Origin of the sequence: Vibrio sp. CJQ_6 (assembly GCF_043106745.1) — a bacterium.
GTDB classification, from domain to species: Bacteria; Pseudomonadota; Gammaproteobacteria; order Enterobacterales; family Vibrionaceae; genus Vibrio; species Vibrio furnissii.
Map to the genome: position 1 here is coordinate 57,672 of NZ_JBICMV010000019.1, position 57,671 is coordinate 115,342.

53 protein-coding genes and 9 tRNA genes (2 of these 62 cut by a window edge) are annotated in these 57,671 nt (G+C 51.1%); 25 read left to right on the forward strand and 37 right to left on the reverse strand.

Annotated elements, in window-relative coordinates; translation table 11 throughout:
• The 10 genes from mltC to ACF8PK_RS10550 form a co-directional block, all read left to right on the forward strand.
• Positions 1-103: the 3' end of a membrane-bound lytic murein transglycosylase MltC gene (gene mltC / locus ACF8PK_RS10505; protein WP_014205837.1), read on the forward strand. It extends 1,025 nt beyond the left edge of the window; the window shows 103 of its 1,128 coding nt (coding positions 1,026-1,128); the start codon falls outside the window, past its left edge; its stop codon occupies positions 101-103.
• A gap of 109 nt (positions 104-212) precedes the next feature.
• Positions 213-288 (forward strand) — tRNA-Phe (locus ACF8PK_RS10510).
• A 56-nt stretch (positions 289-344) separates the two neighbouring features.
• Positions 345-420: transfer RNA gene (locus ACF8PK_RS10515), tRNA-Thr, on the forward strand.
• 7 nt (positions 421-427) lie between these two features.
• A tRNA-Phe gene (locus ACF8PK_RS10520) sits at positions 428-503 on the forward strand.
• Positions 504-542: 39 nt separating this feature from the next.
• A tRNA-Asn gene (locus tag ACF8PK_RS10525) sits at positions 543-618 on the forward strand.
• 603 nt (positions 619-1,221) lie between these two features.
• Positions 1,222-1,297, forward strand: a tRNA-Phe gene (locus ACF8PK_RS10530).
• 48 nt (positions 1,298-1,345) lie between these two features.
• A tRNA-Thr gene (locus ACF8PK_RS10535) sits at positions 1,346-1,421 on the forward strand.
• A gap of 17 nt (positions 1,422-1,438) precedes the next feature.
• Positions 1,439-1,514 (forward strand) — tRNA-Asn (locus ACF8PK_RS10540).
• Between the two features lie 36 nt (positions 1,515-1,550).
• A tRNA-Thr gene (locus ACF8PK_RS10545) sits at positions 1,551-1,626 on the forward strand.
• Positions 1,627-1,639: 13 nt separating this feature from the next.
• Positions 1,640-1,715, forward strand: a tRNA-Asn gene (locus ACF8PK_RS10550).
• A gap of 261 nt (positions 1,716-1,976) precedes the next feature.
• On the opposite strand, the gene djlA is transcribed toward ACF8PK_RS10550, so the two are convergent.
• Positions 1,977-2,837 (reverse strand): co-chaperone DjlA, encoded by an 861-nt coding sequence (gene djlA, locus ACF8PK_RS10555; RefSeq protein WP_014205839.1) that lies wholly within the window; start codon positions 2,835-2,837, stop codon positions 1,977-1,979.
• Between the two features lie 147 nt (positions 2,838-2,984).
• On the opposite strand from djlA, the gene lptD reads away from it, so the two are divergent.
• The 6 genes from lptD to apaH all read left to right on the forward strand — a co-directional run bounded on the left by lptD (position 2,985) and on the right by apaH (position 9,806).
• A complete protein-coding gene (gene lptD, locus ACF8PK_RS10560) occupies positions 2,985-5,345 on the forward strand; it encodes an LPS assembly protein LptD (RefSeq protein WP_154180689.1) in 2,361 nt (786 codons plus the stop codon).
• Between the two features lie 62 nt (positions 5,346-5,407).
• Positions 5,408-6,703, forward strand: a complete 1,296-nt coding sequence (surA, locus tag ACF8PK_RS10565; RefSeq protein WP_004723680.1) for a peptidylprolyl isomerase SurA — start codon at positions 5,408-5,410, stop codon at positions 6,701-6,703.
• Positions 6,693-7,694 (forward strand): 4-hydroxythreonine-4-phosphate dehydrogenase PdxA, encoded by a 1,002-nt coding sequence (gene pdxA / locus ACF8PK_RS10570; RefSeq protein WP_004723683.1) that lies wholly within the window; start codon positions 6,693-6,695, stop codon positions 7,692-7,694. The genes surA and pdxA overlap by 11 nt, the downstream gene beginning before the upstream one ends.
• A gap of 20 nt (positions 7,695-7,714) precedes the next feature.
• Entirely contained in the window at positions 7,715-8,530 is an 816-nt protein-coding gene (rsmA, locus tag ACF8PK_RS10575; RefSeq protein WP_392441183.1) for a 16S rRNA (adenine(1518)-N(6)/adenine(1519)-N(6))-dimethyltransferase RsmA, read from the forward strand.
• 69 nt (positions 8,531-8,599) lie between these two features.
• Positions 8,600-8,980 carry a Co2+/Mg2+ efflux protein ApaG gene (gene apaG / locus ACF8PK_RS10580; protein ID WP_004723687.1) on the forward strand — a complete coding sequence of 127 codons (381 nt, stop codon included), beginning with the start codon at positions 8,600-8,602 and terminating at the stop codon, positions 8,978-8,980.
• A 10-nt stretch (positions 8,981-8,990) separates the two neighbouring features.
• The gene (gene apaH / locus ACF8PK_RS10585; protein WP_158108019.1) at positions 8,991-9,806 is read left to right on the forward strand and encodes a bis(5'-nucleosyl)-tetraphosphatase (symmetrical) ApaH; all 816 of its coding nucleotides are present in this window, start codon (positions 8,991-8,993) and stop codon (positions 9,804-9,806) included.
• A gap of 74 nt (positions 9,807-9,880) precedes the next feature.
• Here apaH and folA read toward each other — a convergent pair whose 3' ends face one another.
• The 6 genes from folA to rplU all read right to left on the reverse strand — a co-directional run bounded on the left by folA (position 9,881) and on the right by rplU (position 13,790).
• Complete coding sequence (gene folA / locus ACF8PK_RS10590; RefSeq protein WP_392441186.1) at positions 9,881-10,360, reverse strand: type 3 dihydrofolate reductase; 480 nt, start codon at positions 10,358-10,360, stop codon at positions 9,881-9,883.
• A gap of 41 nt (positions 10,361-10,401) precedes the next feature.
• Positions 10,402-10,875 carry a threonine/serine exporter family protein gene (locus ACF8PK_RS10595; protein WP_004723694.1) on the reverse strand — a complete coding sequence of 158 codons (474 nt, stop codon included), beginning with the start codon at positions 10,873-10,875 and terminating at the stop codon, positions 10,402-10,404.
• A 1-nt stretch (position 10,876) separates the two neighbouring features.
• Positions 10,877-11,638 carry a threonine/serine exporter ThrE family protein gene (locus ACF8PK_RS10600; RefSeq protein WP_038150551.1) on the reverse strand — a complete coding sequence of 254 codons (762 nt, stop codon included), beginning with the start codon at positions 11,636-11,638 and terminating at the stop codon, positions 10,877-10,879.
• A gap of 166 nt (positions 11,639-11,804) precedes the next feature.
• On the reverse strand, positions 11,805-12,983 hold the full coding sequence (gene cgtA, locus ACF8PK_RS10605) for an Obg family GTPase CgtA (protein WP_004723698.1): 1,179 nt from the start codon (positions 12,981-12,983) through the stop codon (positions 11,805-11,807).
• Between the two features lie 217 nt (positions 12,984-13,200).
• Positions 13,201-13,458, reverse strand: coding sequence for a 50S ribosomal protein L27 (gene rpmA, locus ACF8PK_RS10610; protein WP_014205843.1), 258 nt, complete (start codon positions 13,456-13,458; stop codon positions 13,201-13,203).
• Between the two features lie 20 nt (positions 13,459-13,478).
• Positions 13,479-13,790: a 50S ribosomal protein L21 gene (gene rplU / locus ACF8PK_RS10615; protein WP_014205844.1), complete on the reverse strand. Its 312-nt coding sequence runs from the start codon at positions 13,788-13,790 to the stop codon at positions 13,479-13,481.
• A 270-nt stretch (positions 13,791-14,060) separates the two neighbouring features.
• Between rplU and ispB the strand changes: the two genes are divergently transcribed.
• On the forward strand, positions 14,061-15,032 hold the full coding sequence (gene ispB, locus ACF8PK_RS10620) for an octaprenyl diphosphate synthase (protein ID WP_232658414.1): 972 nt from the start codon (positions 14,061-14,063) through the stop codon (positions 15,030-15,032).
• A gap of 110 nt (positions 15,033-15,142) precedes the next feature.
• On the opposite strand, the gene ACF8PK_RS10625 is transcribed toward ispB, so the two are convergent.
• Together ACF8PK_RS10625 and mdh are read right to left on the reverse strand one after the other, a co-directional pair.
• Positions 15,143-16,549 (reverse strand): basic amino acid/polyamine antiporter, encoded by a 1,407-nt coding sequence (locus ACF8PK_RS10625; protein WP_154180685.1) that lies wholly within the window; start codon positions 16,547-16,549, stop codon positions 15,143-15,145.
• A 359-nt stretch (positions 16,550-16,908) separates the two neighbouring features.
• Entirely contained in the window at positions 16,909-17,841 is a 933-nt protein-coding gene (gene mdh, locus ACF8PK_RS10630; protein WP_004724018.1) for a malate dehydrogenase, read from the reverse strand.
• A 327-nt stretch (positions 17,842-18,168) separates the two neighbouring features.
• Here mdh and argR point away from each other — a divergent pair, with 327 nt between their 5' ends.
• From argR to ACF8PK_RS10655, 5 genes are all read left to right on the forward strand, one after another.
• A complete protein-coding gene (gene argR, locus ACF8PK_RS10635) occupies positions 18,169-18,639 on the forward strand; it encodes a transcriptional regulator ArgR (protein ID WP_004724020.1) in 471 nt (156 codons plus the stop codon).
• Between the two features lie 349 nt (positions 18,640-18,988).
• Positions 18,989-19,957, forward strand: a complete 969-nt coding sequence (locus ACF8PK_RS10640) for a TAXI family TRAP transporter solute-binding subunit (protein WP_004724023.1) — start codon at positions 18,989-18,991, stop codon at positions 19,955-19,957.
• A gap of 166 nt (positions 19,958-20,123) precedes the next feature.
• Entirely contained in the window at positions 20,124-22,703 is a 2,580-nt protein-coding gene (locus ACF8PK_RS10645; RefSeq protein ID WP_158141174.1) for a TRAP transporter permease, read from the forward strand.
• Positions 22,704-22,810: 107 nt separating this feature from the next.
• Complete coding sequence (locus ACF8PK_RS10650) at positions 22,811-23,248, forward strand: universal stress protein (RefSeq protein WP_143680531.1); 438 nt, start codon at positions 22,811-22,813, stop codon at positions 23,246-23,248.
• A gap of 145 nt (positions 23,249-23,393) precedes the next feature.
• On the forward strand, positions 23,394-23,783 hold the full coding sequence (locus tag ACF8PK_RS10655; protein WP_041942638.1) for a DUF2061 domain-containing protein: 390 nt from the start codon (positions 23,394-23,396) through the stop codon (positions 23,781-23,783).
• Positions 23,784-23,883: 100 nt separating this feature from the next.
• Here the strand turns inward: ACF8PK_RS10655 and ACF8PK_RS10660 are convergent, their stop codons facing one another.
• From ACF8PK_RS10660 to ACF8PK_RS10795, 28 genes are all read right to left on the reverse strand, one after another.
• Positions 23,884-24,690, reverse strand: a complete 807-nt coding sequence (locus tag ACF8PK_RS10660) for a hypothetical protein (RefSeq protein WP_392441194.1) — start codon at positions 24,688-24,690, stop codon at positions 23,884-23,886.
• A gap of 119 nt (positions 24,691-24,809) precedes the next feature.
• Entirely contained in the window at positions 24,810-25,229 is a 420-nt protein-coding gene (gene rraB, locus ACF8PK_RS10665) for a ribonuclease E inhibitor RraB (protein ID WP_004724031.1), read from the reverse strand.
• A 224-nt stretch (positions 25,230-25,453) separates the two neighbouring features.
• Positions 25,454-26,899, reverse strand: coding sequence for a metalloprotease TldD (gene tldD, locus ACF8PK_RS10670; RefSeq protein WP_004724033.1), 1,446 nt, complete (start codon positions 26,897-26,899; stop codon positions 25,454-25,456).
• Positions 26,900-26,901: 2 nt separating this feature from the next.
• Entirely contained in the window at positions 26,902-27,729 is an 828-nt protein-coding gene (locus tag ACF8PK_RS10675; RefSeq protein ID WP_238819715.1) for a carbon-nitrogen hydrolase family protein, read from the reverse strand.
• A 10-nt stretch (positions 27,730-27,739) separates the two neighbouring features.
• Complete coding sequence (locus ACF8PK_RS10680) at positions 27,740-31,621, reverse strand: YhdP family protein (protein WP_392441198.1); 3,882 nt, start codon at positions 31,619-31,621, stop codon at positions 27,740-27,742.
• Positions 31,622-31,632: 11 nt separating this feature from the next.
• Positions 31,633-33,102 carry a ribonuclease G gene (gene rng / locus ACF8PK_RS10685; protein ID WP_004724039.1) on the reverse strand — a complete coding sequence of 490 codons (1,470 nt, stop codon included), beginning with the start codon at positions 33,100-33,102 and terminating at the stop codon, positions 31,633-31,635.
• 23 nt (positions 33,103-33,125) lie between these two features.
• The gene (locus ACF8PK_RS10690) at positions 33,126-33,692 is read right to left on the reverse strand and encodes a nucleoside triphosphate pyrophosphatase (RefSeq protein ID WP_004724041.1); all 567 of its coding nucleotides are present in this window, start codon (positions 33,690-33,692) and stop codon (positions 33,126-33,128) included.
• A gap of 9 nt (positions 33,693-33,701) precedes the next feature.
• Positions 33,702-34,190 (reverse strand): rod shape-determining protein MreD, encoded by a 489-nt coding sequence (gene mreD, locus ACF8PK_RS10695; protein ID WP_004724042.1) that lies wholly within the window; start codon positions 34,188-34,190, stop codon positions 33,702-33,704.
• Positions 34,180-35,067 (reverse strand): rod shape-determining protein MreC, encoded by an 888-nt coding sequence (mreC, locus tag ACF8PK_RS10700; RefSeq protein WP_004724045.1) that lies wholly within the window; start codon positions 35,065-35,067, stop codon positions 34,180-34,182. The genes mreD and mreC overlap by 11 nt, the downstream gene beginning before the upstream one ends.
• 55 nt (positions 35,068-35,122) lie before the next feature.
• Positions 35,123-36,166 carry a rod shape-determining protein gene (locus ACF8PK_RS10705; RefSeq protein ID WP_004724046.1) on the reverse strand — a complete coding sequence of 348 codons (1,044 nt, stop codon included), beginning with the start codon at positions 36,164-36,166 and terminating at the stop codon, positions 35,123-35,125.
• 149 nt (positions 36,167-36,315) lie between these two features.
• A complete protein-coding gene (locus ACF8PK_RS10710; protein WP_392441203.1) occupies positions 36,316-39,735 on the reverse strand; it encodes a DUF6701 domain-containing protein in 3,420 nt (1,139 codons plus the stop codon).
• Between the two features lie 61 nt (positions 39,736-39,796).
• Entirely contained in the window at positions 39,797-40,225 is a 429-nt protein-coding gene (locus ACF8PK_RS10715; protein WP_392441205.1) for an MSHA biogenesis protein MshP, read from the reverse strand.
• Complete coding sequence (locus ACF8PK_RS10720) at positions 40,215-40,919, reverse strand: PilW family protein (RefSeq protein ID WP_014205855.1); 705 nt, start codon at positions 40,917-40,919, stop codon at positions 40,215-40,217. The genes ACF8PK_RS10715 and ACF8PK_RS10720 overlap by 11 nt, the downstream gene beginning before the upstream one ends.
• The gene (locus ACF8PK_RS10725) at positions 40,919-41,476 is read right to left on the reverse strand and encodes a prepilin-type N-terminal cleavage/methylation domain-containing protein (RefSeq protein WP_004724056.1); all 558 of its coding nucleotides are present in this window, start codon (positions 41,474-41,476) and stop codon (positions 40,919-40,921) included. The genes ACF8PK_RS10720 and ACF8PK_RS10725 overlap by 1 nt, the downstream gene beginning before the upstream one ends.
• On the reverse strand, positions 41,473-41,979 hold the full coding sequence (locus ACF8PK_RS10730; RefSeq protein WP_392441207.1) for a prepilin-type N-terminal cleavage/methylation domain-containing protein: 507 nt from the start codon (positions 41,977-41,979) through the stop codon (positions 41,473-41,475). The genes ACF8PK_RS10725 and ACF8PK_RS10730 overlap by 4 nt, the downstream gene beginning before the upstream one ends.
• A 126-nt stretch (positions 41,980-42,105) precedes the next feature.
• Entirely contained in the window at positions 42,106-42,585 is a 480-nt protein-coding gene (locus ACF8PK_RS10735) for a type II secretion system protein (protein WP_392441209.1), read from the reverse strand.
• A 34-nt stretch (positions 42,586-42,619) separates the two neighbouring features.
• Positions 42,620-43,195 (reverse strand): prepilin-type N-terminal cleavage/methylation domain-containing protein, encoded by a 576-nt coding sequence (locus ACF8PK_RS10740; protein WP_004724061.1) that lies wholly within the window; start codon positions 43,193-43,195, stop codon positions 42,620-42,622.
• Positions 43,196-43,279: 84 nt separating this feature from the next.
• Entirely contained in the window at positions 43,280-43,729 is a 450-nt protein-coding gene (locus ACF8PK_RS10745; protein ID WP_392441211.1) for an MSHA biogenesis protein MshF, read from the reverse strand.
• A complete protein-coding gene (locus ACF8PK_RS10750) occupies positions 43,729-44,952 on the reverse strand; it encodes a type II secretion system F family protein (protein WP_004724065.1) in 1,224 nt (407 codons plus the stop codon). The genes ACF8PK_RS10745 and ACF8PK_RS10750 overlap by 1 nt, the downstream gene beginning before the upstream one ends.
• Positions 44,953-44,960: 8 nt before the next feature.
• Positions 44,961-46,685: a GspE/PulE family protein gene (locus ACF8PK_RS10755; protein ID WP_014205860.1), complete on the reverse strand. Its 1,725-nt coding sequence runs from the start codon at positions 46,683-46,685 to the stop codon at positions 44,961-44,963.
• Positions 46,675-47,766 (reverse strand): tetratricopeptide repeat protein, encoded by a 1,092-nt coding sequence (locus ACF8PK_RS10760; protein ID WP_392441215.1) that lies wholly within the window; start codon positions 47,764-47,766, stop codon positions 46,675-46,677. The genes ACF8PK_RS10755 and ACF8PK_RS10760 overlap by 11 nt, the downstream gene beginning before the upstream one ends.
• Positions 47,766-48,608: an ExeA family protein gene (locus ACF8PK_RS10765; RefSeq protein WP_238825532.1), complete on the reverse strand. Its 843-nt coding sequence runs from the start codon at positions 48,606-48,608 to the stop codon at positions 47,766-47,768. Before ACF8PK_RS10765 ends, ACF8PK_RS10760 begins: the two co-directional genes overlap by 1 nt.
• Before the next feature lie 5 nt (positions 48,609-48,613).
• Positions 48,614-50,257 (reverse strand): pilus (MSHA type) biogenesis protein MshL, encoded by a 1,644-nt coding sequence (gene mshL / locus ACF8PK_RS10770; protein ID WP_004724073.1) that lies wholly within the window; start codon positions 50,255-50,257, stop codon positions 48,614-48,616.
• 15 nt (positions 50,258-50,272) lie between these two features.
• Positions 50,273-50,584 carry a hypothetical protein gene (locus tag ACF8PK_RS10775; RefSeq protein WP_004724074.1) on the reverse strand — a complete coding sequence of 104 codons (312 nt, stop codon included), beginning with the start codon at positions 50,582-50,584 and terminating at the stop codon, positions 50,273-50,275.
• The gene (gene gspM / locus ACF8PK_RS10780; protein WP_004724077.1) at positions 50,577-51,227 is read right to left on the reverse strand and encodes a type II secretion system protein GspM; all 651 of its coding nucleotides are present in this window, start codon (positions 51,225-51,227) and stop codon (positions 50,577-50,579) included. The genes ACF8PK_RS10775 and gspM overlap by 8 nt, the downstream gene beginning before the upstream one ends.
• Entirely contained in the window at positions 51,227-52,672 is a 1,446-nt protein-coding gene (locus ACF8PK_RS10785; RefSeq protein ID WP_392441219.1) for an MSHA biogenesis protein MshI, read from the reverse strand. The genes gspM and ACF8PK_RS10785 overlap by 1 nt, the downstream gene beginning before the upstream one ends.
• A gap of 7 nt (positions 52,673-52,679) precedes the next feature.
• The gene (gene csrD, locus ACF8PK_RS10790) at positions 52,680-54,674 is read right to left on the reverse strand and encodes an RNase E specificity factor CsrD (protein WP_392441221.1); all 1,995 of its coding nucleotides are present in this window, start codon (positions 54,672-54,674) and stop codon (positions 52,680-52,682) included.
• Between the two features lie 135 nt (positions 54,675-54,809).
• A complete protein-coding gene (locus tag ACF8PK_RS10795; RefSeq protein WP_014205867.1) occupies positions 54,810-55,343 on the reverse strand; it encodes a single-stranded DNA-binding protein in 534 nt (177 codons plus the stop codon).
• 282 nt (positions 55,344-55,625) lie between these two features.
• Here ACF8PK_RS10795 and ACF8PK_RS10800 point away from each other — a divergent pair, with 282 nt between their 5' ends.
• From ACF8PK_RS10800 to uvrA, 3 genes are all read left to right on the forward strand, one after another.
• Positions 55,626-56,276, forward strand: a complete 651-nt coding sequence (locus tag ACF8PK_RS10800; protein ID WP_014205868.1) for a LuxR C-terminal-related transcriptional regulator — start codon at positions 55,626-55,628, stop codon at positions 56,274-56,276.
• A 129-nt stretch (positions 56,277-56,405) separates the two neighbouring features.
• On the forward strand, positions 56,406-57,275 hold the full coding sequence (galU, locus tag ACF8PK_RS10805; RefSeq protein ID WP_172561867.1) for a UTP--glucose-1-phosphate uridylyltransferase GalU: 870 nt from the start codon (positions 56,406-56,408) through the stop codon (positions 57,273-57,275).
• A gap of 137 nt (positions 57,276-57,412) precedes the next feature.
• Positions 57,413-57,671 carry the start of an excinuclease ABC subunit UvrA gene (gene uvrA, locus ACF8PK_RS10810; RefSeq protein WP_004724090.1) on the forward strand. The gene runs 2,564 nt beyond the window's last position, so the window shows 259 of its 2,823 coding nt (coding positions 1-259); it begins with the start codon at positions 57,413-57,415; its stop codon lies off the right edge, out of view.

The window sequence follows — 57,671 nt, forward strand, 5'->3', positions numbered from 1 at the left end:
GAACCAAGTGTATTGGGCGCTCACCAAAAAACATCCCAATGCGGAATCACGCCGTTATTTGGAAAAAGTGACTCAATTTAAGAAAGAATTTAACGCAGGTTGAGAAAAAACCATCAACTTGCTTAAAATAGCGGCAAACAAACCAGTTTTTTAATTTTTTTAGAAAAACTGGTTGACGGCAGAAGGGAAAATCCGTTTAATAGCGCTCCGTTGCCCGGATAGCTCAGTCGGTAGAGCAGAGGATTGAAAATCCTCGTGTCGGTGGTTCGATTCCGCCTCCGGGCACCACAATTTGATGATTGTTGGTGCATAGCACGAACAGTTTTTAGCAAAGAATACAGTGTGCCGACTTAGCTCAGTAGGTAGAGCAACTGACTTGTAATCAGTAGGTCACCAGTTCGATTCCGGTAGTCGGCACCATTCTTTTGCCTCGATAGCTCAGTCGGTAGAGCAGAGGATTGAAAATCCTCGTGTCGGTGGTTCGATTCCGCCTCGAGGCACCATTATTTGGTGCATCACTTCACGCAAGTGACACAAATAATTCCCCCTTAGTTCAGTCGGTAGAACGGCGGACTGTTAATCCGTATGTCGCAAGTTCAAGTCTTGCAGGGGGAGCCACTTTCAGAAAGCTCAGTCGAAAGACTGGGCTTTTCTTTTATCTGCCCCAAGCCATTCCCCTCACCTTCCCACGCTAGCCCAGAGCATCAACACCCACATTTTATTTCAACTCACATCACTGAAAACCGTGCCATAAAAAAACCGAGTCATTCACATCCGTATCGCTCACCACAGCCATCCAGTCATCACTCGATCGCGATTCACACCTTCACGCCTTCAAACCAACGAGTGACACACAACAAGATGCGTACATGCCTCTCCAACCAGCATCAAATGTATGGATTGCGACTCAACACCCACCACGAGAAAGCAGCATCATATTCACCCGCGACCACACCACGATGTGCACGCTACACTCATCTTCACATTTGCCCGTCATTTTCCTTGGCATCAAGCACGCTTTTTTACCTGCTTTCAGCCACGGAATCCCGCTTCATCATCCGGTCAAACCTACTGCGCTGCGTTTTTGAGGCCTGTTTACACGATATTTTCTAACAAAAATGGATAAAAACAGGCCACTAAGTATAGAAAAGCAACAAACGATCTTTTTTTTGCATTTTGCTGTTGACGACCAAAGCGAAAACTCGTTTAATACACCCCGTTGCCTCGATAGCTCAGTCGGTAGAGCAGAGGATTGAAAATCCTCGTGTCGGTGGTTCGATTCCGCCTCGAGGCACCATATTTTAGATGTTGGTGTAACGCACGAGCATGCAACAAGATTAAGTGTGCCGACTTAGCTCAGTAGGTAGAGCAACTGACTTGTAATCAGTAGGTCACCAGTTCGATTCCGGTAGTCGGCACCATTTATCTAACAATTTATTCCCCCTTAGTTCAGTCGGTAGAACGGCGGACTGTTAATCCGTATGTCGCAAGTTCAAGTCTTGCAGGGGGAGCCACTTTATCAGTAAGCTGACACATCAGCTTGTTGAAAGGCCGACTTAGCTCAGTAGGTAGAGCAACTGACTTGTAATCAGTAGGTCACCAGTTCGATTCCGGTAGTCGGCACCATTACAAAATCTATTCCCCCTTAGTTCAGTCGGTAGAACGGCGGACTGTTAATCCGTATGTCGCAAGTTCAAGTCTTGCAGGGGGAGCCACTTTGAGAAAGCCCAGTCTAACGACTGGGCTTTTCTTTTATCTGCCCTTCCCGACCGGTTCGATGTTCATCCCTTCATTTCAGTTCAGCTCAGAGATACACGACACCGCAGGGCCATCGCATGCATGCGCTCATCCGCCTCATCACATCAAGTGCTGAAATAGATGATTGGGTGATTGGGTGAGAATCGCGAAACAACCGCTCGTGGATTCAACGCCATAAAAAAGGCGAGCCTCAGCTCGCCTTCTCACCGTATCGTGCCTTACTTGATGCCCTTTTCCTTTTTGATCAAGTCGTAAGCATGTTGAATCTCTTGTGACTTCTCTTTGGCAACGTTCATCATTTCTGGCGGCAGACCTTTGGCCATCAATTTATCGGGATGGTGTTCATTCATCAGTTTACGATAAGCACGTTTAATCTCTTTGGCATCGGCACTGTCACTTACGCCCAGCACAGAATACGCATCCGCCAAGCGATCTTTGCTAGCCGCTTGTTGCCACTGGCCGCCGCCCGAATACTGCTGCTGCCCCTGCGAACCGCCAAAGCCGCCACCTTGTTGAAAGCGAAACGCTGCTTCGTGCATGCGCAAACGGCGTTCTAATTGGTCGGCTGAAAAACCTAAACCGCTCGCAACCTTATGCAGGACATTGCGCTCGGCTGGGTGAATGTCGCCGTCAGCCAATGCGGCGGAAATTTGCAGCTCCAAAAAGAACTGCAACAAATCAAAACGACCACCACTCGAAATTCGCACTTTATTGAGCACTTGTTCAAGGGGGAAATCTGCATCTTTACCCTCACGAAACGCATCTTGCGCCGCGCGGCGTTGTTCGCCATGCAGGTTCATGCGGTCCATCATGATGCTGGCGAGACGAATCTCTTCTTGCGTTACCTGCCCTTTTGCCTTCGCCACATGGCCCATGACCGCAAAGGCTGATTTAAAGAACTCTTCTTGGCGTTCAGCCTGACTGGGGCCATTGCCAAATCCACTGGTGCTGAACCCAGCTTGATTAAAACGACGGGCTTTATCAAATTGATGCCCGAGAAATAGGCCAAAGATTGCGCCAAGCGGGCCACCAAATAGGAAGCCAAAGAAAGCGCCGAGAATTTTGCCAAAAATATGCATTATGTGCTCTCAATCTATGAATTTTTTAGGTGTGTCGTGGTCTGATAGTGCCGGGAGCGTGAAATTCCTTTATGATAGGAAGCGTTTTTTATGAATCAATTCTCCCAATATCGGACTCAAACAATTTCAACAGGATAGTACAATTCGATGTCACGTTTTTCCCGCACGTTTTTAGCCGCTTCGATTAGCGCCGCGCTCTTTGCGCCTCAGACTCAAGCAGACGCTACGGTGGATGACAGTGTGCAGGAACTGCCCACTATCGATCAATGTTTAGTTGACCAGCCCGAGGCTGACAATCCGAATGAACAGCCTATCAATGTCGAAGCGGATAAGCTAGAAGCAATTAATGGCGAACGCGCGACCTATTCCGGCAATGTGGTGGTGATTCAGGGTAAAAAACAGATTCGTGCTGACAACGTCACACTGCACCAAAAAGACAACGTGGTGGTGGCCGAAGGCAACGTCAACTTTAGCGATGGTCAGGTCAAAGCCACCTCAGATAAAGCCACCAATAATCTCACCACGGATCAAATGACGCTGGAGAACACCAAGTATAAATTCCTGTGTGAACAGGGCCGAGGTGAAGCCGCGTATATATCCAAAACCGGGAAAGCGGTGTATGAAATCGAAGATGGTTCGATAACCTCGTGTCCGGAAGGCGACAGTGCTTGGCGATTGAGAGCGTCCGGTATTTCCGTTGATCAAAACGAAGAAAGAGCGACCTTTTATAACCCGCGCTTAGAAGTGCTGGATGTCCCCGTCTTCTACTTCCCATACTTAACGGTGCCAATTGGCGACACGCGTAAAACCGGTTTCCTTTACCCTACAGTGTCTTACGGTTCGCGTGATGGTTTTGAATTGGAAGTGCCGTTTTACTGGAACTTGGCACCCAACTACGATTTAGAAACGTCAGTGCGTTACATGGAAAAACGCGGCACGCAACTCAACACCGTGTTCCGTTATTTGACCGATTTGGGGGAAGGAAGCCTGAAATCCGAGTACCTTCCCGATGACTCGCTCAACCCAGACGAAGGTAAACGCTGGGCATTCCAATACCAACACAGCGGTATTTACAACGAAGCGTGGAAACTGGAAGCCGATTATTCACGCGTCAGTGACGTCGATTATTTCTCCGACCTCAGCTCAGGCATTGGTAACCGTGAAGATGGTCAGCTGATTCAACAAGGTAAAATTACCTACCGCACGCATTCTTGGGATGCTGCGTTGATGGCACGTGATTTTCAAGTATTGACCACCACAGATAACTCACCTTATCGCCTCATGCCGCAGTTATCCTTTAACTATTACGCGCCTGAAGTGATGCGTTACCTCAATCTGGACATGAAGAGCCATGTGGCTCGTTTTGAGACCGATGCGAAGGGCAAGCCATCCGCCACGCGCGTACACGTAGAGCCAGGGGTTACCATTCCATTGGGAACCACTTGGGGGACGTGGACCACGGAAGCGCGCGTACTTGGCACTTACTATCAACAAGATCTTGATGGCGTCGACACCAGTTCCGACAGTTATCGTGATCTCGAAGAAAGCGTCACCCGCGTGATTCCCGAATTCCGCAGTCACGCTGGTATTGTTCTGGAACGCGATACCGTTTTGTTTGATAACTACACGCAAACGCTCGAACCTCAGATCCAATACCTGTACGTGCCGAAAGAAGATCAAAGCAACATCGCTTGGTACGACACCACCATTTTGCAAGCGGATTACTACGGTCTGTTCCGCAGCCGTAAATACAGCAGCGTCGATTACGTCGCACCCGCCAACCAGCTGAGTTACGGGGCTTCAACCCGTTTCTTTGACGACGAGTACAAAGAGCGTCTCAACATCGCCTTTGGTCAGATCTTCTACATAGATAAAAATCTAAAAACCGGTTCCTCATCCACCGACGAAGACTCCCAATCGAGCTACTCAGCTTGGGCGGTTGAGATGGACTTCAACTACGATGATTACCTGTTCTACCACGGTGGTGTGCAGTACGACGTGGACACCAGCGAAATGCAGCTCGCCAACAGCACCTTGGAATACCGCTTTGATGATGGCTTCGTGCAAGCGAACTATCGTTACGTGACCAAGCAGTACATTGAAGATACCGTGGGCGATACGCTCAACGACATCGACACCATTACGGAAGATGGCATCTCGCAAGCCGGCCTGCTGGCTGGGTATCAGGTGTCACCGAAATGGTACATTGGCGGACAATATTTCCATGACTTAACCACCAACCAAGCGCTGGAGTGGCTGGCAGGCGTTCGCTATACCTCCGACTGCTGGTACATCGGTTTCTCCTACAGCAACCAGCTGAAAGACTGGAACCAAACCCTGAAAGGTGGTTACGCATCGTTTGATGACCCCATTTACGAAAACAACTTTAGCTTTAACATCGGCATTATTGGATTTGGCACCAGTATCGGCTCCAGCGAAAGCATGACGGGCATCGATACGTCGGATAGCTCTCTAGGCTACGGTCGACCATTCTTCTTGAATAACTGAGTTTCTTAATAACGAACCATCCGGTCTGAAGAGTCAGGCCGTTGATTTTGATAGGACTTCTAATGAAATTGTGGAAACACACGCTACTGACTCTGCTGGGTCTCATGAGCATTGGCTTGGTACAAGCCCAACCGGTTGAGATGGATCGCGTCGCGGTCATCGTCAACAACGGTGTTATTTTGCAAAGTGACATTGATACCGCGCTGCTGAGCGTGAAAGCCAATGCCAAGAAAAATAACCGCGCACTGCCAGACGAAGCGGTGCTGCGTGAACAAGTGGTTGAGAAGCTGATCATTGATACGTTACAACAACAAGAAGCTGAACGTATCGGGGTGCGCATCGACGACAACCGCCTCAACGAAGCGATCAATGACATCGCAAAAGAGAACCATCAAACCGCCGAGCAGTTGCGCGTGTCTGTCGCAGCAGAAGGACTGACTTACCCAGAATTTCGCGAGCAAATTCGTAAAGAGATGTCAGCCAGTGAAGCGCGCAATGCTTTGGTTCGCCGCCGCATCAACATTCTTCCCGCTGAAGTGAACACGCTCGCGGATCTGCTGGCCAAAGAGACCAACGCCACCATTCAGTACAAAATCAGCCACATTCAACTGCGCTTTAATGACGGACAAGACAAATCTGAAGTCGAAGCTCAAGCAAAGAAATTGGTTGAACAACTGAACAAGGGCGCGGATTTCAGCACCATGGCAATCACCTACTCCAAAGGTCCAAAAGCGCTGGATGGCGGTGACTGGGGCTGGATGCGTAAAGAAGAGATGCCGACGATTTTTGCTGACCAAATCAAGATGCAGAACAAAGGCACCATCATTGGGCCATTTCGCAGCGGTGTGGGCTTCCACATTCTTAAAATTGATGACGTCAAAGGCCTAGAAACCGTAGCCGTTACCGAAGTCAATGCGCGCCATATTCTGATTAAACCCACCATCATTCTGAGCGATGATGGCGCTCAAAAACAACTCAATGAGTTTGTACGCCGTATTCAAGCCGGAGAGGCCACCTTTGGGGAACTGGCTCAACAATATAGCCAAGATCCAGGTTCTGCAGCGCAAAACGGTGAGTTGGGATATCAAACGCCGGATCTGTACGTGCCTGAGTTCAAACACCAAGTAGAAACACTGCCCGTCGGCCAGATCAGCCAACCTTTTAAAACCGTGCACGGTTGGCACATTGTGGAAGTTCTGGATCGCCGCGAAGTCGACCGAACCGACTCCGCGCTGAAAAACAAAGCATATCGTATTCTGTTCAGCCGTAAGTTCAACGAAGAAGCCAGCGCCTGGCTACAAGAACTGCGCGCAGGCGCGTTCGTGGAAGTGTTGAAGGATGAAGACGATGACAATTAAGCGAATCGTAGTGACCGCCGGTGAACCGGCGGGCATCGGCCCGGACTTAGTTTTGGCCCTGTCGACGGAAGACTGGACTCACCAACTGGTGGTGTGTGCTGATAAAACCGTCCTGGCTCAGCGCGCTGAAACCTTGGGCATCCAAGTCACCCTACTCGACTACGATGCCTCTGCCGCACCGAAACCGCAGCAAGCGGGGACCTTAATTGTCGATCATATTCCGGTCGCTACGCCTGTGGTTGCCGGTCAATTGGACGAAAGCAACGGCCATTATGTGTTAAAAACACTAGAAAGAGCCGCTGCAGGCTGTATGAATGATGAATTTGATGCTATTGTCACCGGTCCCGTTCATAAGGGAGTGATCAATCGCGCAGGCGTGGCGTTTAGCGGCCACACTGAGTTCTTTGCGGAGCAGTCCAACACCCCGTTGGTGGTGATGATGCTGGCAACCGAAGGGCTGCGCGTGGCACTGGTGACGACACATATTCCATTGGCTTATGTGTCTAAAGCAGTGACCAGCGAGCGTCTGGAAAAGATCATTCATATTCTCCACAAGGATTTGGTCGAGAAATTTGCGATTGAAGCGCCTACCATTTATGTATGCGGCCTCAATCCACATGCCGGGGAAGATGGGGTTTTGGGTCACGAAGAAATCGACACCATTACACCGACCCTGGAAAAATTACGTCAGCAAGATGGCATGCAACTGATTGGTCCATTACCGGCCGACACCATCTTCAATGACAAATATTTGCAGCAAGCTGATGCTGTTCTGGGCATGTACCACGATCAGGTTCTTCCCGTCCTGAAATATAAAGGCTTTGGCCGCTCCGTGAACATCACGCTGGGTCTGCCTTTTATTCGAACATCCGTCGACCACGGCACCGCGCTCGATTTAGCCGGCAGTGGCTTGGCCGATGTGGGAAGTTTTAGAACAGCACTCGCTCAAGCGATTGAATTAGTTGATAAGAAATCATCCTCTTGTCGATGATCTAGAATGTCGAGAACACTATGAGAAACGATGTCCACTTAGGACACAAAGCGCGTAAACGTTTTGGTCAGAACTTCCTGAACGATCCTTACATCATTGATGGGATTGTGTCAGCGATTAACCCTCAACCGGGGCAAAACTTGGTTGAGATCGGTCCGGGTCTGGGCGCGATCACCGAACCCGTTGGCCGCGAAGTCGACAAGTTCACCGTGATTGAGCTGGACCGCGATCTGGCTGAACGTCTACGTAACCACCCTGAATTGGCCGATAAACTGACCATTCACGAAGGCGATGCCATGCGTTTTGACTTCACCCAGTTGGTGAAGCCAAACAACAAACTACGCATCTTCGGTAACCTGCCCTACAACATCTCCACGCCGCTGATGTTCCATCTGTTCGAATTTCATAAAGATATTCAGGACATGCACTTCATGTTGCAGAAAGAGGTGGTTAACCGTTTGGCAGCAGGCCCTGGCAGCAAAGCGTATGGCCGTCTGACCGTCATGACGCAGTACTACTGCAAAGTGGTGCCTGTACTAGAAGTGCCGCCAACCGCGTTTGTTCCGCCACCAAAAGTGGATTCCGCCGTGGTTCGTCTGGTGCCTTACGAAAACCTACCGCACCCGACCACCAGTTTGAAATGGCTAGATCGCGTGGTGCGTGAAGGCTTTAACCAGCGCCGTAAAACCGTGCGAAACTGCTACAAAGGCTTGCTTGAGCTTGAGGTGTTGGAAGAGCTCGGTGTCAATCCTGGCATGCGCCCAGAGAATTTGACCCTGCAACAGTTCGTGGCCATGGCCAACTGGCTTGACGCCAACCACGTGCAACAGGCATAAATACAAAGGATGACCTCAGTGTCATCCTTTGTCTGTTTTCACGCCTCGATATCCGGATAAGGAGTTTTCATGGATATTTCCAATCCTTGTATCAAGATTCAGGTTCACACCAAATACATTCCTGAACAATCCAACCCTGAATACCAGCGTTATGTGTTCGCCTATCTGATCACGATTAAAAACCTCAGCAATGAAAACGTACAACTGATCAGCCGTCGCTGGCTCATCACTGATTCCAACGGCAAACAGATGACCGTGGAAGGTGATGGCGTGGTCGGAGAACAACCCGTGATTCCAGCCAATGACGAATATACCTACAGTAGCGGCACCGCGCTAGAAACCCCGGTTGGCGTCATGCAAGGCCACTACATCATGCACAATCAAGCGGGTGAGGAATTTATTGCCGATATCGAGCCATTCCGCCTCGCGGTTCCCAACGTCCTCAATTAACGGAGTTTGTGTGTCAAATTACATTGTGGGTGACATTCAAGGCTGTTTTGATGAACTGCAACTGTTACTCAAACAGGTTGCGTTTAATCCCGAACATGACACCCTGTGGGTCGCTGGCGATCTGGTTGCCCGAGGCCCCAAATCACTTGAAACCTTACGCTTTATTCGTGATTTAGGCCCCGCAGCGAAAGTGGTGCTGGGCAATCATGACTTGCACCTTTTGGCCGTATCGCGCGGCATTCATCCAGTCAAAAAGAAAGACAAAACCTTGCCGATTTTGGAAGCCGATGATGGCCCAGCACTACTGGACTGGATTCGCCAGCAGCCCTTGCTGCAGGAGCACGAGGAATTTGTCTTGGCTCACGCCGGCATTTCGCCGCAGTGGGATCTGCAGACCGCACGTACAGCAGCCAAAGAGATTGAAACGCTCTTGCAGGGCCCCCATTGGGACTGGTTGATTGAACACATGTACAGCAATCAACCGGACATGTGGCACGATGCGTTGAGCGGGCTTGAGCGTTATCGCTACATCATCAACAGCTACACCCGCATGCGGTTTTGCTTTCCTGACGGGCGGCTGGACATGGCATGCAAACTGCCTCCCAGCGAAGTCACCGACGGCAGCTTACTGCCTTGGTTTGCGCTCCCCAACCGCGTGAAACTGGAAAAAACCGTGCTCTTTGGTCACTGGGCAGCGCTGGAAGGATATCGTGGCCATGACGTCATCGGGCTCGATACCGGTTGTGTATGGGGCGCCACCCTCACGCTGTTGCGCTGGGAAGACAAAGCGTACTTTGAACAAGCGGCGTTAAGTCGCGCCAATTAAACAGCAAAAAGCCCGGTGAAACCGGGCTTTTTCATATCATACGCCGTACTTGATTCGAGATGCTTGATTTGCGATTAGCGCTCTAGAATCACAAAATCCATGTCGTACTGGTTTTTCTCATCGGCGTCATAATGTTCACGATGCGTCTCTTGCCACTCGGCGCCCCACGCTGGAAACTGAGTGTCACCGTCGAGGTCGGCATCAATCAGCGTGATATAGAGTTTGCCAGCGCGTGGCAGACATTCGGTGTAAATACTGCCGCCGCCAATGATCATCACTTCATCAGCCGCGCCGGCTTTGTCCAATGCCGCATCGATTGACGTCACCACATCTACACCGTCAATGACTAAGCTCGAATCACGGCTGATCACAATGTTCTGACGCCCCGGCAGTGGACGGCCAATCGATTGATAGGTTTTGCGTCCCATCACAACCGGTTTGCCCATGGTACAGCGTTTAAACCAGACAAAGTCCGCTGGAAGATGCCAGGGCATCTGGTTGTCCTTGCCGATAATTCGGTTGCTTGCCATCGCGGCAATCATACTGATGATCATCAATTCGTTCCTAAGCGTTGGCCACCCGGATGGCGTGGCATCTATACAATCGGTTTGCGGCGATAGAATAGCAGCCCAGGAACCGCAAGGCCAACCGCTAAGCCAGCAATAATGAACATCGCTTTGAGGAAATTCTCCATCAGCGTGGCCAGCAATTCAGGCGTGAACCCTAGGTGGTTGATTTCCACCATGGCAATCATCGCTTTATAGGCGAACACACCAGGCACCATCGGGATCAGAGCGGCGACAGTGAACACTTTCGGGTGAGCGAGGAATTTATGCGACCACTGCACCCCCACCATGCCGACGATCGTGGCGGCAAAAAAGCTAGCCCACTCGATCGGCACACCAAAATGCATCATCAAATAACGCGACCCGTGGCCAATGGCGCCACCCAACGCACAATATTTTAGTGCCGGTGATGGCACATTAAATACCAAAGCAAACCCCACCGCCGGAATCGCGGCAAAGAACATATCGTTGATCAATCCAAAAAATAATTGCCAGCTCAACATGTTACCACCCCCAAATGCCAGTGACGCTCATCGCCGCGATGATGCCAAGGCACGTCGCCAGCGTCAGCAAACTGGCCATCACAAAACGGGCGATGCCCATGTTGATGTAGCCTTTCAGCATATCTGCGACCGAGTTAATCAATGGAAAACCCGGCACGAGCATCAGCACCGATGAGGCCATGACAATGGTGGGCTTGTTGCCCAGATGGTAGATCACCGCCTGCGCCGATATCACCGAAGTCACAAATGCAGTGGCGGCAAAGTTGAGCAGCGGGTTGAAATGACGATGGCCGATTTCTTGGCGGACAAACATCCCAACCGAAGAGGCGACAAAGGTAATCGCAAAGACGGTCCAATCCCCGCCTGCGAGGCGACTAAAGGCCGAGCAAGAGAGGCCGATCATCAACACCACCAACCAGCGGTTGTATCGTTCCGGGTTGATCTTATTGAGTTTTTTCTGGGCCAACTCATGATCGAGCAATCTCTTTTCCATCATGATGCAGATCCGTTGGATCTGCGTGACCACGCGCATGTTGATACCACGATCCGGACAACGCCGAGTGGTGGTGATGCAATGCTCTTGATAGACCGTGGTGACCACTAACGAACTGGCCGACAACGACACTTCCACTTCGCTCATGCCACTGGCCAATCCAATTCGGCGCATGATATCGCCGACTAACGTACTTTCAGCGCCGTGGGCCAGTAACATTTGCCCAGCCTGCGCTATCAAACGAGAAACTGCTCTCTGTTTGGATGCCATGATTCCTTTCCTAACGTCCGACTTACCACAAAAATGATTCAATCAAAGCGTACTCCATTCTGAGTACAAGTTATTAGTCTGCATGAAAATCACGCAACGAAACATGACTTAGACACAAAAAAGCCGCAAATACTATGCGGCTTTTGATGATTTCATCAGAAATGAATTATTCGCGAACGTAGATCACGTGACCGTCATCTTCTTCGTCGTCCCAATCATCCCAGTCGTCGTCATCGTCTTCAGTCACCACGTCTTGACCCGCCATGGCGTCTTTGTGGTAATCGTCCCACATAAACTCGACTTTTTGCTCTTCGCTGATCGCTTCTTCAGCGCCGCGAGGGAGCGTTTCCATGAAGTCAGCCAGTTCACGACACAGTTCCGCCGTTCCTTGCTTATTGACCGCTGAAATCTTGAAGTATGGGCCTTCCCATGCAAGCGCGTCTAAGATCTCTTGGATCTTTTCTTCCGCTTCTTCTTCCAACATCAGATCCGTTTTGTTAAAGACTAACCAAACCGGCTTCTTCGCAAGCTTTTCGCTGTATTGCTCAAGCTCATCCATGATGGTCAACGCGTTTTGTGCGGGTTCACTGCCATCGATCGGTAAAATATCGATCATGTGCAGCAGCACGCGACAACGCTCCAAGTGTTTCAAGAATCGGATTCCTAGACCTGCACCTTCTGCAGCACCTTCGATCAATCCCGGAATGTCTGCCACAACAAAGCTTTTTTCAGGAACAACACTCACGACACCCAAGCTTGGGATCAAGGTTGTAAACGGATAATCCGCAACCTTTGGCTTCGCCGCTGAAACAGAACGGATAAAAGTGGATTTACCAGCATTCGGCAGACCAAGCATACCGACATCCGCCAGCAGGAGCAGCTCAAGACGAAGTTCACGAACTTCACCTTTCGTCCCCATCGTCTTTTGACGTGGCGCGCGGTTCACCGATGATTTAAAACGGGTGTTACCCAGACCGTGCCAGCCGCCCTTAGCAACCATCACTTTCTTGCCGTGTTCAGCCACTTCACCCACGATTTCGTTGGTGTGGATATCCACTGCGCGCGTCCCGACAGGCACTTTCAACGTAATGTCTTTACCACGCTTACCAGTACAGTTACCGCCGCCACCGTTTTGACCACGTTCTGCCGCGTAAAAACGCTGGAAACGATAATCCACCAGTGTATTCAAGTTCTCATCGGCTTGGATGTAGACATCGCCACCATCACCGCCGTCGCCGCCGTCCGGGCCACCTTTCGTTACGAATTTTTCGCGCCAAAAGCTGACAACACCGTTACCGCCATCGCCCGCTTCGACTTTAATTACCGCTTCATCAACGAATTTCATTACTTACTCCGCATTACTTGCGTTGCAATATCATCATTTACCAATGATATAAATTTTAGCAGAAGTATCACCGCAATAAACGGTCCAGACCTTCTGCTTGGGAACAGATAACAAGCCACTCTGACGGAGCAGGGCCTCTTGTTATTGGCTCTTCTCTCCAGATAAATAAAAAACCCCACCTAACGGCAGGGCTTTTAAATTCATCGAGAAACTAAACTTATTCAGCTTCGATGCTAACGAATTTACGGTTTTTAGGACCTTTCACTTCGAATTTCACTTTACCATCAGATAGAGCGAAAAGAGTGTGGTCTTTACCGATACCTACGTTAGTACCAGCGTGGAACTTGGTGCCACGTTGACGAACGATGATGTTACCTGCAAGAACAGATTCACCGCCGAAACGTTTAACACCCAGACGTTTACTTTCTGAATCGCGGCCGTTACGAGTAGAACCACCAGCTTTTTTGTGTGCCATTGTTAAACTCTCCTAATAACTTAAGCGTTGATACCAGTGATTTTCACTTCTGTGAACCACTGACGGTGACCTTGTTGCTTGCGAGAGTGCTTACGACGACGGAACTTAACGATTTTAACTTTATCGCCACGACCGTGTTGTACAACTTCTGCAGTCACTTTGCCGCCCTCAACAAGAGGAGCGCCAACTTTTACTTCTTCACCGTTAGCAACCAGCAGAACTTTATCAAATTCTACAGTTGCACCAGTTTCAACGTCTAATTTCTCTAAACGAAGAGTTTGACCTTCGCTTACACGGTGTTGTTTACCACCAGATTGGAAAACAGCGTACATATTTTACTCCGCTCTTTCCGCACAGCCATGCTTATAATTTGAGCAATAAGGGTGTGCGCTAAACTAATCATCAATAGGGCGCAGATTCTACGTGAATGGCGCACCTATGACAAGCCATATTTTAAAAAAATTGGCGAAAAGCTAATCGCCAATCAAAAGTGCCGCAATCATGCCTTTAAGCCTTGTATTAATCAATGTTTTTTAGTGTATTATTCACTGATTATCGAAGAACAAAATGCCTTACACGCTCTAACTTCAGCCGGATTTACGATGGATTTTAAAGCTATCCAAACGCTTACTGCCAATGACATGGCAAAAGTGAATGAAACAATTCAAGCTCAACTCAACTCTGACGTTTCTCTCATCAACCAACTTGGCTTCTACATTGTCAGCGGAGGGGGAAAACGACTGCGCCCATTGCTGGCAGTATTGTCTGCCAAAGCCCTCGGTTACCAAGGGCAAGGCCATACGCTCGCCGCTGCATTTATCGAATTTACTCACACCGCCACGCTGCTGCACGACGATGTCGTCGATGAATCCGACATGCGCCGTGGGAAAGCCACCGCAAACGCGGCATTTGGCAATGCCGCCAGCGTGTTGGTCGGCGATTACATTTACACTCGCTCGTTTCAGATGATGGTTGAACTCGGATCCATGAAGATCCTGCAACTGATGAGTGAAGCCGTGAACGTCATTGCTGAAGGTGAAGTGCAGCAATTAATGAACTGCAACGATCCCGACACCACGGAAGCCAGCTACATGCAGGTCATCTACTCCAAAACCGCCCGTCTGTTTGAAGCGGCCACGCAAATTGGAGCCATCTTAGCCGATGCGTCACCCGAGATTGAAACCGCACTGCAAAACTACGGTAAATATTTGGGCACCGCATTCCAGCTGATTGATGATGTCATGGACTACACCGCCGATGGCAAAGAGATGGGTAAAAACGTCGGTGACGATCTGGCGGAAGGCAAGCCTACCCTGCCGCTTTTATATGCGATGCGCCACGGGAACGCCGAACAAGCAGCGATGATTCGCGAAGCGATTGAACAAGCCAACGGCATGGCACGTCTGGATGAGATTCTTACGGCAATGAAAGAAACAGGTTCGTTGGAATACACCGTCGCCAAAGCCAATGAAGAAGCGGACAAAGCGATCACTGAACTGGCCATCTTGCCCGAAAGCGACTACAAACAAGCGCTGATTGCTCTCGCGCATATGGCGGTCAACCGCAACAAGTAATCGCCAGCTGACGACTGAAATCGGACGCATCACAGACATTAAAAAGCCTCGCATCGCGAGGCTTTTTAACGTCTGTGTTAACGTCTATGTGGTCTTCATCTTTCGAGGTGTTACATCCAGCCTTGCCACAGCATGCCACAGGCCAATACGGCAACCACCGTCAACGAACACGCCCCTAAACGCTCTCGGCCCATAAATGGGCTTTTGCCCTGCTCTTTCTTGGCTTTCACGTAAAACAGCATTCCGGGTAGATACAAGAGCGCGGACAGCATCAAATAATTCAATCCCGATGCGTAGAGCAACCAAATACCATATAAGCTCGCCCCAACACCAATCGCTAACATGCGACCACGATCCTTGCGATCCAGCGCCAATTTGAGCGTGTAAGCACCGACAAGGAAATAAGGCACGAGGATCATTTCAGATGCCAAAACCAGCAGCGTGTCATAGGTACTGCCCGCAAACATCACCAAGATCAGCGACACCTGAATGCAGATGTTGGTCAACGTCAGGGCTTGATACGGGCTACCCGCCTCATTTTGCTTCGCATAACGCGCGGGGAACATCTTGTCTTTGGCGCCGAGATAAGGCGCTTCGGACGCCAATACCGTCCAACTCAAGAACGCGCCACACACCGAAACAAGCAGACCACCGGCAATGATGTATTGTCCCCACGGGCCCAAGATCTCAGTCAACACTTTCGCCATCGACGGGTTGTGATACTGCGCCAGCTCAACCGGACGAATCACGCCCATCGACAACAACGTCACCAACACATAAATCGACAACGCGGTCAGTAAGCCAAGGATCGTCGCACGGCCAATGTCTCTGCGATGACGAGCGCGGTTAGACACCACAACAGCCCCTTCCACACCAATAAACACCCAGACCGTGATCAACATGGTGGCTTTGATCTGCGACCACAGATCATGCTGGTCGCCAAAATGCAGCCCAGAGAAATCGACGGTGAACGTCTGCCATTTGAATGCCAACGCCGCGCAGACAATGAACAGCAAGAGCGGCACCATCTTGGCACATGTGGTAATCAGGTTAATCAATGCTGCAGTTTGCACACCGCGTAGCACCAGCAAGTGCACCGACCAAAGAAGAACCGACGCACCGCCCACCGACAACAACGTGTTGCCGCTGCCAAACAGCGTGCGATCCGGTGTATCAAACAACATGCCGAGCGTGCTGAACACGATCACCAGATAGGACACATTGGCCACCATCGCGCTGAACCAATACCCCCAGGCAGAACAGAAGCCGGTGAAATCACCAAAACCTTCCCGCGCATAACCAAACACGCCGCTGTTGATGTGCGGTTTATGCATTGCGAGCTGCTGGAAAGAGAGTGCAAGAAAAATCATGCCGACCCCAGTAATCATCCAGCCAATCATCACGGCCAGAGGGCTCGCCACGGCGGCCATGTTTTGCGGCAGGCTAAAAACGCCAGCACCAATCATTGAGCCAATGACCAGTGCGGTTAACGAGCCTAAACCCAGTTTGTTATCCATGGTTATTTCCGATTCTGCTTTCGAGAAGGGCGTTATTTTAAAGGCAAATGATGAAAGGATGCATACAGTGCGTGATCCACATCACCGAGAAAGTGTTTTTAACAACACATTCATTGCCAACGATCAAAAAGTCACACACTTATCAACGCAAAATTGTCTGTAGTTGGTAAAAAACTCTGAATAATACAACTTTGATGGAATGTTTAAATAGAAACTCGAAGCCAGATAAATTTTATGACTATTAATTCAACAATCGCGCATGTTTAGAATGCAGGCGGTTCACGCAAAGCATAGACGTAAAAAAGCCGCTTATCCTGCGACAAGCGGCTTTTGAAAATCGTTCACGAGAAGCGTGATGATTATTTCACAAAATCGATACCGATTTGGATGTCACCTTTCAGCGTATCCAACATACCGTTCAGTGCGGCTTCTTCAAATGCACTCAGTTGGCCGTAGCTCAGTACTTCTTCCACGCCGTCTTTGCCCAGTTTCACTGGTTGTGCAAAGAATTGTGCGTGCTCACCAGCACCTTCAACGTAAGCATACTCAACCACGCTTTCACCTTGCAGTGCTTTCACCAGAGACAGGCCAAAACGACATGCGGCTTGACCCATTGACAGTGTCGCAGAACCGCCACCCGCCTTCGCTTCAACCACTTCAGTCCCCGCGTTTTGGATACGTTTAGTCAGCGCTTCAATTTCAGCGTCAGTGAATTCCACACCTTCAACTTGAGACAGCAATGGCAGAATGGTTACACCTGAGTGACCACCAATTACAGGAACACGAACCTGACCTGGATCTTGGCCTTTCAGTTCAGCCACGAACGTTTCTGAACGAATCACGTCCAGCGTCGTGATACCAAACAGTTTACGCTTGTCGTACACACCTGCTTTTTTCAAAACTTCCGCTGCGATTGGCACAGTGGTGTTCACTGGGTTGGTGATGATACCGATACATGCATGAGGACAAACTACCGCGATGCGTTCAGCCAGTGCTTTGACAATACCTGCGTTCACATTGAAAAGATCCGCACGATCCATACCCGGTTTACGAGCAACACCCGCAGAGATCAGAACCACATCCGCACCATCCAGTGCCGGTGTTGGATCTTCGCCCGCGTAGCCTTTAATAGAGACCGGCGTTGGGATATGGCTTAGGTCCGCTGCAACACCCGGAGTTACAGGCGCGATATCATACAGCGCAAGATCAGAACCTGCAGGAAGACGGTTTTTCAACAATAGGGCTAGGGCTTGACCGATGCCGCCAGCGGCACCAATAACAGCGACTTTCATCGTAGTTCTCCTTGAGAGTAAATCTCTTATAAATGTTTTTGGTAGGGTATCTAGTATCCGACCCCAAGAAGCTATAGCAATCACAAGTTGATTACAATCAATTAACCTCAGCTTTGCGACTTTGCGCAACTACGTATTCGTGTGCGACAACTCCGGGCCCGATTATGAGTCTATTTTTCTTCGATGACAAAGAGTTAAAGTGTTATCTAACCGAATATTTACCATATTTACAGTGACCTTTAAGACAGTTTTGAGCGATAATTTGGCACTGATACCCGACCTATGGGAAAATACACCGCAGTTATGAATAGCGATAGTAAGAAGACGATGCGCCATACAGACAAACAAGACAATCTAGTCCGAGCTTTTAAAGCTCTGCTGAAAGAGGAACGCTTTGGCTCTCAGGGCGATATTGTGGATGCACTGAAACACGAAGGGTTTGATAACATCAACCAATCGAAGGTGTCCCGCATGCTGACAAAGTTCGGCGCCGTTCGAACTCGCAATGCCAAAATGGAAATGGTGTACTGCTTACCCGCTGAACTCGGCGTTCCTACAGTTTCAAGTTCGTTGCGTGAACTGGTGCTTGATATCGACCACAACAACGCGCTGGTTGTCATCCATACCGGCCCTGGCGCTGCACAGTTGATTGCCCGTTTACTCGACTCACTGGGTAAATCCGAAGGCATTTTGGGCGTGGTTGCTGGCGATGACACGATCTTCATTACGCCAACGCTGAACGTCTCAACCAAGCAGCTGTTTAAGTCCGTTTGTGAACTTTTCGAGTACGCTGGCTGATCTCATTATTGAGAAACTGTATATAAAACAGAACGATGGAGTCACGAAAAGTCCGTGACGCGTGACTCCAATCACATCTTAACCAACTCTCTTCACCTGCATTAAATTCAATTTAACTTATTGATTTTTAGACATATCACCTCGCACAACTCCGCTGAGTTTTGGCGAAATAACTAGCCTGTTTGGCTACATATTTTTACATTCCTATAATTATCTTTCGATTTTTTGGTATTATTCAGTCACTTTTTCAACAAATGGATTGAAAAAGCTTCCGTTTCTCGATGAAGAAACGCCCAAAGCAACTACACTTGTTTTGGGAGCAAATAATGAAAAGAAGGAAGGGAAATTCATGGCATTGAATACAATAATTAAGGTCGGTGCGATTGCTGCTGCAGTATTGGGCGCAGGCGCGGTTAACGCTCAGGAATTCATCACAATTGGTACGGGTTCGGTCACGGGTGTTTACTACCCAACCGGCGGTGCGATTTGTAAGCTAGTTAACAAAGACCGCAAAGAACATAATATCCGCTGCTCTGTAGAATCCACTGGCGGTTCGATCTACAACGTCAATACGATCCGCTCTGGCGAGTTGGACTTCGGTATCGTTCAGTCTGACTGGCAATACCACGGTTACAACGGCACCAGCGAATTTGCTCAGCAAGGTCCATACAAGAAACTGCGCGCTGTGTTCTCTCTTCACACAGAACCTTTTAACATCATCGCGCGCTCTGATGCTGGCATCAACAACGTACAGGATCTGGCGGGTAAACGCGTGAACATTGGTAACCCAGGCTCGGGCGACCGCGCGACCATGCAGGTCGTGATGGATGCTTTTGGCTGGACTAACGACAGCTTCAAACTGGCTTCTGAGCTAAAAGGCTCTGAGCGTTCACAAGCCCTGTGTGACAACAAGATCGACGCTTTCATCTACATGGTGGGCCACCCGAACGGTTCCATCAAAGAAGCGACGACATCTTGTGATGCGAAACTGGTGCCGGCAACAGGTCCAGAAATCGATAAAGTTGTGGCAGACAACCCCTACTACGCATACACCTCCGTGCCTGCAGGCATGTACCGTGGCACCGACATGGACGTGAAAAGCTTCGGTGTGGCCGCAACCTTGGTCACCAGCGCCGATGTCTCTGACGAAGTCGCGTACAACGTGGCCAAAGCCGTGTTTGAAAACTTCGATACCTTCACTCGCCTACACCCAGCATTTGCCAACCTGAAAAAAGAGGACATGGTGAAAGCAGGTATCTCTATCCCACTCCACCCAGGTGCAGTGAAATACTACAAAGAAGTCGGTCTACTGAAATAATTCAGTACGCACCACTCCATAAATAAGGAGGCCGGGTGCCTCCTTATTAGTATGGCCGCTCAGCGCGTCACCACGTTGCGCGCGGTCATCACTCTCTTGGCTTTGACTCCGTTTGACAGGCCACCTTTCGATATTTTAAGACCATCAAATAATAAGGATAACGTGCATGACGCAGACAAACACTCCGTCGCAAGATGTGCAAGAGATGGTTGCACAGGCTGATACAGGTGCAAGGAACCCAACCGGCATCCCAGGTCGCATTCTGTGGTTGGTGCCACTATGCTGGTCACTCTTCCAGTTGTGGTACGCATCGCCACTGCCATTCATTTTCGATTTCGGCGTACTCAATGACACGCAAGCTCGGGCCGTTCACCTCAGCTTTGCTATTTTCCTCGCATTCACCGCCTACCCGGCGATGAAAAACTCATCACGCGATCACATTCCGTCCATCGATTGGATTTTGGCGCTCGCCGGTAGCTTCTCGGCCGCCTACATCTATCTTTTCTATGAACAATTGGCCGGTCGTTCTGGTGCACCGACCACGCTGGACGTGGTGGTTTCCGTGATGGGCATGGTGCTACTACTGGAAGCAACGCGACGCGCACTCGGTCCTCCGTTGATGGCCGTTGCCGCCGTCTTCCTGCTCTACACCTTTGCCGGCCCTTACATGCCGGATGTGATTGCCCATAAAGGGGCCAGTCTCAATAAAGCGATGTCACACCTGTGGCTGACCACCGAAGGGGTATTCGGGGTCGCGCTGGGCGTATCAACCTCGTTCGTATTCCTGTTTGTGCTATTTGGTGCCATGCTCGAACGAGCCGGCGCTGGGGCTTACTTCATCAAAGTCGCGTTCTCCATGCTTGGTCACATGCGCGGCGGTCCGGCTAAAGCGGCCGTCGTGGCATCAGGTCTGTCGGGGCTGGTCTCCGGTTCCTCTATCGCGAACGTGGTGACCACGGGGACCTTTACCATTCCGCTGATGAAACGGGTTGGCTTTCCGGGCACCAAAGCTGGTGCGGTGGAAGTCGCCGCCTCAACCAACGGTCAGTTGACGCCGCCGATCATGGGCGCCGCAGCATTCCTGATGGTTGAATATGTTGGGATTTCTTATGTAGAAGTGATTCGCGCGGCGCTGCTGCCTGCGTTGATTTCTTACATTGCCTTGATTTACATCGTCCATTTGGAAGCGTGTAAAGCGGGTATGGAAGGCTTGCCACGTCGTCACAACCCAACGCTGCTGCAAAGCCTGCTGTCATTTACCGGCACCATCTTGGGGCTGTGTGTGATCAGTGCCGTGGTCTATTACGGTGTCGGCTGGACCAAAGACGTCTTTGGCGCAGCCGCCACACCCATCGTGACCGTTGCCCTGCTCGTGGTTTACGTGTTGTTGGTGCGTATTTCGTCTAAGTATGCGGCGGAAGGTGGACTGGCGATCGACGAAGATCTGCAAGAGATTCCTGACACCGGCCCGACCGTGAAATCTGGCCTGCACTACCTGTTACCCATTGTCGTGTTGGTGTGGTGTTTGACCGTTGAACGCTTCTCGCCGGGTCTGTCTGCATTCTGGGCCACCGTGTTCATGATCTTTATTCTGCTCACACAACGTCCGTTGATGGCGGTCTTTAATCAGACAGGTGACCTCACACGTGAAGTAAAAGCTGGCGTGACCGATTTGCTCGAAAGTTTGGTATCTGGCGCGCGCAACATGATCGGGATCGGTGTGGCCACCGCCGCCGCGGGGACGGTTGTGGGTGTCGTGACGCTAACGGGGATCGGCTTGGTGATGACCGACTTTGTTGAGTTCATCTCCGGCGGCAGCGTGATCATGATGTTGATCTTTACCGCTGTCATCAGTTTGATTCTGGGCATGGGCCTGCCAACCACCGCGAACTACATTGTGGTATCGACGCTGATGGCGCCGGTGATTGTGACGCTGGGCGCGCAGCACGGCTTGATCATTCCACTCATCGCCGTGCATTTATTCGTGTTCTACTTCGGGATTCTCGCCGATGATACCCCGCCGGTGGGCTTGGCCGCGTTTGCCGCCGCCGCGATTGCGAAATCGGACCCTATTCGTACCGGTATTCAAGGGTTTACCTACGATATTCGTACCGCGATCTTGCCATTTATGTTCGTGTTCAATACCCAGCTCCTGCTGATGGGCATTGATTCTTGGTGGCATCTGGCACTCACGGTCGGCTCTTCAATCATCGCGATGTTGCTCTTCTCCGCCGCCACGCAAGGGTGGTGGTTCACTAAAACCAAGTGGTGGGAGATCGCGGCGCTGCTGCTGCTGACGTTTACTTTCTTCCGTCCGGGGTTCTGGTGGGACATGATCTATCCGGCGCAAAAACTCTACCCGGGGACTGAATTGGCGCACATCGTGGAGAAAACACCGGTCGGACAATCGGTCGCGATGTTGGTGGCTGGTGAAACATTAGAGGGCGATTACGTTTCGAAAACCGTGATTCTGCCGTTTGATGACCGCGCCCGTACCGCGCAGGAACGTATCTCATCGATGGGCCTGATGCTCAATCCTGAAAACAATCGCATGATGATCGACATGGTGGAGTTTGGCAGTCCGGCAGAATCTGCAGGCATTGATTTTGGTTGGGAGATTCGTTCTATCGTCGTCGATAGCGATCGCCCGATGAAGGAATGGGTGTTTGTCCCTGCGCTGCTGCTCACCTTGCTCCTGGGCTGGAACCAGAAGCGACGGGCCGCCAAAGAGACCATTCGTACTTAATGTTTAACAAAATCCGCGCTTAATCAAAATGCCCTGTGTCAGCAGGGCATATACTCAAGCCAAAGACTTGTTGCCATCTGGCTCAACCTAAACAGAGATAACGAATAATGTATAAACACATCTTGGTACCTGTTGATTTGAACGAAAAAGGCTTTTCTGACAAAGCCGTTCAGCATGCCGTGTGGCACGCAAAACAATCCAATGCCGAATTGCATCTGCTTAACGTTCTGCCGGGCATTCACATGTCGATGGTTGCCACGTATTTTCCCAAAGATGCGGCTGCCAAAATGAAAGATGACGTTCGCGCGCAACTCAAAGCGTTCGCCGAGAAATACATCGTCGAAGATGTGGTGTACAAACTACACGTCGCCGAAGGCAAACCTTACACCACCATTCTCGACTATGCCGAGAAGCTGGGTGCAGATCTGATTGTGATGCCAAGTCACAAGCGTTCACGTATCGACAAAGTGATGCTGGGCTCTGTCGCCAGTAAAGTGGTGGAACACTCCCCGATCAACGTTCTGGTGGTCAAACCGCAAGGCTGAAACTCACAATGATTCGATGAAGGCGCTCAATGCGCCTTTTTTATTCGTTTTTAACTATCACACTAATCGTTCATTCCCATTTTCTTTTATGAGAATAATTATCAATAATAATTCCATCAAAGAGAAACGAGATTGGACGATTACCATGAAAAAGACACTGAGTTTTGCTGCTATCCACTTTAGCATTGCTTTTACCGTCGCGTACGCCCTGACCGGTGACGTTATCATCGGTAGCCTGATCGCAATGCTTGAACCGATGGTGAACACGGTTGCTTTCTACTTCCACGAGAAAGCTTGGAACCAGTATGCCCCTTTGCAACGCTATGCGTCGAACCCGCGCCTGAAAACGGCCAGCTTTGCCGTGATTCACTTTACCGTGGCGTTCAACGTCGCCTACTTGTTAACGGGTAGCTTTCTGGTGGGTGGTGTGATGGCCCTGATTGAACCGAGCTTTAACACCTGTGCGTACTACTTTCATGAAAAAGTATGGCAAAGCAAACACGCCAGCGCTGCACCTTGGCAATGTGCCCACTAAGATTAAAACATGAAGCCCCGCGAATGCGGGGCTTCATGTTTTAAAAAGAAATGGTCTTCGAAAGATAAACGCGATGCTGACGATTCACTGCATTCTGCATTCAAACCGGAAAATGGGTGACACATTGGGAGTGGCTGAGGCCCAATTTAAAAGCTTGGCGCTGACCATCCAACTCCACACTGACCTCGTAAAGATCGCGCGGATCTGGATGATTCACGTCATAATACTTCGGCGCTTCAACCTGAAACAACGCACTGGCATGGTCGCTGCGCACATCAATCGGCAAGTGATAAGTCATGCTATCAAAGCGCACGGCAGCAGAAATTAAGCCCGGCGAATAGGTCGTAAAAAACAGATTCACCAACAACTCACAGCCGCCGCCATGGTGCCAGATTTGCTCGGTGGCGACATGCTCAAGGCGCAGATGGCGAATGCATTGCAAGTAAGGCGCACGCCAAATCCCCATGCGCGCATCGTACGGCTCGGCTTTGGCGGGCGCCAGTGAGCACAAAGCGCCGTCCGCTTCCTCGTCGTCAACCAACCAGTCGTCTTCCTGTTCAAGAAACAGAATCTCAAATCGGTTGCGCCCCGGGTTCAGCAGCGGACGAATATCTTTTTTATACACCGCCAGAGAGCCATCGCAATCAAACAGCGCCACCCCATTGAGACGCACCTCAGCGTGATAATCGACCCCTTCTAGCACCAAATCGATCGCGGCAAACCCAAGCAGCGCGTCGTCTACTTCGATGTCGTGCATCAAATGCCACTCCTGTGCGGCAATGGCCGATTCCGACAAACTGTCAGGCAGCACCGCACTCAAGGGGGCCGGAAACGTCACGTCATCTTGAGGAATGGATAAATCGGTCAGCGGAGAAAGTTGCCAGAGTCCGGCGAGAGAAAGCTGCATAATCAGTGGTCGGTCGTCAGGGTTTGCGCCATTTAAACACAGTTCATTTCGCTAACACAAACGTCAGTTGCATAAAAAAATACCAGCCGTATGGCTGGTATCTTACAAATCATCAATGATTACTCTTCGTCGTCATCTTCATCTTCGTCGGCGTACAGAGCGTCTTCACCCTCATAGTAAGTCCCCCAACCGTCGTAGATCACGTCGTATTTTTCAGCCAGATTCACCAGTTTTTCAACTTGTGCATCAATCGCTTCTGGATTCAGTACAGATTGCATGGTCGCATCGAAACACAGCAGTTTATTGCCATCTTCGTCTTCCGCTTCTTCCGCTTCCAACACTTCAAAACCCAGTTTGAATGCTTCCACAGCCGCTTTTTCTAGCTTGTCAAAATCTTCCGCGAAGAAGTGGTGTTCGATCTCATACAAAGCTTCTGGATCACTGCCATCCTCGAGCAGCGCTTGAATGATGTCGCGAGTCTCTTCTTTTTGAATCTCAATAAAATCTTCAACGGACAGATATTCATCTTCGTGAGACATAAATGTGGCTCCAGAATGGTTAAGTTGGATCAAATTTCAGTGCGACGAAATATGGCATGGATCGTCATGAATTGCCAGCCACAAAGTGATCTCCACGCGATCTTTCTAGCCGCAAACGCTTCCATTGACCATCAACGAGCATGAACATAGCCATCAACGATCTCAGGAAGCGCTCTGCCTTTCTGCGCCAAGAAAAAAGCTGCGTTCAACGCTGCTTTTTCGGGTTATTCGGTACCACCAACGGTCAATGCGTCAAGTTTAAGCGTAGGCTGCCCCACACCGACGGGAACGCTTTGACCTGCTTTACCACACACACCGACCCCGCGGTCAATGCTGAGATCGTTGCCCACCATCGAGACTTGCTGCATCGCTTCAATGCCCGAACCAATCAGGGTCGCCCCTTTAATCGGGCGCGTCACTTTACCATTTTCGATCAAATACGCTTCCGACGCCGAGAACACGAACTTGCCGGAGGTGATATCCACCTGACCGCCGCCAAAGTTGGGCGCGTAGACGCCTTTTTTCACGGTGGAGATGATCTCTTCCGGCGTATGCTGACCCGGTAGCATGTAAGTGTTGGTCATACGAGGCATCGGCAGATGCGCGTACGATTCACGGCGGCCGTTCCCTGTAGGCGCCACGCCCATCAGGCGTGCGTTGAGCTTGTCTTGCATGTAGCCTTTCAGCACACCCTTTTCAATCAGCACGTTGTACTGACCGTTCACGCCTTCATCGTCGACGTTGAGCGAGCCACGTAAATCTTTGAGTGTGCCGTCATCAACAATGGTGCACAGGTCTGAGGTCACTTGCTTGCCCATTTTGCCTGAGAACACCGACGAGCCTTTCCGGTTGAAGTCGCCTTCAAGGCCGTGGCCAACCGCTTCGTGCAATAGCACGCCCGGCCAACCAGAACCCAAAACCACCGGCATGGTGCCCGCAGGTGCCGCGTCCGCTTCCAAATTCACCAACGCCTGACGAATCGCTTCATCCGCGTAAGCAAATGCCATTTTCTGACCGTTTTCTTCCGTCAGGAAGTAATCGTAGTTAAAACGACCACCGCCGCCCGCGCTGCCGCGTTCACGGCGATCGCCTTTTTGTGCCAGCACACTGATCGACAAACGTACCAGCGGACGAATATCACCGGCGTACGTACCATCGGTTGCGGCCACCAGCATCTGTTCGTGCACACCACTCAAGCTGACGGAAACTTCCTGAATCAGCGGCTCTTTGGTTCGAATGTAGGCATCCAACTGCATCAGCAGTTCGGTTTTTTTCTGCTTTTCCCAGCTTTGCAGTGGGTTATCCGCCGCGTAGTAGCTTTGATTGTCTGAACGTTTAAACGCTTGCACGCGGCCATTCTGGCCTTGCTGAGCGATACCGCGCGCGGCAATGGCACTCTGCTTTAAGCCATCGAGTTGAATCTGATCAGAGTAAGCAAAACCGGTCTTTTCACCGGTCACGGCACGCACACCCACACCACAATCGATGTTGAACGAGCCGTCTTTAATAATGCTGTCTTCCAATACCAGCGACTCATGCCAGCTGGACTGAAAGTAAATATCCGCATAATCAATTTCACGAGTGGCGATGGTCGCCAGAGTGTCAGCGATATCTTGCTCTGTCAGCCCTGCAGGGGTTAATAGTGCCTCTTCAATTCGGGTAATACTCATAGCTAACTCTTTTTCTCTTTAAATTGATTATCAAAGCGCGTGTGCGCCATGATCGGCATGGTCAGGCGCACTTGTTCCACCTGATGCAAATCGATGTCGGCGATCAACGTTGCCGCGGGTTGCTCCAGCGAGGCCACGATGTCCCCCCAAGGGCTAATCACCATGGAATGCCCCCAAGTTTCTCGACCGCACACATGGTGCCCACCTTGCCCCACAGCCACCACCCAGCATTGGGTTTCAATCGCTCGGGCACGCAGCAGGATTTCCCAATGCGCACGTCCGGTGACCGCGGTAAATGCCGCAGGCACCACTAAAATTTGTGCGCCTAAACGGCGCAACTGAGAATACAGATGCGGAAAACGCACATCGTAACAAATCGACAATCCCAACGATCCCATCGGGGTCGACACCACCGTCAGCGCATCGCCCGGCGTGAACGTTTCCGACTCGCGATACCGTTGGTGACTGTCTGCGACATCCACATCAAACATGTGCAGCTTATCATAATGTGCTGCGGGTTCGCCTTGTGGATTGAATAAAATCGATGTGGTGGTCACGCCGTGAGCACGCGCTATCGGCATGCTGCCGACCAGTAACCACACGCCATTTTCACGTGCAATTTGGGCGAGTTCACGTTGAATTGGGCCGTTTCCCATCGGTTCAGCGTGCTGGTGATAGTCGTTGCGATTGCCAAACACCACTGCATTTTCGGGCGTTACAATCCAACGCGCCCCTTGCGTCGCCAATCGGTTCGCGTGCTTGGCGATAAACGCCAAATTGTCTGCGACCTGCGGCCCTGAAGTCATTTGGATGATACCGACACGTTCCATGTGTTTATCCTTATTCAACCAGCTTTCTGAGTTTTTTCGGTAACTTGAATTCACCTTTGCTACGCGACAGCTCTTTCACCGTCGGCGAATCCAGCGGACCTTTCACTTCATAATTGACCTGCGTAAAGATCTCGACCACTGGCGAAATCACTGTGGTCACCGCCAGCACATACAGCGCCGTGGCTGGCGTGACGGCAAACGCGGTCAAGACCGGAATGCCGGAGGTAATGTCCGGCACGAAATTCACTTCCGCGTCGACCATGCGGGTATTGAGATCCGCCAATCCTTTGATCGTCATTTCACCGGCCACCGCATCCATTTTGATGTTGTTGGTCAGAAAGACACCTTGAGAAATCTCGCCACTGCCGGTAATCGAGTTAAACGCCATCCCTTTATCAAACACGTCACTAAAGTCGAGCTGCATCTTGCGAATGATCGAATCCAGACTAAACAGCCCCAGCAAACGCGCGGCACCGCTGACGTTGGAGATCACGCCTTTCCCCAACTTGGTTTCTAGGTTGCCCTGCAAGGTGTTGACCTTCATCGACCACGGTGCACCGTCCCATTGTGTGCGACTCGACATCTCAAAGGGGGCTTTCTGAATCCCGGAGCTGATACCAAAGCGCTCCATCAGATCGCTGTTGTTGTCGCCTTTCATGTCCAGATTCATTTCGGTATGACTGGTGGTATCGGTCAACGTCCAACTGCCGTTAATGTGTACTTGATTGGTGCCGCTCGCCACATCGATGCGCTTCCACATCAGCGTCTTGTCATGGCGTTCAAGATCCATATTGAGCTTGCCGATCTTATATCCCTGCAACCAAAAATCATCGATCACCAAGGTGAGATTCGGCATCATCGCGTGGAATTGACGATCAAAATCCGAGATCAATGGGGTATTTTGTTTCTCAACATCCACCAGCGGCGCTTTGGCGTCTTGGTTATCAAGCTCCGGAAGGTAGACATGCAGACGCTCTAAAGAGACCGACAGATCATACGGTTCAATATAGTTCGCTTGGCCTTTGATTTCCTGACTGTCGAGGTTCAACAGCCAACCGAGATTTTTCTCGCGTGCGTTAAAGTTCACATCGTGCCATTCCAAACCGGCCAACGTCAGATCCTTCACTTTCAGATCGACCCGCTGTGGCATAGGAATTTCCGGCGTATTGAGCGTCGCCAACGCCGCTTGTTGATTCGCTTTGGTCTGTGGCGTTTCATTGGCCAGAGCCAACCAGTCATCGAGATTGAGCTTATCCGTTCGAATCTGCGCGTGATGGCCCACCACGGGGCTAATCTTAAAGCTGCCTTGCCCCAGCACCACGTTCGTCGCCGTCAAGACCGGCGTCGCTTTGGTGATGTCAATTTCAGCCTGATATTTGGCATTCGGCAGTTGCAGACGCGCGGTAATCGCTTCCTGATTACCTGACGCTTGCAAACGGGCTCTGCCCGGCGTATTGAGTGCTTTCGACAACGGATACGGGTAACGACTGGCCACGCGGTTCAGGTTTGCTTGCGCATCAATCTGGTAGGTAAAGCCGACATCATTGAGCTGAATATCCACGCCCATTTGCCACGGCGCGTGACCTTGCAGGCGGCTTAACCAACGCTCGCCTACATAAGGCGTGAGCGGTTTGATGTCCCAATCGCCGACCAAATCAATATTGACCGCATACCCTTGTTGGGCGTTTTCGCCTTTGAAATCAAATGAGATCGGTTGTTTGAGCAATTGAGCCGACAACCCGGCAGCCGTCACCACATCGTTATCAAACTGAATGCGTCCCGACACTGAATCGAGCACCATGGGCGGCGCATCAATCTCAACATGGTTGCGTTTGAGATCCGCCCAACCCCAAGCGCGTGGCTCTTTATCGGTGGTAAAAGGAATATTGAGCCGGAATTCGGAATTCACTTCGCCGCTGACTTGAATCGCGGTTAACGCCGCCCCCACGGAATCCACCAGCGGTGTGGCGGTCATGTAGTCGCGCACCGCATTGCCTTGGGCAACCGCAGTCGCTTCAATTTCAATGTGACCCTCAGGCGCCAGCTCGGGAATTCGGCCAGTGATGCGCGTCGCTTTCACATCCATCAAGGTCGCGGCATGGGAATCGAGATACATGGCATCATTTTCAAACAGTAAATCTAACTGCATGTCCGTGATCGCCGGCCACGCGGTATCAAAACTGAATTTGCCCTCTTTGAGCCCGACCCACGCTTGAAAAATGCCATTGTGATGTTGATACGGGAAATGATCCAATTCGCCGTACCACACCAGCTTCGCGGTCGTGACTTTCCCGCCCTGAATCGCGGTGGAGAGGTAATCGGTCAGGTCGTGGCCCAATGCCAGCGTCGGCAGATAACGCCACGTTTCACCGGCGTTGTAAGCATCCGCTTCGGCATAGAATGACAAAAATGGACTTTTGTCATTCGGGAAATCGAGACGAAACGCGCCCAGCACTTGCAGATCCGGCGTTGCTGCCGTGACTTTGTCCGCCCACAATGACCAACCTGCGTCATCGCTTTGCCACACCAAATCCACTTGCCCTTGGCGAATATTGAGCGGCGCTTGGAACACATCGCCATACGGCAACGTGTCATCAATCAACGAGGCGTTAATGAGCGCTTTCGTCGGTGTACCCGAAATGCGCGCCTGCAAATGATGCACTTCCGGCAACAGTTCCCATTGCGAAATGCCTGCATCCGTCACCGTGGCGGAGTAGCGCAGCGGCGCTTGATGTGCCCCTTGGGCGATGCGTAAATCTTCCACCAAACCGCTGGGGTTCAATTCGCTCAGCAGTTGATTGGTTTGCTTCGATTCAGGCACCAACTTCATCAGCGGCAGCAGCGCTTGAATGTCGAGTTGCGAGACGTTCAGACGCCATTGCTCCGGTTGCCAGTCGAGCGCCACGTCCACTTCCGGCCACGGCGTGTCGTCTGTGCGCAATTTGAGTGAGTGCGCATTCACCTGCCAGCCCTTTTCAGTCGGTGAAAGCTGGACAATGCCGGATTCAAGCAGCAACTCATGACGTTCATCGCTTTGCCACGCCAATTCCGAGGGTTTGAGTTCGACATAGCCATCCACCGGTTGGCTGTTTTTCAGCGTCATCCACGCATTAAAGCTGACCACGCCGCGCTCGATGCCCGTTTCGTCGGTCAAATAGCGGGTGAGCCACGGGCGAACGCGCAGCTTGTCGGCACTGAGGTAGAAATTGCCCGAAATATCCTGCAGCGAACCGTGATCTTCGAAGTTAGCACTCACTTGCAAAGAGTTAATTTCCGTATCGGCGATACTGATTTCACCATCGGCAAAGTGGCGAGCGCCTTGATTCTTCCAGTGCAGTTTTTCGATGTTCAACTGGCGCATGTCGCCGGCCAGCGTTTGATAAAGAATGGTCGAGTCCTGCACCGTAAAGTCGTCTAGCTGACGCAGGAACAGATCATCAAGACGACGCAGAATCTTGCCCTGCGTGTTGGCTTGACTGGACTGGCCATCGGTTTGGTTGAGACGCGTCCAGTCAATGGAGCGAATATCGAGTTTGAGTTGGTGAATGATGAGGTTGGCGATCACCGGTTGGCGCTGGAGCACGCTCTGCACCAGATCGAATTCAACATCAATCCGTCCGGTATCGAACTGGATTTGGCTGCCATCGGGCAAATTGGCTTGAACCCCTTGCAGCGCCAAGGACGGGTGCGTGTTACGCCAAAAGCCACGCACATCGGTGATCACAAACTGAATGTGGCTCTGTTCGCTCACCCAGTCTTGAATCTCGTCCTTGAAGCGGTTCATCTCCGGCAACAGCACGCGCAGCGCCGTGATGGCTATCGCCAACAAAACCAAACAGCTGACCAGCAGCCACAGTACAATCCGCCCAAGGCGAGTTAAGGTTGAGATCACCCGTTGTCCTATTACATCATCACGACGTCAAATTGCTCTTGCACATACAAAGGCTCTGCCTGAATACGTACTTCCTTGCCGATAAAGACTTCCAGCTCTGCCAGCGAATGCGATTCATCGCCTTGCAGCGTTTCCGCCACGGCAGGCGATGCATACACCACAAACTGGTCGGCATCGTAAGCGCGGTTGACACGTGTAATTTCACGCAGAATTTCAAAGCACACCGTTTCCACCGTTTTGACACTGCCACGCCCTTCACAGGTTGGACAGGTCGAACACAGCACATGTTCAATACTTTCGCGCGTGCGTTTACGCGTCATCTCCACCAAACCCAGTTGCGTGAAGCCATTGATGTTGGTTTTGACGCGATCTTTGTTCAGCGCGGCATCCAGTGAAGTTAGTACTCGCTTACGATGTTCTTCCGACAGCATATCGATGAAATCGATAATGATGATGCCGCCCAAGTTGCGCAGACGCAGTTGACGCGCGATCGCTTGTGTCGCTTCGATGTTGGTGTTGAAGATGGTTTCTTCCAGATTACGACGACCTACAAAGGCACCGGTGTTGATGTCAATGGTGGTCATGGCTTCCGTTTGATCGATGATCAGGTAGCCACCGGATTTGAGTTCCACTTTACGTTCTAGCGAACGTTGAATCTCATTTTCGGTGTCGTACATATCAAAAATCGGTTTGTCGCCTTCGTACAGCTCCAGCTTGTCGGTTAACTCCGGCACAAACTCGGAGGTAAATTCCAACAAGTTTTCGTATTCCAGCCGTGAATCGACCAAAATTTTGGTCAAATCGGTACCGACGAAATCACGTAAAATACGTTGCGCGAGCCCCAATTCACCATACAAGGTTGAACGGTTTTTGTATTTCTCGCGGCGCTCCATCACTTTGCCCCACAAGCGCTTTAAGAACGCGGCATCTTGTGACAGTTCTTGCTCTTTCGCCGCTTCAGCCGCCGTGCGAATGATAAAGCCGCCATGCTCATCGCAATAATGCGCCACCACATTTTTCAGACGCTCGCGCTCGGCTTCGCTTTCAATCCGTTGCGACACGCCCACATGACTCGCCCCTGGCATGTACACCAAGTAACGGGAAGGCAGTGTGATGTCGGTGGTCAAACGTGCGCCTTTGGTGCCGAGTGGATCTTTCACCACTTGCACCACGATATCCTGCCCTTGGCGAACCAGCTCAGAAATATCGCGCACTTGGAACTGCTGTTTTTCAGTTTCCGCCACACATTCAGTGTGAGGAACGATGTCGGAGGCATGCAGGAATGCCGCTTTATCAAGCCCGATGTCGACAAAGGCGGCTTGCATTCCCGGTAGGACACGGCTGACTTTACCTTTGTAGATATTGCCAACAATGCCCCGTTTTGCTTCACGTTCGATATGGATTTCTTGAAGGACACCGCCTTCAATCATCGCCACGCGAGTTTCGCTCGGCGTGACGTTTAAGAGCAACTCTGCACTCATGAGCGCACCTCAATAGTTTTAAATTATAAGAATTCGTGCAAGAGCTGGTCAGTTTCATAGAGGGGTAGCCCAACCACAGCGTAGTAGCTACCTTCAATTCTTGTTACAAATCGTCCACCCAATCCTTGAATGCCATAACTGCCAGCTTTATCGCAAGGTTCGCCGCTTTGCCAATATTGTTCGATTTCTTGTTGTGACAAGGCCTTGAACCACACCTCCGTGGTCACCACCACAGAGCGAGAATGTTGTTGTGTCGCAACGGTCACAGCCGTCATGACCTGATGACGCTGGCCCGACAAGTGTTGCAGCATGCGCTCGGCATCTGCAAAATCGCGCGGTTTTTCCAGTACCAGCCCGTCTTGAACCACGATGGTATCTGAACCGATCACCACCACATCGGCATTGGCGAGAGCCAACCCTGCCAACGCTTTATCCCGTGATAAACGTTCGACGTACTGCGCTGCGTTTTCGTCACTTTGCTGGGATTCCTCCACATTGGGCACCAGAACCTCGAATGAATACCCCAGTTGCGACAGTAATTCCCGGCGGCGAGGCGAACCCGATGCCAGGATCAGTTTTCGGTTAGTCATGGTCGGCCATCATTTCACGTGCCAGTGGCGCCGTACACGACGCAGCAATAAAAACATCCATGGCCAAAGTATACAGCTAATCAAGCCACTCCAGAGTGATAAAGGATTGAATGTCACATCTTGAATCAAATATTCGCCGAAGAAGATCAGCACTTCGAGTGCCATCGACAACAACGCAATCACGATCGCTTGCTGCCACAACGCCATGTTGCGCAGCACCAAAAAGTTCATCGCCACGATGTAGACCACAATCGCCATCATCATGCCGCGAATGCCGAGCGTCGACCCGAGCAGCAAATCCCACAGCAAACCCATGACCAGCGCCGTCCCGACATTGACACGATGCGGCAGCGCCAGCACCCAGTAACAGGTCACCAACAGCAACCAAGACGGGCGCAGTAAATCGAGGGAGCCCGGCCAAGGAATGGTTTGCAAGACTAACGCGAAAAAGAAGGAGGCCCAGATAACCAAACGGCCGGCCCAATCATTATTGGCCATTGCTGACATCCCCAGTCATTGGTTGATTTTCCGCACTCATCGCTTTTTGTTGCCGATCTTCATTCGGCCAGATCAGCAGCAGATAACGCAGACGGTCAAAGTCCACCACTGGTGTGGCTTTAATGGCCGCGAATTCGCGACGAGTGTCTTTATCGACTTCGGAAATGTAAGCCACCGGATACCCTTCTGGGTACACGCCGCCAAGGCCCGAAGTCACCAGCATGTCGCCGACTTCAATGTCGGTGCTGGTTGCGATGTGTTCGAGTTGGATTTCATCCGTCTGCCCATTGCCAGAAGCAATCACGCGAATGTCGTTACGAATGTTTTGTACCGGAATGGCGTTGTTAGGGTCAATCAGCAACAGCACGCGGCTGTTATGCGCCGCCACGAACGTGACTTGGCCGACAATGCCTTTTTCGTTGATCACCGGCTGCCCTTCGTACACGCCATCAATGCGACCTTTATCGATCACTACCTGATGGCGATAAGGCGATGTGTCCACCGCCATCACTTCGGTCACCACTTTCTTTTCATCACGGACGAACGACGAGCCCAACAGCTTTCGCAAACGCTGGTTTTCTTCGCGATATTGATCCAACAAGATCAAATCACTTTTCAGCGTCAGCACATCCCGTTTGAGTGCGCGGTTCGACTCCATCAACTGCTGACGGGAATTGAAGTTTTCGTAGAAACCATCAAACATGCTGCGCGGCAGGTCGGCAGCATACTGAATGGGGGCCACTAAGCTATTGAGTAAAAAACGCACATGAGTGAATGCGCCTAAACGACTATCAGCCAGCATGAGGCTGGCTGATAAAATGACCGCGAAAAACAGACGCAGTTGAAGAGATGGTCCACGACCAAATATTGGCTTCATCTTATAACAATCCTAGAGTTGTATTCGGGCGCTCTTACGAGCGCCTGACAAGCCATTACTCGTCGGTAAAGAGGTCACCACCATGCATGTCGATCATTTCAAGAGCTTTACCGCCGCCACGAGCCACACAGGTCAGTGGATCTTCAGCGATCACCACCGGAATGCCGGTCTCTTCCGTCAGCAGACGATCCAGATCTTTCAGCAGGGCGCCACCGCCCGTCAGGACCATGCCGTTTTCTGAAATATCCGAAGCCAGTTCTGGTGGGCACTGTTCCAGCGCAACCATCACCGCGGACACTATGCCCGTCAGTGGCTCTTGTAGCGCTTCAAGAATTTCATTGGAGTTCAGCGTAAAGCTGCGCGGCACACCTTCAGCAAGGTTGCGACCACGAACTTCGATCTCCTGAACTTCATCGCCAGGGTAAGCGGAACCAATTTCGTGTTTGATCTTTTCTGCGGTGGCTTCACCGATCAAGCTGCCGTAGTTACGACGCACGTAATTGATGATCGCTTCATCAAAACGGTCACCACCGATACGCACAGACGATGAATACACCACGCCGTTCAGGGAGATCACCGCCACTTCTGTGGTACCACCACCGATATCGACCACCATCGAACCGGTCGGTTCTGAAACGCGCAGGCCAGCACCGATCGCCGCGGCCATTGGCTCGTCGATCAAATACACTTCACGTGCACCCGCACCCAGTGCCGATTCACGAATCGCACGGCGCTCAACTTGTGTGGAACCACAAGGCACACACACCAGTACACGTGGGCTTGGTTTCAGAATGCTGTTGTCATGCACGCTGCGGATAAAATGCTGCAACATTTTTTCAGTCACATAGAAGTCAGCAATCACGCCGTCTTTCATCGGACGAATGGCAGAAATATTGCCCGGCGTACGACCTAACATTTGTTTCGCCGCGTGACCGACGGCGGCAACGGTTTTTCCGCCACGGCCTTTGTCTTGGCGAATAGCGACTACGGAAGGCTCGTCAAGAACAATGCCCTGTCCTTTGACGTAAATAAGAGTGTTGGCTGTACCTAAATCGATAGATAGGTCGTTTGAAAACATGCCACGAAGTTTTTTGAACATATTCTTCGCTCGTCCTGCAAGATATGAAGATGAAAATTGCTCTAAATGTACCAATGCCTTGCGATCACAGCAAGGCATTGACGTATAAACATGGACTGAAACACGCAATTTCTAACAGATTCCTAACCTGAGTTAGAAAAAACTGCGAATCATTGTCCGGTCAGGCGGGTTTCCCCACGGAAAATCACTTTGTCATTACCACGATGAATCCCAAAAGTGACCACGGCCGACGGATCCTCATCCCCTTTGTCACGCCAGTTGTACTGCAACCAAGGTTGAGCGGTATATTGCGCCCCGCAAGTCACCCCGGTTTCGCCCACTTGCGGTGAACGCGTGTCGTCACTGGCATTGCTCGTGTCATCATCGAGACGCAACCAAAAGCGGATCTGTTGGCGATCATTCACTGATTCATCCGAACTCGCTGGCTTCGCAAACAGCTTTGAGCTTTGCCCGGAGGCCACTTTTGTCCAGTTGGACGATGTATCCGACCCCGACAAAGTGGCATTTGCGCTACTGCTGACTTGCGACCAAACGGTTTGGCGACAAATGTAGTCCTCCGGCGTGGCAAAGTGTGATCCCGAGTCATCGCTGTTGGTCACAAAGCGACTGCCCTGCCAATACTCTACGCGCAAAGGAATGTTAATCGTACTTACGGACGTACCGCCCACATCTTTCAGCGCCATACGGCCGTATCGAATGTCCGGCTGAGTGGCAAAGGCCTTTCCGGTGTCGAGCAGCGTCGATGATGCATTCAAATCTAAATCTGCCGACGCAAAATCGACCCCGTCGACTTTATCGGTCACACGCAAGCCAAATCCGCTTTGATAAGGACCATCGACACTGGTGGTATAAGGCGACGCCGATTGCTGTTGTTTTAAGAACGTAAACGCATTATTGCTGCTCAGGGAGAACAACGCCCCCGACCAAGCACCAACGCCCGAGCCATCCCAAAATTGCAGATCGTAATCTTGAATGCGATCGCCCAGCTCTTCTCCCTGGCTGTCAACCGCCAGCAATTTGATATCGGCAATCAAGGCTTCAGAAAAAGCACTGTAGTTGGTCGTGGCTTCATTTTGTAAATTCTGCGCTTCGACGATGAACTGGTAAGGAATGGTTTGATTCATGTACACAAAACCCGTGTGACCATCCGCATAGTCCCAATCATTGCTGATCAATGCGAGATGATCAGGCGAAAAACGGCCGATCTCGCGGTAGCCCTGATTCACCTTCATCTCCAAATAGGTACCGCTGATATCCGCGTTCACGCGCAGTACACCCACTTCGCTCCAGCTCAACCCCGAAAACGGCAAGTACTCACTATTGCCCCCCGTGGTGTTGAGTTGTTCAAGCGTGCCATTGAACGTGCCATCATTGCCATTATCCGGTTGCGCCACCTGATGACTGAGCACAACTAACGCCGCTAATTGACTCTGATCCGAAAAGAAGTTTTGCGTCACGGCTGAAGTGCAGTAGGCCGACGTTTCAATCGCGCTGCCACCCGCTTGCGGCGAGCTGTCGTCACCGGAACTGCTGACCCAACGCAGTGGGCGAATATTGAGCGCAAAGGTATTCCCGGCAGCGGTAAATTTTTCGCTCGCAGCATCGGTAATATTGCCATCCATCGCATTGTTATCGGGTGAACAGATCGCGAACGTCCATGGGCGTGAGTAGACAGTAAAACTGCCTTGCAACGTTCCGGAGCCTTCCACCGGACACTCACTCAACCCTGAACAATCAAAGTCCTTGTCGGTCATGGTAACGGTTTGAATGCCAGAATCTTCCATCGTCAGCTCACTGCTGGCAACTCCCTGAGTAAAGCTTGGTGCAAACGTCAGGCTTCCCACTCCCGAGGTGGGCGCCACCCAATCCGATTGGATCGTCGGGGTGCCCGCGTAGTTGATATCCACCACGCCGCCGTTATCATTACACGCCAACGCTTTCAGCTCGATTGTTTGCGGTTTATTGGCAATCACATATTGATCGTCCGCCGCAAGCTTGTAGGGCACAAAATGATACGTGCCGGACACCGAATCGCTGTCGCCTTGTGGGTTCAGAGTACCAGTAATCGTGACGGTTTGACTCGCGCTGGCACTTAAATCAAACCACAATTCCCCATTTGCATTGGCCGTGTAGCTCCCATTGCTGCCCGACCCTTTTCCTTGAACCAAGGCAAGGCTAGCAGAGGCAGGGCTTACTGAAATCGTTCCGGTAAAATCGCCCGTTGCTTGGTTATTGTTATCCACCACCTGAAACTCGAGCCGTTGATCTTCGCAAATGAGCGCGTAGGCTTCCGCGGGTTGGAGCACCAATTGATAATCACTGTCTGGCGGAGAGGTATCACACGAATTAATACCAGTCGCATTGATCCAACTTTCATCTGAAGCCCGAAAATACAAAAATGGCGTACTAATTGCCCCCGTGTAATGGAAGCGTGCAACGTTATTCGCATCGATTCCTGATGCTGAAACTTCAGGTGAAATATACCAGTTTGCAGTGACGGTAAAGTCGTTGGCATTATTGAGAATAAGACTCGAACTTTCACCATGACCAATGATGTTCAGATCGTCCGCACTGCCCTGAGCATTGATTTGAATCGAGTTTCCCGAGACAGATATCGTATTGTAATGAAGTATGACTTTGCCATTCACTTTCAGTTGAGCATTGTTGTTGTTCAGATTTAACGCCTCAACCCAATATTCACCGGCACTCAGCATCAGCGTACTACCATTCATTCCGAAAGTGATCGATTTGTACTCACCTGCATTTAACACCATTGGTGAATTGGCATTGTTGTCTGGAACAGTAATGGCCTGCCCATTCGTGGTAAATGTTTTTGGAAGAGGGGGATTACCTCCAAAAACAATCGCCTCAGAATCAATCGTACACATCGTTGGCGTTGTACTGCTATCCGGTGCCGAACCGCCGTAAACACAGCCGTTTCCCTCTCCCGGGTTGTTATTTGGATTATTGGAGTCAAATTGCAACGTCGCAAAAGGAATGACATAGCCATTGTCGAGATAAATCCGATTTCCTTTCCCAGAGCCCCCAGAAATACTCAACGTGCTTGCCCAAGGTTTTTGCGCGCTATACCGGTTCCCTTGCAGTGGACCGGGAAAGTATTCACATTTATCGAAAGTGGGTGTAATCGGAGGTGGCGTTGCGGTATTTCCGCAAGCCATTTCATTGACGCCAACATGGGTGACTTTGACATGGACTGATTTTAGATCTCGTAAATCAGCCTCTTGATCTGCCGTGATCAATTTCCACTGTCCATCAATCAGCAAGTAGTAACTCAACAGCCCAGTCTTGTTTGTATCGTTACTCGCTTCATATTTAAGCCACACTTCATAGCTGCCGTTTTCCTGAGTGATGCCATCGCGAATTACAGGAGAGGACACGGTACTGTCATTGCTCCACAAAGGTACCGTGGCTTTGGTGTCACTGCCGACCCCCTTTAGCGCATTGACGGTTTCTTTGAGATTGGCACGATCGATTGAAAAATTAATCCCGAAATCGCTTGTCGAGGTTAAGTTATCGCACGTCGCAGCATCGTATGCAGCATAGCTCATCGAAGACCACAACAAAGCCCCGAGAAGCACGAATAAAACACGGCAACATTGGCTCATCACGTTACTCCTTGACCAACACTTCTTGAACACGTTCGACTTGGTAGCGCCCAGAGCCGCACACCACGCGACTTTCCACTTTAAACACATCCTCATCATTTAACGTGCCGAGCGAATCGCAGGTGATCGACTCAGAACACCCCGCATATTGCGCAATCAAACGCGTTGCTGCATTTTGCACAGCATTCCAATGACTTTCACAGGTCGTACTCACAGCAGACGACGTCCCCACCGGATAGAGCTGCGTGAGTGCCAACTCATTTAAGGAATGTGCAGCAAACCACGCTTTGGTGCCCAGAAGGTCACGAGACAACGCATCTTGATTCGACCATTCCATCCGCCCCAACGCGGCAGCAAGAAAGCCCATCACCACGATGACAAAAATCACCACGATGTACAGATTACCCGCTTGTTTTTTGATTTTAGGGAACATTCAGCACCTGCACATCTTGTTCAAACTCACTCACCTCTCCGTTTTGCGCAAACGCCAGAGATAAATGCACCACCCCACCCCGTTGTAGCGTCGGCTCGTCATAATTAAACGCCCCCGACGACACACTGTCCGCAACCTGGATCAAATTCCGCGTGATAGTGCTCGCGCCATAATTGAGGCAATACTCCACCCGATGTTGATAAATGTAAAAGCGCTGCGCCACCGATTGACTCGCCAATGGCGTGCTTAACGTGATGGTTTTGTCACTGCCACTCATGGCAATCGCCGCACTAGACGTCAATTCGTCCTGATTGCTGGGGTTGATGATCATCGTCAGCCCATCAAAATTCAGTGCGTCGGTACTGCCAGACAGGTTACCCACAATAAACGACAACTGCTTGTCATCGGCGGTATTTAGCGCATAGAAGCCTGAATAAACAATAGGATAAAACGACACACATTGTTGTGAGCTGGTATCGACAGAAATCGCAATGCTGTTGGGTACCGCGTGGCGCAGTTCACGCGTCATCTTCTCCAACACAAATGTCGCCTGGGTTTGAATGCGCTGACGAGCCACGGTATCGGCGTAACCACGGCTGCCCAACTCGACAAACCCAGCGATGCCAAGCACTAAAATGGAACCGACAATGATGGTGAGGATCATTTCAATCAGGGTAAAGCCACGAGTACGCATCAGTAATTCCCTCGATAGGCAACGAAGGAATAGCGGCCGTAACGACCAGTATCCACCACCAGCTCAACTCGTTTCATGTCGGTGATCGAGGTCACCGGTTGAAAATCGCTATTCACATAGGTGACGTCAACGAACACGGTGAAATGGCGGTAATTCGGTGCGATATTTTCGCCCAAAATATTGGTTAATGACTGCGTACGGGTGACTGAACCACAATCAGCGGCACGGTCGCCGTACCAGCAGCCGATATAATCATCGACATCATTAAACTGGGCGGGAGAGCTTTCTCCCTCAGGCCCAAGCACCGATGAACACGTTGTTGACGCTTCACCACACCGAATGGCGCCGCCATCAAAATCACTGTTGTCATCAAACCCACGCGCCAAAATCTGGCTCATCAAGCTTTGGCCCAAATGGGCAGCGCGCGTTTGGTAATGAGGCGTCGCAGAGCGTTCCACTTGGGGATACAAGAAGCTAATCAGCACCACCATCGCCAGCCCAAGGATCACCATGGCGATAATGCTTTCGACTAAGGTAAAGCCGGTAATTCGCTTCATAAGCAGGCGCCTCTTGCGACGTAACCTTGCGCGTTGATGCACACCGCAGCGGAGCTGTCGGGCGCTGAAATGGTCACCGTCACTCCGGCGGCAACGTTACCTTGGGGGTTGCCCAGTAAGTTAAACTGCACGCGCTGATTGCTCAGTGTCACGGAGGAAGAGAAGGCTAGATTGTTGCCGCGCAGCACATCGCTGCGGCTGTCGTCATTCGCAGCGCTGCATGCCGACACGGAGCCGAGACAACTTGCCGTGATGGCGAGGGTGAAATAGTTGTCGGCATCGGCAACCGCCGACAATGCGGTGTCCGACAAATTTGATTGCATGCGGCTCACTTGAATCTGGCGAATGATCGAGATGGCCTGCTCTTGAGCAGCGAATGCGGAAAAACTGGACACACCGATAAAGCGGCTGGCGGCGTAAGCCGACAAAATGGCGACCAGCACAATCACGACAATCAGCTCGACTAAGGTGAAACCGCCTGCTTTTCGTGTGTATGCTCGCATCGCTATCTCGGCTCGAAAGAAGGAAAAGGAGTGTAACCAACTCGCCCACCAAGCAACAGGCCATGGGCGAACTTCAGTCTAATCTGACAGAGCATAAAGGCCAGCAACGCTGGCCTTTATTTAGTCTTAACAACCAGTTTTGGTTAGAACGACTGATGGTGTAGCTGAAGATGAAGCCGCTTGAGTATAGGTCAAGTAACAGTTGGTGTTCTTGATCGCTGTTGCACCACTTACAGAGCTACTAAAAAATGTTGCAACTAATGTGGTATTTGATTCTGCAGACAACGTCCATTCTGTTGTTGTATCTAGTTCCATCGCTTCGCCGATACCAGAAGTAGTCGCTGCTGGGTAACCATACACAACATCGACAGTCTTGCCATCAACAGAAATACTGCCTGATTCACTTTTCTCAATACCTTGAATGGCAGACTTACCATACACGATTCCCGCTGCACCTTTCATCGCACCTTGCAAACCTTGCAATGATGCAGATCGAGCATCACCTTGCAGGTTAAGGAAACGTGGGGCCGCAGTCACTGCGAGAATACCCAGAATTACGATAACCACTACCAATTCGATAAGGGTAAAACCGCCTTGTTTTTTCATTATGACTCTCTCTCTTAGCTCAACATATAATGAATTATTGCAATGTGACCGTGACACGGCCCGTCTTTACTTCATACACAAACTGGTGAGCGCTTTTCCCTTCCTGCTGCACATACGTGCACGTCCAGTTGCCCCCATCCGCCTGAGCAGAATACTTGATATTGGAATTGCTGCTGGCATTGCTCACCGTATCAACCGCCGGTGGGTTTTGCAGCAGATTTTCCATTAAATCGATGCAGTTTTGATCACTCAAACTGCTCGGAAAACTTGCGTTGTCGCGATTGAGCGCAACCGGATACCCATCGCGAAAATCCGTATCCGCTCCGCTGCTATCCTGAGAACGCGTCAGCCAAAAATCAACGCCGTCATAATTCACGGTGTTGTAGCGCTCGGCGCCGACTACCACGGAAGGACGTGCTTTCGCCTCCCATTGCGCTCGCGCAGATAGTATACCAGTTGCATAACCACCTGCGACACCTTCAATACTGGCTTTTTTAGCTTCGTCGGTCACATCCAGAAAACGCGGTAATGCCGCCACCGCCAACAGGCCGACGACCACAATCACGATCACCAATTCCACAAGGGAAAAGCCCGACTGTTTTTTGTACATCTCACATCCTACCACATTCATTAACGCTGCCTATTATAAGCGGAACCTTGCGAACAAACATCTGCTGATCGTCAAATAATTGGATTACGTCGAAGGGATGACGGACGATGTAAACCTATTGTTTTGTAAAATAATTTTGATTGAATGATGTGCGTAAAAATCGAAATAACACATGTAACCATCGCTTAGATTTTCACCATGAATCATCGGCGCAATATTGAGAATTTTTTCATCCGGGTAAAGCCACTGCAACAAGCGGCCACAATCAATATTGTCATCTTGTCGAGGGAACACCCATCCCGTCGGCGAGAACGTCAATCGTTGTCCATCAAACGCCATTTCATCAGGGCTTCCCCGCAGCAACCATTCTTGCTTGTAGACATTTGCGCGCTCAATGATACGTTGATTTGCCACCGCCATCGCGGTGGCATCCAGCTCCCGATTAATCGGCTGCCACGCCATCAGCAAAACGGCAATCAGGCTCAACACCACCAATGCCCAGAGGATCAAACGCGAGCGTTCAGCCCCCATCATCACTGCCCTTTGATCGCATCGAGCATGCCCCACATCGGCAGGAAAATCCCCAAAGCCAACACCAGCACCATGCCTGCCACGATCACCAACAAAATCGGTTCAATACGCGCGGTCAGAGTTTTCAGATCGTAATCCACTTCGCGATCATAGAAATCCGACACTTCCAGCAGCAGTTCATCAATTCGACCGGTCTCTTCGCCCACCGCGATCATTTGAATCACCAGCGGTGTAAAAATACCGGTGTTGATCGCTGTTGCAGAGATACTGCTGCCCGCTTCAATCGCCGCTTTCATCTCCAGTAAGCGCGCTTCCAAAAATTTGTTGTCCAGCGCTTCCGCCGCTAACGCCAGCGATTGGTTCAGTGGCACACCCGCACGCAACATCAAAGAAAACGTGCGAGAAAAACGTGACAACTGAGCGCGATTCACCAAGTTGCCGACAATCGGCATCCGCAGACGAATTTTGTCCCACTTTTCTCGCCCTGACGAAGTATTGAGCCAGGCGCGAAAAGCAAAAAACAGCGCCACCATCGCGCCCAACATCACCATCCAGTAATTGACGAAGAAATTCGACATGCCAATCAAGATGCGCGTCGGCAGTGGCAGTTCTACGCCAAAGCGGTTAAACATGCTGGCAAATTGTGGGATCACTTTGACGTTCAAAATAAACATCGCAATCACAATAAAACTCACCACGAATGTCGGATACCGCATTGCGGTTTTGATCCGTTTGCGGGTTTCCAGCTCTTGTTCGTAGTAGTTTGCCAGTTGCAGTAACGCTTCATCCAAACGACCGGTATTTTCACCCACGTTGATCATCGACACAAACAGCGGGCTAAACACACCGGCATGCATCTGCATTGATGCCGACAATCCTCGGCCATTCGTCAGTTCGCTACACACCTCTTCCAACGCGTGTTGCAGTTGCTTGTTGGCGCAGTTTTGGGTTAACCCTTTCATCGAACGCAGCAATGGCACGCCGGCTTTGGTCAAGCTGTACAACTGACGACAAAAAATCACCAACACTTCCAAGGGCACCGCTGGCACCAGCAAGGCACGCCAATCAACACTAGCCTTGCCCTGCCCTTTGCCATGCGAAATCGAGGTGGGAATCACGCCTTTATGGAGCAAGTTTTCCGCCGCGATGTCTTCTGACGGCGCCTCAATGGAGCCGTTGGCTTTGCTGCCGTCTAAATTCCGTCCGGAGTAGTGATACGTTGGCATGCGTTGTCCTACAGATAAATGGCTTGTGCGACACCCGAAGCGTCACCTTCGCCCAGCGCCATCACTTCATCAAGGCTTACCACCCCTTGCAGCGCCAGTTCCATCGCGGATGCTAACAACGGCTTGTAGTCATCAGATGCACGCGCCGCTTGTGCAAAACCAACGGCATCGTTGGCGCGCAGCGCGTCCATCATGTTCTGCTCCAATTCCAGCATTTCAAACACACCAATACGGCCGCGATACCCCGTCAGGTTACAGTTCTGACACCCACGACCTTTGGAAAAACTCGCCTGCACCTGATTCGGGAAACGCACCGACAACCATTGCTGACGCGCATCATCCAGCGTGTCTTCGGTTTTGCAATCTGGGCACACTTTGCGTACCAAACGCTGCGCCACCACTGCGCGAACCGCACTGGCAACCAGATACCCCGGCGCGCCCATGTCGATTAAACGCAGCGCACTGTCGACCGCGTCGTTGGTGTGCAAGGTCGAGAGCACTAAGTGACCCGTCAATGCCGCTCGCAGACCAATTTCCACCGTTTCCTGATCGCGCATCTCGCCGACCAAAATGATGTCTGGGTCTTGGCGCAAAAAGGTGCGCAGCAGCGTCGAGAAATCAAGGCCGATTTTTGAGTTCACTTGCACTTGGTTCACTCGCTCGATGCGGTATTCCACCGGATCTTCTGCGGTAATGATCTTTTTCCCCGGCGTGTTAAGCTCAGACAACGCGCCATACAGCGATGTGGTTTTCCCCGAGCCGGTTGGCCCGGTGACGAGGATCATGCCATGCGGGCGCTTCAACTGGCGGCGAAAACGTACCAACAGATCCGTGGGCATGCCCGCCTCTTCCAACTTACGCACGCCCGACGTTTGGTTGAGCAAACGCATCACCACCGATTCACCGTGCTGCACTGGCATGGTCGACATCCGAATGTCCACCGATTGGCCTTTAGCACGAATGTTAAAACGCCCATCCTGAGGCAGACGTTTTTCGGAAATATCCAAATTCGCCATCAATTTCAGACGCAGCACCAATGCGGGCGCGATGTTGACTTCGTTCAACAAGGTTTCATGCAACACCCCATCAATCCGCTGACGCAAACGTAGCATGTTGGCATCAGGCTCGATATGAATGTCGGATGCGCCCACCTGAATGGCATCTTCAAACAACGAGTTGATCAACTTAACAACGGTGACTTCTTCGCTATCGGCATCGCCGATGGAGAAGTCAAACGCATCATTGACCTGATGCTCGGCATGCAGTTGCTCGGCAAACGTCGCGATGTCTTTCGTGCGGCGATAATAGCGGTCAAATCCTTCCACCAGCTGTTTTTCTGGTGCAATGACAAATTCAAAGTTGTTGTTGGGCAGTTGGTTGAGCAATGATTCTTGGGCAAATAAATCCGCCGGATCACTCATCGCCACACGCAGTGTGTCGCCATGGCGGCCAATCACCAACGCTCGCAGTCGACGGGCATGCACTTCCGGCAGCAACGGCACCGCGTCGATATCGACATGAGCGCGGCTCAAATCAATCAGCGGCAACGACAATTGCTGAGACAAGAAACTCAGCATTTGCTGCTCGGTCAAAAAGCCAAGTTCGATCAGCGTGCTGCCCAGTTTACTGCCGCTTTGGCGTTGAGCCACCAGCGCTTGGTCCACCTGCTGCTCAGTCACAATGCCTTCTTCAACCAGCAAGTCACCCAGGCGTTTACGAAGCTTAATTTGCACTTTGGGTCTCCTCTAGGCTGGCTAGCACCGCCAGACGGTCGCGAATAAAGGTTTGCGATTGCGTGGACAATCCCACCTTCAACAACGCTTGTTGATACGATTGTTTGGCCTGTGGCAGTTCAAACGCGCGTTCCTGCTGAATTGCCAGCCCCAACCACCACCGCCCGTTGTTGGCGTCTTGCTGCGTCAGTTGTTGATAGCTTTCCAGCGCAAGGTCGTTGTGTTGGCTCTTTTGTGCCAGCGCCGCGCGCAGTGACAAATAGTCCACCGATGCCGAATTCGGCAAATAGGCCAGTGGCGATAACGCGGCTTCGATTTGTTTCTCTTTCATCAACAACTTCGCGAGCGCAATACGTAATGTTTCGCCATCATGGTTTAGCTCAATGCCGACCTGCAGTAGATCAAACGCGCGGCGAACATCGCCTTTGCCGTAATAGAGCGCCGCCAGTTTTTGGCGCACGCGTTCATTTTCTGGGGTGTAACGCAGCGCCTCGCTGTAAGCGCTCACTGCGGATTGAAAATCGTTGCTGTCTAACGCTTTGCTCGCGCGCACCACCGCCTTTTCCGCCAACTGTTGTGGCGTCAGTTCCACTTGCTCAATCGAAATTTGTGCAGGCTCCGCTGAGGTGAGCGCCGCATGTTCTACAGGCTGCGCACTCGCCGTACTGGCAAGAAGCAGCGGTTCCGACGAATGCTCAGCCGCGGTTTGCGACGCAGCAGCGACATGCACGGATGACGGTTCCTGCGGCGCTACCCGTTGAGCTGGCACATCATGTTGAGGTTGCTGATGATTGTTCCGTTGCTGATAAATAGCGACCGGAGAAACGGCTGTTTTTTGCGTGGGTGATACGATGCTGGTTTGCACCGCCACGGGCACGCTCACGGAGGTGGTGATGTCGTTGACCGGGGCTTGTTGCGACACCGCCCAACCGCCCACCGCCAAACTCAACCCAAAGCCGCCCACCGCCCACAACCACGCCGGGCGCTGACGCACCGATGGGACATTCGCGGCTTGGATTTGATCCAACGTCGCATGGTGTTGTGTTGCGAGCTGCGATAACGCTTTGTTGATCTCACTCATCAGTGACTCCATCCCCACAGCATCGGGGTTTTAAATTTCGGTTTGCACGTATCAAACGTATCGTGCACCGCAGTAAACAATTGTTGATTCTGAACTCGGGGTTGCTGCGCGTAATACGCCAGCAGCAGCGACTTATGACACACTTGGTTCAGCAACCGCGGCACCCCGCGACAAGCGCGCCACAGGGCCTTTTTCTGATGAAGACTAAACAAACTCGGCTGCGCGCCCGATTTTTCAAGGCGGTTGTCGATGTAAGCGACTGTTTCATTCAGCGTTAAAGGGCGCAGGTGCGCGCTAAACGTGATGCGTTGACGAAACTGGCGCAAATGATGTTGTTCAAGCCGCACATCGAGCTCAGGCTGACCAATCAGGACGATTTGTAGCAACTTGGCTTGTTCAGTTTCCAAGTTGCCAAACAAGCGCAGCACTTCCAACGCGTCATCGGACAAGGCTTGCGCTTCATCAACCATGGCAATCACCCGTTTGCCCGCAAAATGCAACCGCATCAGCTCAGTCTGAATGCCCTCAACCCAATCGCCCTCATCCGCGATGTCGAGCTTCAACTCGGTCGCGACGGCTCGACGCAATTCTGCACCGTTGAGTGCCGGATTAGGCAAATAGAGCAACACAATGTCCTGTGCTAAATGCGTCAGCAACATGCGACATACCATGGTTTTTCCCGTCCCGACTTCACCGGTAATTTTGATCACACCTTCACCCATGGACAGCGCCGCCCCCACCGTTTGAATCGCTTCAAAATGCGGCGCAAGCCCAAGGAACAGGCGCGTATCCGGCGTGAGATGAAACGGCATCTGAGTCAGGCCAAAGTGTTCCAAGTACATCCGCGTTACTCCGCGTCCGGGAACCACTCTTGTAGGAGATCACGCGAACGTTCAAGCTCTTTCTGCCACGTATTCACGCCAACCACCGTTGGTTTCAACAAGATCACCAATTCCGTTTTTTCGGTCAATTCCGTGGTGCTGCGGAACAGATGCCCCAACGCAGGAATATCCCCCAGGAAAGGCACTTTCGAGACTTTATTGCTGGTGTTGGTCTTCATCAGCCCCCCGATCACCACCACATCGCCATTTTGAGCACGGATCACTGAATCCGATTCCCGAATCGAACTGCGTGCCAACGGCAGCGTAAATGTACTGTCGTTGTAGGTAATTTCTTTATCTTGTTGGGTCACTTCGATCACGCTGGGGTGAACATGCAACAGCACGTTGCCTTTGTCATCGATCTGGGGCGTGACGTCCAAGGAGATCCCTGAGAAGAAGGGCGTCAGTTCAACATCTGGCGCAGCTTGAGTGTTGTCACCCGAGCCAACCACGCTGGATAAATCGGTCACGTAGTACTCGTCGCTGCCGACTTTGATCACCGCTTTCTGGTTGTTCGCGGCCGTCACCCGTGGGCTCGACAGCACGTTCAAATCCCCTTGCGTCGCCATAAAGCTCAGCACCGAGGAGAAACTGCCATCTGAGACGGTAATGTTGGTCTGGCCGGACAGCAGCGTGCCGATCGCATCCAATCCCGGCAGGGTCGACGCCGAAGAACCAATGCGGTCAATCACCACTTTGCCATTGCCAAACGACATATTTGACCAGTTGATGCCTTGTTGATAGCCATCGGTCAGCGTCACTTCCAGAATTTTGGCTTCCAGAATCACCTGACGCTGCATACGTTGCTGCGACACGTTCAGGAACTGACGCACTTCACGCACTTCGTCAGGATAGGCACGCAAGGTCAACACCCCGGCTTGCGGCGTCACGACCACACTCTGCCCGCGGCCGCTGCCAATCAGCCGTGACACGGCTTTTTCCAATTGTGGCCAGAAATCACTTTCACTGAGCGTTTCAATTTCAGTCCCGCCACGTGCTGACGTACTGTTGCTGTTGCTGGAACTGCTGTTGTTGCTACTTGAACTGGACGATGTTGAACTCGAAGAACTTGAGTTGTTCGAATTGGTATCCGTGTTGGTGATCGTGCCAGTGGTGATCGCCGTTAATGAGCGGCCACTGCGCTTGAATTGCAGGTAATCCACCGGAATGGTCACCGTGCGTAGGCCCGCCGGATAGACTTGAATCACTTTGCCGACTTTCTCAATCTCATATCCGTACAAATCGCGCACCACATTTAGCGCTTCATCCAACGTGACATCGGTCAGGTTAACGGTAATGCGGCCTTCGACCGCAGGATGCAGCGCCACACTGTATTCGCTGTTCTGCACCAAGCTGGCAAAGAAGGCTTTCGCTGCCACATTATTGGCCTGAATACGAAAACGCTTTAAGTGCGTTGCAGCGGCTGAATCGCTTGGGGTCAGATCAGGCATTAGATCCGCTTCCACCGACGCAGGCAACTGTTCCAGTTGGCGACTGTTGGCCTCGTTGATCGACTGATTCAACGACTGCTTCACTTCCACGGGATCTCTGTGTCCCATGGAGCAACCCACCAAGGCGGTGATCATGACACCGATAGCCACTTTACGCATATGCACATTCATACCTTAATTCTTGATATTCAGGGAGAAAAGCTCAAGCTCCCAACGTTGACCACCGCGAACCAGCGTGACCGTGGATGGCGTCACTTTCGCGACCTGATAACCACGAATGCTGTCACCCGCCGCCACCAGCTGATCATTGACGATCGCAGAACACTGCTGCTGGCAAATGATGCTTTGCAGTTCTGGCAACGGATACTGACGCGCCTTCTTTTGTACCTGACTCGGCGCGTAGCCGAGCGGAGCCGTCGGGTCTTCTGCGGCCTGTAGCGTCATTGAACACAGTAACGCGCCCAGCAATACACCTGCTTTAACCACCGATAAATTCCTCCCGAGAGCCAAGGGTGTACACCTGCAAAATCAAACGGGCTTGTGGGTAGGTTTCCACTTGATATTTAAAGCTGCGCCAAAAATACTTCACAGGCAAACTTTCCAGAGCCAACAAGTAGTCGCGAATCGCAAAATAATTGCCCGTCAGTTCAATGCGAACGGGATGAATATAATATTTCACCGCATACGAATTGGTTTTAGCCGGAATGATCGATTCCGCGGGTAACGATTGCAGACTAATCAGCTTCAATTTGCTGCTGCTATCCAGCACGCTTTGCAGCAGTTGCGCCATCTGCGTTGGCGATACCAAGGTTTCGGTGATCTGCGCCAGATCCATCGATAGGGACTGACTTTGCTCCAGCAAGGTTGCTAATTCTTGATCAACACTGGCATCGGGATCCTGACTCAACGCCACTTGCAGCTGCTCGATGCTGAGCTGCATACTTTGATTGGACGAGGTCAGCCCCTGCAATTGCATGGCCTGCTGACCATGTTTCGCCATCAGCGGGTCCACCAGCAGGGTTTGTAGCAGCAACACCACAGCAATCAAGCCACACAAACCAATCAACCATTTTTCTCGCGGTGAGCGTTTGTCAAATGCGTCAGACCACGCATTCCACTGCTGTTTCATTATTTCGCTCCCTGTTTGGTTTTGAGCTCAAACGTCACAACATCTTCGTCGTTGCGACCAATCACCAATTGATCGAAGCTGCGTCCAACCAGATGTAATTCACTTTGGAAGGCTGCGATCCAACTCGGCACCACTTGGGCATCGCGCGCCAAGCCTTGAATATCAAAGCGCTGTTGATCCATGTCAATCTGACTGAGAGAAATATCGCGGCGCGCCAATTTTGCCAACGCATCCATCACACCGGAATAACCCACTTGCTGTGCATGGTCAAAATCATGAATCGCATTTAAAGAGGCCTGTTTGGCTTCAATTTCTTTTTTCAGCCGCGCCACCGCCGCCACTTTGCTGGCAGACGGCTGATGCCGATCCAAGTCCTGCTTCAACGTTTTAAATTGTTGGTTCAATTGCGACGCTTGTTGTTGGACCACGCGAAGCTGCTCTGCTTGCTGCGCGGTGGTCCAGCCATACCATCCTGCCGTCATCAGCATCAACACCAATACCGCGCCCCACGCTGCGACCATCGTCGTTAACGTGAAGTACTCTTTTTTTGGTTTCAGTGCATCCTGATAAAAGTTAAGCGTATCTGTCGGTGTGAGCGACGTATGCTGCGCCAGCACTCGGCCCGATTCCGACGAACATTCATCTTCACATAACGGCGCCACTTTGACGTTCAAACGCTCATTCAGCGCTTGTACTAACTCGGCGTGGTCTTCGTCATCGCAACACACGCGCAGTTGATGAAGGGCCACCCCTTTCATTTGCGACGAGAGATAATCGATAGAGCGTTGCAGCTCAAGCGCTAAACCATCCAACTGCAGCGCACTGCTTGCCACGCCCGTGATCGGTGCTACGATGCCGCGTAATGTACGCTGAAAGTTGCACCGTTTATCGACAAAGGCATCGAGTTTGAAATAGCCGCCTTTGCTGCGTTGCAGCAACAGAAAATGGGACAAGTCCGGTAAACAGTGCGCCCAAACTTCTTGCTCTGGCAGCATGCGGCCGAGTTGGCACCCGAGCCCTTCCAGCGCGGCCGCCACTTCCAACACCTGCTTTTTGGCCATCACATACGCTTGAATTTTGCTGCTGCCCGTCAGCGGATGCGCATCAGCCACCACTTCGGTGACTTTTTCATTGATCAGATCTTTGAGTAGGAACGGCAATGCGGCCGGCCACTCTTCTCGCGGAATCGCCGGCTTTTCGATTTGATAACTGTGGTACAACTGAGAATGCAACACCACATCGACCGTCACGCCTTTGGCTGCAGTCTGTTTGAGCTCCTGCGCTAAGGCTTGAGGCCATGATAGATTGGCAAGCGGAACACTGTCGGGTAACACGAGGTCCGTCGACGAGGAAAAATAGATGGCATCTGGCTGAACCACGGCAAAAATAGAGCGGTCAGGAAGAGTCTTGGGGAGCAGTTTCTTTATCAGAGCATCAATGTTCATTGGTCACTTACTTGGTTCGCCAGCGATTGCGTTTACCCGGTTTCACGTGTGTGTCAGCCTGATCGAGTGGTGCAGGTAACAGCGCTTGTTCCGCTTCAAACAAACGTCCCTGCCCTCCATCAACCCCCAGCGATAACAAGGTTTGCCATTCGGTCTCATTTTCTACGCCGACGGCAATGACTTTTGTTTGTGTACCACCACAGACGCCAATCATACTGCGTACAAACAGCTGATTTTCATGGCGCTGATCGATATTCTTTATCAAACTGCGGTGTAATTTCAAATACTTAATGTTGAGATCTTTAATGTAATGCGTTGCGACGATCGTCCGACCCGCTTGGCCGACCACTAAATCGCAGCCAAGCCCCGCAATCATTTTCAGTACCGGGCGCATGTAGTCGAGGTGCTGCACTAAGTGACCTTCAGAGAATTCAAACGACAAGCGCGAACGCAAACTGTGTGGCAGTTGCATCAATTCATTGCGGAACCAACGTAAATAACGCTTATCGGCAAATGGCGTGACATTCATGTTCAGGGAATAGTGCCCCGTGAAATCGGTCAATTTCAGCAGTTGTAACACACGGACAAATACCGCGCGATCCAACACCATTTCATAACCGACCGTTTCCAGGGCGGCGCTGAAGCGGGATGCTTTCAGGATGCCTTGCTCAGGATCGTAGATTCGAACAAACAGCTCGTCGTGAATCAATGTTAATCCATTCAATTCTTCCGATAAATAGCACGACTGTCGGAATAATCTGATTTTCTCAGGCGTAAGACACTGATTGAATAAGGAACGCCAGCGTACACTGCCGCGCTCATCCTCCACTTTGGCGACTTTTTTAAACTTACTCCACGCGTTACAGCCTTGAAGGCCAGCACTCTTCAGCGCGGTTTCTGCTTCATCAATAATACGGCCTCGGCGCTCCCCTTCCTGATACATGCTGACGCCGATGTGGAACCAATTATCCGCATCGAGCGGATAAGGCGGCGACAAACGCTCAATCAGTTTCAGACATTGCGTGGCAACGTGCGCGACATCTTTAGAGCTTTGATGCGGCATAAAGATGGCGAACACGGATTCGTAGTAACGCGACAAAATGACGTCCGGATAACGCGCAATCACGTTGGAAATGCACTCACCCACTTCCACCACAAATTCATCGATGGTGCGTTTTTCTTGCTCTTCCCGCGCGGCATCTAACTCATCCAAACGAATCATGATCACGCCACCACGCGCGCCGCTTTCAAGCAGTGCCGATTCTAACTTGCTGTCAAACAGCACTCGGTTGGCAGCACCGGTGAGCTGATCCAAAAAGGTTTGGCTGCGAATGAAGGTATCAAAGCGGCTGCGCTCTTGGCGCGCATCTTGTAACTCCTCAATCAGCACGTCCAATGCTTCACTGGCGGTGTAAGGCCATTCGCGCTCATCCCCTTTGGCGAACTGCTCGACACGCCCGGCTAAAATCATGCGCCCGCGCTCCTCCAGCAATTCAGACCCCATTAACTGCTCACGCAACCACTTAATGCTGCGAACCAGACAGAACACGATCAACGCGACCGCCAAAGAAATCGACCACATCGCGCCCATCGAATACCCATATCCGAGGTACGGTGGCACCGCTTTGAAATGAATTGAATAGCCTTGGTTACGCGCCAAAGGTAGGTCGACGGCATAAAGCCGATCGGGATCTGCTTTTGAGGAGGTGTCTTTGAAACGGTAGATGGTGCCCGCTTGAGAAGAGAGCTGCATTTCAACGATGTTTGACGCTTGCAACATTTTCGGCATCCAGCGCTGCATTGAATAGGCAGCGTCCGGATCTTCCAGCTCTTTATCCACCACTTCCACGATCCCTTGCAAGTAGTGATTGAGGTATTCCTGCCCCATTCGCTGAAAGGAAAGTGCGCCGCCAATGAACAAGATGAACATGGCGCTGGTGACGATCAGGGTGACAAACGCGACCAAACGCGTACTCAATTTAAGAGTCGGTGTATACCGCATGAAACTGAATTCCCTTCCTATTCATCGGTTGAGGACACAAGACCGAGCTGGGTTTCAAACACTTAATGGAACAGATGGATACTTAACTATATAAAAAAGCCGCGAATTTCGCGGCTTTTTTCAGAAACAGAACGCTTAGAATGGGATATCGTCATCAAAATCCATTGGCGGTTCATTGTACTGAGGCTGAGATTGCTGAGGTGCTTGCTGCTGCATCGGTTTATGCTGCTGCATCGCAGGTTGCTGAGGTTGACCCCAACCGCCTTGTTGTTGCTGTTGGTTCATGCCGCCACCCTGTGCTGGCATGCCGCCTTGTTGACGGCCACCCAACATCTGCATTGTGCCGTTGTAACCTTGCACAACCACTTCGGTTGAGTAACGGTCTTGACCACTTTGGTCCTGCCACTTACGTGTTTGCAGTTGACCTTCGATGTAGACCTGAGAACCTTTGCGTAGATATTCACCCGCGACTTCCGCCAGTTTTCCGTACAGAGCAACACGGTGCCACTCTGTTTTCTCGCGCTGTTCGCCAGTTGCTTTATCACGCCATGTTTCTGACGTGGCTACAGTGATGTTTGCAACTGCACCACCACTTGGCATGTAGCGAACTTCCGGATCACTACCAAGGTTGCCAACCAAAATTACTTTATTCACGCCACGGCTTGCCATGTTCTGCTCCGTATTCAAATCTGGTGTTTTTTAGATAAGTCCGCAAGGATAACACGCTTTCATTCGCGTACCAATCATCCGCCGGATTGTTATCGGTCCCGAGTTAAAAATCCACGCCAACGTCGCTCTTTTTTCGGCATCCATCGAAAAATTCAGTTTTGATAGGACGCTCATTTACGCCACAGATTGAATTCTCACGCAAACACTCAGTAAAAATTCGCCTGCACGCACAAAGTTCGGCAAGGTAACCGATTCATACTTTGCACCCTCAAGGAAGAGCTCATGCAACGCGCCAATTATGCCCGAACGATTTACTATTTGTGTCTGGATGCCACCCTCCCTCCGCCACCCCCATTGGGTGACGCACTCACACGACTCGCCCTGCCTGTGCCACAGATTGAACCCGAACAACTGTTGCAAGCGTATCAAGCCGACAAACATAAAATCCTACTGTTTAATTATGGTGAACATGACGCGATTCGCCAGCGTTTAGGCCCCTTGCCCATCACCAGCCCCCACTTGGAAACCATTTTATTTGGTGTAGAAAAACGCCTGCGCACGGAAGAACTTCTCACCTTTGGCAACCTGAAAGGCTTGTTTTATCAAGATGACGCGCCCTCATCGATCGCGCAGGGATTGGCGGAAATCATCAACGGTCAGAATTGGCTGCCACGCCATGTCAGCAGTCAGTTGTTGCATTACTATCGCCACATTTTCCAGCATCATCACACGCAAGCAACCATCGAGCTCACCACACGTGAATTACAAATCCTACGCAGCTTGCAGACGGGCGCCTCAAACATGCAGATGGCGGAGAGCCTGTTCATCAGTGAATTTACCGTCAAGTCGCACCTCTATCAGATCTTTAAAAAGCTCTCGGTCAAGAACCGAACCCAAGCCATCACATGGGCCAACCAAAACCTGCTCTCATAATTGGGTCAATCAGCACATTTTCTCGCCCCAGACCTGAGAATGTGCTGAAGTTCACATCGAGAACATGATAAAGTGCCCGCAATCTTTGCTTCCCCATACGCAAATCTAATAAAAAATAGGGCTTTAATTATGATTAAGAAATGCCTATTCCCGGCAGCTGGCTATGGCACACGTTTCTTACCTGCAACCAAATCCATGCCAAAAGAGATGATGCCTGTCGTCAACAAACCCCTGATTGAATACGGCGTCGAAGAGGCAATTCAAGCGGGCATGACGGGTATGTGCATCGTGACCGGCCGTGGTAAACACTCGATCATGGATCACTTCGACATGAACTACGAACTGGAACACCAGATTCGTGGGACCAACAAAGAAGAACTATTAGTCGATATTCGCCACATTATCGAAACCGCGCAATTTACTTACATTCGCCAACGCGAAATGAAAGGATTGGGCCATGCGATCCTCACCGGACGTGAACTGGTGGGTGATGAACCTTTCGCTGTGGTTCTGGCAGACGATCTGTGCGTCAACGAAGATCAAGGTGTCCTTGAGCAAATGGTCGCGCTCTACAAGCAATTCCGCTGCTCAATCGTGGCCGTACAAGAAGTCCCTGAAAACGAGACCCACAAATACGGCGTGATTGCTGGCGAAATGATCAAAGACGATCTGTTCCGTGTCGATGACATGGTCGAAAAACCGGAGGCAGGCACGGCGCCAAGCAATCTGGCGATCATTGGTCGTTACATCCTGACCCCCGATATTTTCGAACTGATCGAAAACACCGAACCGGGCAAAGGTGGCGAAATTCAGATCACCGACGCGCTGCTGAAACAGGCGAAAGCTGGGTGTGTTCTGGCGTACAAATTCAAAGGCAAACGCTTTGATTGTGGTAGCGTTGAAGGCTACATCGAAGCAACCAACTACTGCTTTGAACACCTGTACAAAAAAGACCAGCAAACTGTTGAATTGGCAAAACATTCAACCAAAAAAGCGTAATCCTTTTTGAGCAGAACGCATGAAAGCCATCGGAAACGATGGCTTTCTTTTTAACTGTTTTTTTATCCAGTACTTCTTTGCACAAATCTCACTCTATGTAATACTTGTTCGACTTGGTATGACATAGAGCAAATCTGATGGATAAAATCGAAGTACGTGGCGCTCGTACCCATAACCTCAAGAACATCAACCTCACCATTCCACGCGACAAACTGATTGTCATCACCGGCCTCTCCGGCTCAGGCAAATCGTCACTCGCGTTTGATACTTTGTACGCCGAAGGGCAACGTCGCTACGTCGAATCCCTATCAGCTTATGCACGTCAATTTCTGTCATTGATGGAAAAACCGGATGTCGACCACATTGAAGGCCTCTCTCCGGCGATTTCGATTGAGC

Bases quoted from the DNA above. Each gene is read 5' to 3' on its own strand.
- djlA (WP_014205839.1), bottom strand. From the start codon at position 2,837: ATGCATATTTTTGGCAAAATTCTCGGCGCTTTCTTTGGCTTCCTATTT.
- lptD (WP_154180689.1), top strand. From the start codon at position 2,985: ATGTCACGTTTTTCCCGCACGTTTTTAGCCGCTTCGATTAGCGCCGCG.
- surA (WP_004723680.1), top strand. From the start codon at position 5,408: ATGAAATTGTGGAAACACACGCTACTGACTCTGCTGGGTCTCATGAGC.
- pdxA (WP_004723683.1), top strand. From the start codon at position 6,693: ATGACAATTAAGCGAATCGTAGTGACCGCCGGTGAACCGGCGGGCATC.
- rsmA (WP_392441183.1), top strand. From the start codon at position 7,715: ATGAGAAACGATGTCCACTTAGGACACAAAGCGCGTAAACGTTTTGGT.
- apaG (WP_004723687.1), top strand. From the start codon at position 8,600: ATGGATATTTCCAATCCTTGTATCAAGATTCAGGTTCACACCAAATAC.
- folA (WP_392441186.1), bottom strand. From the start codon at position 10,360: ATGATCATCAGTATGATTGCCGCGATGGCAAGCAACCGAATTATCGGC.
- ACF8PK_RS10595 (WP_004723694.1), bottom strand. From the start codon at position 10,875: ATGTTGAGCTGGCAATTATTTTTTGGATTGATCAACGATATGTTCTTT.
- ACF8PK_RS10600 (WP_038150551.1), bottom strand. From the start codon at position 11,638: ATGGCATCCAAACAGAGAGCAGTTTCTCGTTTGATAGCGCAGGCTGGG.
- cgtA (WP_004723698.1), bottom strand. From the start codon at position 12,983: ATGAAATTCGTTGATGAAGCGGTAATTAAAGTCGAAGCGGGCGATGGC.
- rpmA (WP_014205843.1), bottom strand. From the start codon at position 13,458: ATGGCACACAAAAAAGCTGGTGGTTCTACTCGTAACGGCCGCGATTCA.
- rplU (WP_014205844.1), bottom strand. From the start codon at position 13,790: ATGTACGCTGTTTTCCAATCTGGTGGTAAACAACACCGTGTAAGCGAA.
- ispB (WP_232658414.1), top strand. From the start codon at position 14,061: ATGGATTTTAAAGCTATCCAAACGCTTACTGCCAATGACATGGCAAAA.
- ACF8PK_RS10625 (WP_154180685.1), bottom strand. From the start codon at position 16,549: ATGGATAACAAACTGGGTTTAGGCTCGTTAACCGCACTGGTCATTGGC.
- mdh (WP_004724018.1), bottom strand. From the start codon at position 17,841: ATGAAAGTCGCTGTTATTGGTGCCGCTGGCGGCATCGGTCAAGCCCTA.
- argR (WP_004724020.1), top strand. From the start codon at position 18,169: ATGCGCCATACAGACAAACAAGACAATCTAGTCCGAGCTTTTAAAGCT.
- ACF8PK_RS10640 (WP_004724023.1), top strand. From the start codon at position 18,989: ATGGCATTGAATACAATAATTAAGGTCGGTGCGATTGCTGCTGCAGTA.
- ACF8PK_RS10645 (WP_158141174.1), top strand. From the start codon at position 20,124: ATGACGCAGACAAACACTCCGTCGCAAGATGTGCAAGAGATGGTTGCA.
- ACF8PK_RS10650 (WP_143680531.1), top strand. From the start codon at position 22,811: ATGTATAAACACATCTTGGTACCTGTTGATTTGAACGAAAAAGGCTTT.
- ACF8PK_RS10655 (WP_041942638.1), top strand. From the start codon at position 23,394: ATGAAAAAGACACTGAGTTTTGCTGCTATCCACTTTAGCATTGCTTTT.
- ACF8PK_RS10660 (WP_392441194.1), bottom strand. From the start codon at position 24,690: ATGCAGCTTTCTCTCGCCGGACTCTGGCAACTTTCTCCGCTGACCGAT.
- rraB (WP_004724031.1), bottom strand. From the start codon at position 25,229: ATGTCTCACGAAGATGAATATCTGTCCGTTGAAGATTTTATTGAGATT.
- tldD (WP_004724033.1), bottom strand. From the start codon at position 26,899: ATGAGTATTACCCGAATTGAAGAGGCACTATTAACCCCTGCAGGGCTG.
- ACF8PK_RS10675 (WP_238819715.1), bottom strand. From the start codon at position 27,729: ATGGAACGTGTCGGTATCATCCAAATGACTTCAGGGCCGCAGGTCGCA.
- rng (WP_004724039.1), bottom strand. From the start codon at position 33,102: ATGAGTGCAGAGTTGCTCTTAAACGTCACGCCGAGCGAAACTCGCGTG.
- ACF8PK_RS10690 (WP_004724041.1), bottom strand. From the start codon at position 33,692: ATGACTAACCGAAAACTGATCCTGGCATCGGGTTCGCCTCGCCGCCGG.
- mreD (WP_004724042.1), bottom strand. From the start codon at position 34,190: ATGGCCAATAATGATTGGGCCGGCCGTTTGGTTATCTGGGCCTCCTTC.
- mreC (WP_004724045.1), bottom strand. From the start codon at position 35,067: ATGAAGCCAATATTTGGTCGTGGACCATCTCTTCAACTGCGTCTGTTT.
- ACF8PK_RS10705 (WP_004724046.1), bottom strand. From the start codon at position 36,166: ATGTTCAAAAAACTTCGTGGCATGTTTTCAAACGACCTATCTATCGAT.
- ACF8PK_RS10710 (WP_392441203.1), bottom strand. From the start codon at position 39,735: ATGAGCTATGCTGCATACGATGCTGCGACGTGCGATAACTTAACCTCG.
- ACF8PK_RS10715 (WP_392441205.1), bottom strand. From the start codon at position 40,225: ATGTTCCCTAAAATCAAAAAACAAGCGGGTAATCTGTACATCGTGGTG.
- ACF8PK_RS10720 (WP_014205855.1), bottom strand. From the start codon at position 40,919: ATGCGTACTCGTGGCTTTACCCTGATTGAAATGATCCTCACCATCATT.
- ACF8PK_RS10725 (WP_004724056.1), bottom strand. From the start codon at position 41,476: ATGAAGCGAATTACCGGCTTTACCTTAGTCGAAAGCATTATCGCCATG.
- ACF8PK_RS10730 (WP_392441207.1), bottom strand. From the start codon at position 41,979: ATGCGAGCATACACACGAAAAGCAGGCGGTTTCACCTTAGTCGAGCTG.
- ACF8PK_RS10735 (WP_392441209.1), bottom strand. From the start codon at position 42,585: ATGAAAAAACAAGGCGGTTTTACCCTTATCGAATTGGTAGTGGTTATC.
- ACF8PK_RS10740 (WP_004724061.1), bottom strand. From the start codon at position 43,195: ATGTACAAAAAACAGTCGGGCTTTTCCCTTGTGGAATTGGTGATCGTG.
- ACF8PK_RS10745 (WP_392441211.1), bottom strand. From the start codon at position 43,729: ATGATGGGGGCTGAACGCTCGCGTTTGATCCTCTGGGCATTGGTGGTG.
- ACF8PK_RS10750 (WP_004724065.1), bottom strand. From the start codon at position 44,952: ATGCCAACGTATCACTACTCCGGACGGAATTTAGACGGCAGCAAAGCC.
- ACF8PK_RS10760 (WP_392441215.1), bottom strand. From the start codon at position 47,766: ATGAGTGAGATCAACAAAGCGTTATCGCAGCTCGCAACACAACACCAT.
- ACF8PK_RS10765 (WP_238825532.1), bottom strand. From the start codon at position 48,608: ATGTACTTGGAACACTTTGGCCTGACTCAGATGCCGTTTCATCTCACG.
- mshL (WP_004724073.1), bottom strand. From the start codon at position 50,257: ATGCGTAAAGTGGCTATCGGTGTCATGATCACCGCCTTGGTGGGTTGC.
- gspM (WP_004724077.1), bottom strand. From the start codon at position 51,227: ATGAAACAGCAGTGGAATGCGTGGTCTGACGCATTTGACAAACGCTCA.
- ACF8PK_RS10785 (WP_392441219.1), bottom strand. From the start codon at position 52,672: ATGAACATTGATGCTCTGATAAAGAAACTGCTCCCCAAGACTCTTCCT.
- csrD (WP_392441221.1), bottom strand. From the start codon at position 54,674: ATGCGGTATACACCGACTCTTAAATTGAGTACGCGTTTGGTCGCGTTT.
- ACF8PK_RS10795 (WP_014205867.1), bottom strand. From the start codon at position 55,343: ATGGCAAGCCGTGGCGTGAATAAAGTAATTTTGGTTGGCAACCTTGGT.
- ACF8PK_RS10800 (WP_014205868.1), top strand. From the start codon at position 55,626: ATGCAACGCGCCAATTATGCCCGAACGATTTACTATTTGTGTCTGGAT.
- galU (WP_172561867.1), top strand. From the start codon at position 56,406: ATGATTAAGAAATGCCTATTCCCGGCAGCTGGCTATGGCACACGTTTC.